Origin of the sequence: Kineosporia sp. R_H_3 (assembly GCF_002198675.1) — a bacterium.
Lineage (GTDB): Bacteria > Actinomycetota > Actinomycetes > Actinomycetales > Kineosporiaceae > R-H-3.
In genome coordinates this window covers 1-55,673 of the sequence record NZ_MWLL01000204.1, presented here as the reverse complement: position 1 = coordinate 55,673, position 55,673 = coordinate 1, and the positions used below count along the sequence as shown (strand labels likewise).

The window sequence follows — 55,673 nt, the reverse complement described above, 5'->3', positions numbered from 1 at the left end:
CTCCCCGGTGACGCCCGCGACGTCCGCCCTCGCCTGCGGGCACGCCGACCGCGCGCGTCCCGCCGGGGGTGAGCGCGAGCACCCCGACCGGCACCGCGACGGCGGCGACGGCCGCCGCGGCGACCGCGACCCGGCGGCGCACGGCCGCCCGGCGGATCCCGGCCCGGGTCCGGCTCGCGAGCCGGGCGACGTCGACGAGCCCGTCGTCGAGACCGCCCGCGAGGGCCCGTTCGAGCCGGGCGGCGACCTCGGCCTCGACCTCGGACGGGAGCGAGGGGTTCCGGCGGCTCATCGCAGCACCTCCTGGTGCTCGGTCATCATGACGCGCAGCGCGGCGAGCCCGCGGTGGACGTTGCTCCGGACGGTCTGGACGCTCGTCCCCATGACGGCGGCGACCTCGGCGTCCGGCAGGCCCTCGTAGTGCCTCAGGACGAGGACGGCGCGCTGCTTGGCGGGCAGCCGGCGCAGCAGGGAGAGCATGAGCTCGCGCTCGTCGACCCGGTGCGACTCGTCGGGCGCCGCGCCGCGCCGGTCCACGACGAGCGACAGCGCGTCGTCCGGCACGGATCGCTCGCGCCGGGCCGCGCGCCGCCAGAACGAGGTGCACGCGTTGACGAGCATCCGCCGCACGTAGGCGTCGGGGACCTCCTGCCGCACGATCGTGTCCCAGTGCCGGTGCACCTTGACGAGCACGTCCTGGACGACGTCCTCGGCGTGCTGCGGGTCCCGCAGCAGGCCCCGCGCCGAGCGCACGAGCGCCCCGGCACGGGCCGCGACGAACGCGTCGAAGTCGTCCGACGCGGACCACTGCGGTGGTCCTGCCGGGGCGTCCCGTCCGGCGCGGGTCACCGCGGACCGCCCCACGAAAGGACGCCCCACCGCCACCCCCGAGGCATCGCTCATGCCCCCATGACGCGCGGCCCGGGTCACAGGATTGCACCGGCCGCACAACTTTCCTGATCGGCTCCCACCGGCGCACGGTGCGACGCCTACGCTCGCGGACCGTGACGACCAGCGCCTCCCGCGGCCGCGGCGTCCGGCACGCCCTGCGGGTGCTCGCCGGCTACGCGGGCCGGGAGCCGTCCGCGGCCGCGCTGCGGCTCGCCGTCCGGGGCCGGGTCGTCCTCGTCACCGGGGCCTCGGAGGGGATCGGCGCCGCGACCGCCCGCCGGCTCGGGGCCGCCGGCGCGACGGTGCTCCTCGTCGCCCGCACCCGCGGCCGGCTGGAGGAGGTCCGGCGCGAGATCGTCGCCGCGGGCGGCACCGCGCACGTCCACCCGGTCGACCTGGCGCGGCCGGAGGACGTCGGCGCGCTCGCGGCCGCCGTCCTCGCCGAGCACGGCCGGGTCGACGTCGTCGTGAGCAACGCGGGGCACTCCATCCGCCGGTCCGTCGCGGACAGCGCCGGCCGGTTCCACGACGTCGAGCGGCTCATCGGCGTCAACCACCTCGGGCCGGTCCGGCTGCTCCTGGACCTGCTGCCGTCGATGCGCGAGCGCGGTCGCGGGCACGTCGTCAACGTGTCGACCGTCGGGCTCGGGCTGCCGACCCCGAGCTGGACGGCGTACCTGTCCTCCAAGGGCGCCTTCGAGATCTGGCTGCGGACGGCGGCCCCCGAGCTGCGGGCGGACGGCGTCACGGTGAGCACGGTGCACCTCGGGCTCGTCCGCACCCGGATGAGCGCGCCGACCGCGCAGTACCGCAACCTCCCGGCGATGAGCGCCGACGAGGCGGCCGGTGTCGTCTGCCGGGCCGTCCTGCGCCGCGGCCGCTGGTACCCGTGGTGGGGCCGGCTCGCCGTCCTCGCCGCCGGGGTGGCCCCGGACGCCGCGCAGGCCGTCGCGACCGCCGGCGTGCGGCTGGCCCGGGCGACCGAACCGCTGCGGGTGGTCGCCGCGACCGGCGCGCTCGGGCCGCGCCGGCTCGGCCGGCTGCTGCGGGCCGTCGTCCGGCACGGCCCCGCGCCGGCGGCCGCGCTCGCGGCGGGCGACCCCGCGGCGGTCGCCGTCGTCGACGCGCAGGGCCCGGTCACCGCCGGCGCCCTCATGGCGGGCGCGCAGGCGCTCGGCCGCCGGCTGCGCACCGACGGGGTCCGGGCCGGCGACCGGGTCGCGCTCGACCGGCTCGACGGCCGGCACCTCGTCGTCGGTCTCGTCGGGGCGACCCTCGCCGGTGCGGACGCCGTGATGCTGGCCCCGGACCTGCCGCCCGACCGCCGCGTGCAGGTGCTGCGGACCGCCGGGGTCAGCGTGGTGCTGCGGCCCGGTCCGGACGGCGCCCCGGTACCGGAGCCCGGCCCGGGGCCGCGCTCCCCCGGCGACCGGACGCCGCGGCGCCGGGTGCCCCGCGTCGTGCCGCTGACGTCGGGGACGACGGGCACGCCGCGCGCCGTGCCGCGGGAGGTGCCGCTGCGGGTGCTCGTCGGCCCGCTGACGACCCACCTCGCCCGGATCCCGATGCGCACCGGCGAGCCGGTCGTCGTCGCCGCGCCGCTGCACCACGGGTACGGGCTCGTCTACCTCGTCGCCGGGCTGGCCCTCGGCTGCCCGGTCGTCCTCGCCGCCGGGCTGCCGCCGCAGCGCCTCCTCGAGGTGGTCGCCGAGCACGAGGCGCGGGCCGTGTTCCTCCTGCCGATCCACCTGCGGCGGATGGCGGCCGCGGCCCGCCGCCCGGACGGGACCGTTGCACCGCAGCACCTCCCGCGGCTGCGCGCGGTCGTCAGCGGGGCAGCCCCGCTCACGGCGTCCACCCTCACCGACGGCCGGGCGCTCTTCGGCGAGCGCGTCTTCAACCTCTTCGGGACGACCGAGGCGGCCTGGGCCACGCTCGCGACCCCGGCGGACCTGCGGGCCGCCCCCGGCACCGTCGGCCGGCCGCCGCGCGGGGTGACGCTGCGGGTCGTCGACCCCGCGGGCGAGGCGGTGCCGCGCGGCACGACCGGCCGCGTCCTCGTCGGCGGCTGGACCGCGGACCGCGGGCTGGTCCCGACCGGCGACCTCGGGCACGTCGACGTCACCGGCCGGCTCTTCCTCGACGGGCGGGACGACGAGATGGTCGTCTCGGGCGGCGAGAACGTCTACCCGGCACCGGTCCTCGCCGCGATCGAGGCCCACCCGGACGTCGCCGACGCCGTCGTCCGGCCGGTGCCGGACGACGAGTTCGGCACCCGGCTCGCGGCGACCGCGTGCCGCCGGCCCGGGACCGCGCTCGGCCCGCAGGAGCTGCGGGAGTGGTTGCGGCCCAGGCTGTCCCGGGCCGAGATGCCGCGCGACCTCGAGGTCGTCGACGACGTCCCGCGGACGGCGACGGGCAAGCCGCGCCGGGAGCGCTGACCCGCAGGGCGCGCTACGCCGGCCCGGCGAGGAAGGCCGCGACCTCGGCGAGGGCCGGCTCCGGGTCGCGGCGGCCCAGGCCGATCCGGAACCGGTCGGCGGGCACCGTCGCGAGGTCGCTCGCGTAGAGCGAGGCGGGCAGCAGGAGCACGCCGCGCTCGTGGAGCAGCCGCGCGCAGAACTCCTCGACGCCGTCCGGCCCGCGGTAGCGCGGGAAGGCGACGCAGCCGCCGTCCGGGCCCTGCCAGTCGAACCACTGCGCGTGGTCGGCGAAGAACGCGTCGAAGGTCTTCGCGTTCGCGTCGAGGACGGTGCGCAGCCGGGCCCGCAGGGCGCCGGCGTTGCGGACGGCGAGGGTCGCGAGCAGCTCGCTCGGGCCGGCGTTGCAGATGCTCGTCCAGTGCTTGCGGGCCTCGATCCGCCCGAGCAGGGCGCGGTCGCGGCTCACGAGCCAGCCGACCCGCAGCCCCGGCAGACCGAGGGACTTCGACGTGACGTCGAGGGTCATCCCGGTCGCGCAGACCTCGACGGCGGGCGGCAGGGTGCGCGCCGGGTCCGCCTCGACGCCGCGGTAGACCTCGTCGGAGAACAGGACGATCCCGCGCTCCTCGCAGAGCGCCGCGAGCGCGAGCCAGGAGTCGTGGTCGGGGACGAACCCGGTCGGGTTGTTCGGCACGTTGACCGCGACGACCTTCGTCGTCGGCCGCAGCGCGGCCCGGACCCGGTCGACGTCGAGCGTCCAGCGCAGCGACTCCCCCGAGCCGGTCCACAGCGGCAGCCCGGTCACCTCGGCGCCGGTCGCGATCGGCACCGACTCCATCGCCTGGTAGTTCGGCACCGTGACGACGGCGTGGTCGCCCGGCGAGAGCAGCTCGGAGAGCGCGAGGAGCAGCGCCTCCTCGGCGCCGGCGAAGGCGAGCACGTCGTCCGGTGCGACGGCCGCCCGGCCGGCGCGCGCCGTCCCGGCGAACGTCGAGGCGACGGCCTCCCGCAACGCGTCGGACCCCGTCGTCGGGACGTACCCGAGCTCGAGGCCGAGCAGCTCGGCCGGGTCGGTGCCCGCGATCTCGAGGAGCTCGCCGACCGTGACGGTCTGCCCGTCGGAGGCCGTGAGGTGGTGGCGCGCGGCGAACTCCCACTGCGCGAAGAAGGCCTCGAGGCGGAAGGAGGGCAGCGTCAGCATGGCGCCACGGTAGCCAGTGCCGCACGCTTCGGGGCTCGCCGAAGCGTTCCGGCCGCAGGATGGCGGCATGCGACCCACGACACCGACCGGGGCCCCGACGGTGAGCAGCGACGTCCTCGACCACCCCGCCTTCACGGTGCCCCCGCTCCCCGATCCGACGGCGACGAGCGGGGTGGCCGGGCTGCGGGCCGCCGTCGTCCGGTTCTGCGACGGGCCGGTGCACACCGCGCGGCGGCGCAGCGTCGAGGTCGTCCTCGGGGGTCTCGACGTCCGGGCGGTCGCCGGGCAGCACCCGACGGCGGCCGTGCTCGACGCGCTCGGCCTGCCGGGCGCGCTGCTCGCGGACGTCGACCTCGTCGCCGCCGCCTACCAGCCGCACCTGCCCGTGCCCGCGGCCGCGGACGCCGCGGCCGACCGGCTCGTCGCCGCGTGCGGCGGCCCGTCGGAGCAGGCGGCCGCCCGGGTCTGCGTGCTCGTGCAGGCGCATGCCGCGACGACCGCGCTCGTCGAACGGCTGCGCACGGGCTCCCCCGAGCCACCGGTCCCGGTGACGCGACGGGTCGGCCCGGACGGCACCGAGGTGCTCGTCGACCTGACGGACGCGCCGTACGGCCGCGGCCCGCACGCCTGCCCGGGGCGCGACCTCGCGCCGCACCTGGCGATCGCGGCCCTGCGATGACCGGCCGCCGGACGCTGCGGACGGCCTTCGCCGTCCTCCACGACGGCCCCCGGCCGCTCGTGCTGCCCAACGCGTGGGACGTCGCGTCGGCGCGGGCCTTCGTCGCGGCCGGGTTCCCGGCGGTCGCGACGACGAGCCTGGGGGTGTGCGCGTCGCTCGGGCTCGTGGACGGCGCCCGCGCCGGACGCGGGGCGGTCGTCGCCCTCGCGGCCGCGCTGCGCGACCTGCCCTGCCCGGTGTCGGTCGACCTCGAGGACGGCTTCGCCGCCGACCCGGCCGAGGTCGCCGCGCTCGTCGGCTCGCTCGGCGTCGCCGGGGTCAACCTCGAGGACAGCACGGACGGCGTCCTCGTGCCGGCCGCGGCGCACGCCGCGAAGGTCGCCGCGGTGAGGCGGCGGTGCCCGGACGTCTTCGTCAACGCCCGCGTCGACACGCACTGGCTCGGTGGCCCCGGGCCCGTGGACGACACGCTCGCCCGCGCGCTCGCCTACGTCGACGCGGGGGCGGACGGGGTCTTCGTGCCCGGGCCCCTCACCGACGCGCAGGTCCGCGACCTGGCGGCGGCGGTCCCCGTCCCGCTCAACGTGCTCCCCGACCCGGGTCGCACCCTCGACGACCTCGCGGCGCTCGGGGTGCGCCGGGTGAGCACCGGGTCGCTGCCCTACCGGGCCGCGCTGCGCGCGGCCGTCGACGCCGCGTGCGCCGTCCGCGACGGGGCGGCGCCGCCACGGGCCGTGCCGTACGCCGACGTCCAGGCACTCGCCGTCACAGCGGCGGCCGACCGGTCCTGAGCAGCGCTCGCTCCAGGGCCGCGAGCACCTCGGCGCCGGTCGCGGTGAGCCGCAGCGCCCGGCTCCCGGGTCGCGGCTCGACCCAGCCGCGGTCGCGGAAGACCGTGAGCAGGTGGGCGCCGAGCCGGCCGGCGAGGTGCGGACGGCGGCCCGTCCAGTCCAGGCAGCCGCGGGCCACCGGCCGGCGCCCACCGGCCGGGGCGGTCGCGACGGCCGCGACGGCGAACCGCTCGACGACGGGGTGCGCCGGCAGCGGGTCGGCGAGCGGCACGTCCCGCCCCGTCTCGGGGGCGGCCAGGCAGCCGGCGTCCACGAGCAGGTCGGTGACGCGCAGCCCGAGGTCACCGGCGAGGTGGTCGTAGCAGGTGCGCCCCGCCCGCAGGTCGGCCGAGACCCGTTGCTGCCGCAGCGATCGCACGGTCAGCCGCGGCGCGATCGCCTGGAGCGCCTCGACGGCACGCGCGACGTCCGGCCCGGCGAGCGCGAAGTACCGGTGCCGCCCGGACGCCGTCACGGTGACGAGCCCGTGGTCGGTGAGGACCTTGAGATGCCCGCTCGCCGTCGACGCAGCCACCCCGGCGGCCCGGGCGAGCTCGGACGCCGTCCAGGCCCGGCCGTCGACGAGCGCGTCGAGCATCCGGGCGCGGGCCGGCTCGGCCATCGCCCGCGCCGGGACCGAGAGGTCCGCGGGACCGGGGGTCACGTCGTCCGCCATCGGGCCACGCTAGCCCGGGAACGCTTCGGCCCACGCCGAACTGTCGCTCAGACCGCGAGGCGGGTGAAGCCGGCGACCCCGGCGGCCTCGACGGTCCCGTCGGGCCGCAGCACCGCACCCGACCGCTCGGGGAGCCCGAGGACGACCGGGTCGGGCGGCAGGACGCCCCGGGCCCGGTCCAGCCGGCCGCTGCCGCCCGAGTAGTGCACGAGCACGAGGTCGACCGGCACGAGCCCGAGCCCTTCGACGACCCGGGGCCGGCCGCCCTCGGGCAGCACCGTCCAGCGGCAGAGCACCATCGCGCCGGCGCTGGCGCCGCTCACGGCGACGCCTCGGGCCAGCGCTGCCGCGAGCGAGTCCCGGTGCGGGGCCAGGGCCCCGAGGAGCCGGGACGGCGACCCGCCGGGCAGCACGAGGAGGTCGCCGCCGCGCGGCGGCCGGACCGGCGGCCCGTCCGGGGTGCCGTCGGTCCCGTCGTCCGGCCCGGTGAGACGCGCGAGGAGGTCGCCGAAGCCGGGGCCCTCGTCGAGGACGACGTCGACCTCACGGGCACCGAGCCGGCGGTACCAGCCGTCCGCGTTCGCCCCCGCGACCGCACGTTCGCGGCCCGGCCGGCCCGCGAACGGCGCGACGACGACCCGGCGGGCCAGGCCCTCCGGACCGAGCCCCGGCCCGTGCGCCCAGAGCATCGCGGCGTCCATCGCCTCGCAGCCGGGTCGCAGCTCGGCGCCGCCCTGGAGGCACACGTCGGCGGAGGTCCGGCGGGCGGGTGCTGGCGGGGTCACCGGTGAATCCTCGCCCACGAACAGGTCCCGGGCACCCCCACGGGGTGCCCGGGACCGGGACGTCGCGGCGGCCGCGCGGGCCGCCGTGGTGCGCAGCCGTCAGGCCGCGGCCTTCTCGGGCTCGAGGACGGCGCCCGCCGTCGTCGCGAGCTCGGCCTCGATCTCCTTGTGGCCCATGCTGTGGCGCATCGCCCAGATGATCCAGGAGCCGAAGCCGAGGACGACGGCGCCGACGACGATGACGTTGACCGGCGAGGGCAGCTTCGTCAGCTCGAAGGCGAGCCAGGCGATCGCGGCCGTCGACGGCAGGGTGACGATCCACGCGACGACCATCTCGCCGATGACCCGCCAGTTGACCCCGCGGCGGCCGCCGATGCCGGCGCCGACGACCGACGAGGCGGCCGCGTGCGTCGTCGAGATCGGGATGCCGAGCTGGGTCGCGCCGAAGATCGCCGTCGTCGCGCCGATGTTCGCCGCGACACCGGTCCGGGCGTTGAGGTTCGTGATCTTCATGCCCATGGTGTGGACGATCCGCCAGCCGCCCCAGACCGTGCCGGCCGCGATCGCGCCGTACGCGAGGAGCGCGACCCAGGTCGGGACCGAGATGTTCGCCGGGTCGTCGGTCGACAGGTAGCCGGCACCGACGAGCAGGGTCGCGATGACACCCATGGTCTTCTGCGCGTCGTTGGCACCGTGACCGAAGGACACCGCCGCCGCGGAGACGAGCTGCAGGCCCTTGAACGGCTTGGCGTCGTCCCCCCAGCCGGTGGCCTTCTGGAGCAGGATGACGAGCCCGGTGGCGAGGACGGCGACGCTCAGCGCGACGGCCGGCGACAGGACGATCGCGAAGGCGACCTTCTTGACGTTGCTCCAGTCGACCGCGTCCGTGCCCCCGGCCGCGAGGCCGGCACCGATGAGGCCGCCGATGATCGCGTGGCTCGAGGAGGACGGCATGCCGACGAACCAGGTCGCGTAGTTCCAGGCGATCGCGGCGAGGAGGGCGGCGAAGACGACGCCGACCCCTTCCATGCCCGGCTTGACGACCTTGGCGACCGTGTTGGCCACGGCGGTGCCGACGAAGAAGAAGGCGGCGAAGTTGAAGAACGCGGAGAACCAGACGGCCATCCGCGCGGACATGACCTTCGTGGCCACGACGGTGGCGATCGAGTTGGCCGCGTCGTGGAAGCCGTTCGAGAAGTCGAAGAGGAGTGCCAGGGCGACGACAGCGATGACGCTGAGCAGGACCAGGTCCACCGGAACCTCCGGGTAGGGGCGGCGAGGCAGGGAGGGGCGAAGCGGTGACGTGCAGGGTGGAGCCCGGCGGCGCACATCGTTCGTCATCGTTATCCCGCAGTTGTGTGCCCGTAAGAAGAGGCGAGAGTCCCTTTTCGACTTGTGTTCACCGTTCGTTCACCGTGTTCATCCGCGAGCCACCGTCGTACGGGGCCGAACGGGTCGGGAGCGGCCCCGGATGCGCCGTCCGGGGGACCTCGGCCGGGACCTGCCAAACTGGACCGAGCGAGTCAGGAAGGATCTTGCCGTGGTGCACGTCGACTTCACCCCGTCCCCCGCCCCGACCCTCGGCGTCGAATGGGAGCTCGGCCTCGTCGACGCCGGGACGGGAGACCTCGTCCAGCTCGCCGACACCGTCCTCGCGGCGCTCCCCGGCCCGGACGGCAGCCCCGGGCACCCGCGGATCAAGCAGGAGCTCCTGCTCAACACCGTCGAGCTCGTCACCGGGATCTGCGCGAACGCCGCCGAGGCCCGGGCCGACCTCGCGGGCAGCCTCGCCGAGGTCCGCGGGGTCACCGACGGCCTCGGCGTCGAGCTCTTCAGCGCCGGGACGCACCCCTTCGCCGCCTGGCAGGACCAGCTCGTCGCCGAGGGCCCGCGCTACGCGACCCTCATCGACCGCACCCAGTGGTGGGGCCGGCAGATGCTCATCTACGGCGTCCATGTGCACGTCGGGATGCCGCACCGGGACGCCGTCCTGCCGGTCCTCTCGGCGATGCTCGCCTACCACCCGCACCTGCAGGCGCTGTCGGCGTCGTCGCCGTTCTGGGCGGGCATCGACACCGGGTACGCGAGCAACCGGGCCCTGATGTTCCAGCAGCTGCCGACGGCCGGGCTGCCGTTCCAGTTCGCCACGTGGGAGCAGTACGAGGCCTACCTCGACGACGTCTTCACGACCGGCGTCATCGACGAGCTCGGGGAGCTGCGCTGGGACCTGCGCCCGGCGCCGCACCTCGGCACGCTCGAGGTCCGGGTCGCGGACGGCGTCCCGACGCTGCGCGAGGTGACGGCGATCGCTGCGCTGACGCACTGCCTCGTCGTCGAGGCCTGCGACCGCTGGCGCGAGGGCACGCTGCCGGCGCCGCTGCCGCCGTGGCACGTCCAGGAGAACAAGTGGCGGGCGGCGCGCTACGGCACCGACGCGATCGTCGTCCTCGACGCGAAGGGCACCGAACGGCTCGTCACGGACGACGTCCTCGACCTCGTCGAGCGGCTCGCCCCGGTGGCCCGCCGGCTCGGCTGCACCGCCGAGCTGGAGGACGTCGCCGCACTCGTCGCCGAGGGCGCGTCGTACATCAGGCAGCGCGCCGTCGCCGCGGCGCACGGCGGCGACCTGCGGGCCGTCGTCACCGACCTCGTCGGGCGGCTGCGCGCGGACGTGCCCTGACCGGACGGGCCACCGACGCGAGCCGCACCGGCACGGTCGGGCCGCCGGCCGCGCCCCGGGCCTAGCGTCGAGGGGTCAGGGAAGGGGAGCACGATGCCGGACCGGCTCAACGCGGCGCTCGACGAGCTCGAGCGGCGACTCACGACGCACCCGGGGCAGGACCCGGACGTCGCCGCGCTCGCACGGGCGGCGGCCACGTCGGAGCACCACCTGCGGCGGATGTTCTCGGCGCTCGCCGGGATGCCGCTCGGGGAGTACGTCCGGCGCCGGCGCGCCACCCTCGCCGGTGCGGCCGTGCTCGCCGGGGACGAGCCACTGCTCGACATCGCCGTGCGGTTCGGGTACGGGTCCGCCGAGGGGTTCGGCCGGGCGTTCCGGGCCGTGCACGGCGTCACGCCGGGCGAGGCGCGCCGGACCGGGGCGGCCCTGCGGGCGCAGCAGCGGCTCTCCTTCCGCGTCGTCGTCGAAGGGAGTGCCGTCATGGAGTACCGGATCACGGAGCCCGGGCCGTTCCGGCTCGTCGGGGTGCGGGCCCGGGTCCCGCTCGTGCACGAGGGGATGAACCCGGCGATCGTCGCCTTCCTGCGCGGTCTGCCGCCGCAGGTGCGCGAGCAGGTCGCAGGGCTCGCGGACGGCGAGCCGGCCGGGCAGCTGAACGTCAGCGACGGTCTCGGCGCGGAGCGCAGCGAGGGGACAGAGCTCGACTACTGGTTCGCCGCGGCCCGGCACGGCGGTCCGGGCCCCGACGAGGCCGGGCTCGACAGCCTCGACGTGCCGGCCGGGGCGTGGGCGGTCTTCGCCGTGTCAGGGCCGTTCCCGGCGGTGGTCCAGGAGCTGTGGCGGGACGTCTTCACCCAGTGGTTCCCGTCGAACCCGTGGCGCAGCAGGCCGGGGCCGGAGATGCTCCGCAACGAGCTGTCGGCGGACGGCGCGACGGCGCGGGCCGAGCTCTGGGTGCCCGTCGAGCCGGAGTGACGGACCAGACAGCCGACGGTACCCCGGGCGGGGACCTTCGCGCGTTCCGGCGGCCGGGCCGGGCGGACTAGCGTCGGAGGAGGCCGTAGAGGTCCAGCGGAGAAAGAACTCCCGTCGAGAAACGACCATCTCGAAGCTGCCTCCCGCCCGGGACGGCCCGCGGTTCGAGTCCGCGGACGGCCACTGGTCAGGCGTCCGGCCGCCTCGAGGGCGGCCGGACACCTGCACCCCGGGAGACGCCCGACGCGTCCGGGACGTTGCGTCAGCCGCGTCGCAGCCGGTCGAGGACCGCCCGCGGGTCGCCCACGAGGTCGGCGCCGACGGGGCGCAGCGGGACGGCGGGCTCGGCGTCGGGGTCGGCGTCCGGGTCGGCGTCCGGCTCAGCGTCCGGCTCGGCGTCCGGGTCGGTGTCCGGAGCTGTGCCCGCGGGTGCCCCGACCGCTTCGGCCGGCTCGGCGGCCTCGGCAGGCTCGGCAGGCTCACCAGGTTCGGCCGGCGCGCCGCCGCCGGCACCCGCCGTCCGGAGCGCGCCGAGGACCACCGCGGCGACGACGACGCACACGACGGCCCCGGCGACGCCCGAGCCGACGAACGCCGTCCGCGGGCCCAGCGCGCTCCCGAGGAACGCGGCGAGCCCCAGCCCGACGACGCTCGCGAGCTGCGTGGTGCCCGCGACCGCGGCGAACGCCCGGCCGCGCACGGCGTCCGAGGTCCGGGCCACGGTGAACGACCCGACGTAGACGTTGAGCGCCCCGAAGCCGAGCCCGATCCCGCCGAAGGCGACCGCGACCCAGGCCAGCCCCGGGGCCAGGCCGGCGAGCGTCGTGAGCGCCGAGACGACGACGAGCGACCCGACGATGCCCCAGGCCTGCGCCCGGACGGTGGCCGCGCGGCCGGCGACGAGCGCACCGACGAGGCCGGCGCCGGCGAGCACACCCGTCACGAGCCCGTACGTGGTCGGCCCGGCGCCGAAGACGTCCCGGACGAGGAACACGTCGACGACCGAGACGACCTGGATGACGAGCAGGATGACGAGGATCCCGCCGAGCAGCGCGGAGAACAGGGCGTCGGCCCGGATGAGGGCCAGCCCCGCCCAGGCGCTGTCGCCGCCCGCACCCGGCTCGGGACGCCGCACGACGCGGACGGCCCGGGCCATGACGACGAGCACGAGGAACGTCGCGGCGTTGACGAGCAGCGCGCTCGCGACCCCCACCGTGCCGACGAGCACCCCGGCGAGCGCCGGGGCGGCGACCGTCGCGGCCGCCGTCCCGGCCTGGCTGAGGCCGATCGCCCGGGACACCTCGTCGTCCGGGACGAGGTGCGGCAGCAGCGCCTGCCAGGCCGGGCTCGCGACGACCTGGGCGAGGGCCATGAGCGCGACGAGCGCGACGAGGGCGGCCAGCGTGAACGGGGACCGGGCCGGGGCGAAGGCGACGAGCGCCGCGGCGGCGAGAGCGAGGACGACCTGGACGGCGGCCGTCACCACCGTGGCCCGTCGCGAGTCGGTCCGGTCGACGTAGCGGCCTGCGAGCGGCGCACCGACGGCCCACGGCAGCGCGGTGGCGCCGATGAGGGCGGCGACCCCCGGGGTGCCCCAGCCGGCGTCGTACGCGAAGAGCGTCAGCGCGATGGCGGCCAGGTCGTCCCCGAGGTAGGAGACCGACTTGCCGACGACCGCGATCCGCAGGTCACGATGCCGCCAGACGCTGCTCTTCCCCACGTGCCGGTGCCCCTGTCCGTACCGGGCCCGGTGCGGGCCGATCTGTCCGTGCGGTCGGACTTGACTCTAACGTCACAGCATTAGTCACAACACCCGCCCCGCCGGTCACACCGGGCCGGCGCACCGAGCGCAGGGTCGCCGCGGCGACGACGGCGCTCACGGCCAGACCTGCCGCGCCCGCCGCGACCCAGGCGGTGCGGACGTCGACGAGCCCGCCGACCACGCCGCCGAGCGCCATCCCCCCGATGGACGCCGTCTGCGTCGCACCGGTGACGGCCGCGAAGACCCGCCCCCGGACGGCGTCCGGCACCCGGCCCGCGAGCAAGGCGCCGAACGCGACGTTGAGCGCACCGTTGCCGAGGCCGATGCCCGCCAGCGCCAGGGCGAACCAGCCGAGCGACGGGGCCACGCCGCCGAGCACGACGAGCCCGGCGATCGCCGCGACGGAGCCCACGACGACCCCGACCTGGGCCCGCGGCGCGCACCAGCGGCCGGCCCCGAGCGCGCCGACGACCATCGCGGCGGCGAAGAGCGCGTTGACGACCCCGTAGCCGGCCGGGCCCGCACCGAGGACGTCCCGCACGAGGAGGACGTCGAGGACGACGACGACCTGGAGGACGACGATCATCGCGACGAGCCCGGCGACGAGGGTCCCGAGGACGCGGTCGTCGCGCAGCAGCGCGTAGCCCGCCCAGGTCCCCCCGCCGCCCGCGGCGGGACCGGGCCGGCGCACGGTGGCGACGGCGCGGGCGGCGACGGCGAGCACCCCGAAGCTCACGGCGTCGACGGCGAGCGCGCCGGCGACCCCGCCGCCCGCGACGAGCAGGCCGCCGACGGCCGGCCCCGCGACGCCGGCGAGCGTCGTCGTCGACTGCAGCAGGGCGACCGCCCGCGGCACCTCGTCGGCCGGCACGAGGTGCGGCACGAGCGCCTGCCACGCCGGCCCTGAGACCGCCTGCCCGGCACCGAGGGCGACGACGAGGCCCAGCAGTGCCGCGGCCGTGACGGGCGAGGCCGGGTCGCCCGCGACGAGGACGACGAGCGCCCCGGACGCGCACAGGCCCTGCCAGAGCGCCGCGAGCGTCGTCGCACGCCGGGAGTCGACCCGGTCGACGAGCCGGCCCGCGAGCGGCGCCCCGACCGCGAGCGGCAGGGCCGCGGCGACGAGGACGGCGGCGACCCCGGTCGCGCCCCAGCCTGCGTCGAAGGCGTAGAGCGTCAGGGCGATCGTCGCGACCTCGTCGCCGAGGAAGGACGCCGACCGGCCGGCCGCGGCGAGCCGCAGGTCCCGGTGCCGCCAGAGCGAGTTCTCAAGCATGTGTTTCATAATTTGTGAAGGTACTCTTTCAGATATGTCTTCCGCAAGGCCCGGCAGGGAGCCCGCGGCCCGCCGCCGGGTCGTGACGCGGACGCCGTCGTACCCTGCGCAGGTGGGGCAGCGGCGGACCGAGGACGGCGACATCGTCGTCTCCGACCCGCGGGCGATCCGGGCCCTGGCCCACCCGGCACGGGTCGCCGTCCTCGAGCGGCTCTTCGGCGGCGACGTGCTCACGGCCACCGAGTGCGCCCGGGTGGCGGGGCTCACGCCGTCCGCGATGAGCTACCACCTGCGCGCCCTCGAGCGGTTCGGGCTCGTCGGCCGCGCGGACGCGACGGGCGACGGGCGCGAGCGGCCCTGGCGCGCGCTCGGCACCGGGATGCGGATCAGCGCCGAGTCCACGCTCGCCGGGCGGGCCGCCGAGCAGGTGCTCTTCGGCCGGATGACCGACCAGCTGCGGGCCGAGCTCGAGGCCGCGCGCGCCTACCGGCACGCCCACGGCCCGGACAACGACCGGCCGAGCGCCTTCCTCATGACCGGGCTGCGGCTCACGCCGGCCGAGGCGCGCTCGCTCGCCGACGCCGTGAGCGACCTGCTCGAGCCCTACTCGGCCCGCTCCGAGGTCCCCGAGGGCGCAATGGACTACCACGGCTACTGGGTCGTCGCCCCGGCGCTGCCCCCGGCCGGCGGCACCGACGACGGGCCGGACGGGCCGGACGACGAGCCGGACGGGCCGGACGACGGTCCGGACGCCCCGACCACGGCAGCGGGGCGGTCCTGATGTCCGAGTGGCTCTCCGGCCTCACCGACATCGAGAACCTGTCCGCGGGTGCGGTGTACGTCGTCCTCTTCACGCTCGTCTTCGTCGAGTCCGGGCTGCTCGTCGGGTTCTTCCTGCCCGGGGACTCGGTGCTCTTCACCGCCGGGCTGCTCGCGGCGGAGCCCGGCACAGGGCTCTCCCTGCCGGTGCTCGCCGGGGGCGTCTTCGTCGCCGCGGTCGCCGGGGATGCCGTGGGCTACTGGTCCGGCCGCCGGCTCGGCCGGCCCTGGCTGCTGCGCCGGGCCGGCCGGGCGGCGCGGCACGTCGAGCGCGCCGAGCGGTTCTACGAGCGGCACGGCTGGTGGGCGGTCGTCGTCGCCCGGTTCATCCCCTGGGTGCGGACCTTCACGCCGATCGTCGCCGGCATCGGGCGGATGAGCTACCCGCGCTTCCTCTCGGCGAACCTCGTCGGGGCAGCGGTCTGGGGCAGCGGCCTCGTGGTGCTCGGCTACGTCGGCCACTCGGTACCGGCGGTCAAGTGGGCCGCCTACGTCGTCGCCGGGGTGGCGATCCTCGCCTCGTTCGTCGTCCCCCTCGTCGGCTGGGCCCGTCGCCGCCGTGACCGCCCTGCGGACGCCGCCACGGGCGAGCGGCACGCGCCGTAGGCTGTCCGTCCGTGCCAGAGAACGAGCCCGAGAACGACGGCGGCAGCGCCGCGCCGACCCGGATCGCCTACCAGGGCGAGCCGGGCGCGAACTCCGACGCCGCGGCCCGTGAGGTCTACCCCGGCCTCGAGACCGTGCCGTGCGCGACGTTCGAGGACGCCTTCGCCGCGATGACGAGCGGGGACGTCGACCTCGCGATGATCCCCATCGAGAACTCGATCGCCGGCCGGGTCGCGGACATCCACCACCTGCTGCCCGACTCGGGGCTGCACATCGTCGGCGAGCACTTCATGCCGATCCACTTCCAGCTCATGGTCGTGCCGGGGACGACGATCGACCAGGTCCGGACGGTGCGCAGCCACACCCACGCGCTCGGCCAGTGCCGCCGGCTCATCCGCGAGCACGGCTGGCGCGCGATCGTCGCGGACGACACCGCGGGCGCCGCCCGCGAGGTCGCGGCCCTGGGCGACCCGACGGTCGCCGCGCTCGCGCCCCGGATCGCCGCGGAGCTCTACGGCCTGGAGATCCTCGCCGAGGACGTCGAGGACGAGCACCACAACACGACCCGGTTCGTCGTCCTCGCCCGCGAGCCGCACGAGCCGCCGCAGTCCGACGGGCCCGTCATCACGACGTTCGTCTTCCGGGTCCGGAACGTGCCGGCCGCGCTCTACAAGGCGATGGGCGGCTTCGCGACGAACGGCGTCAACATGACGAAGCTCGAGAGCTACCAGCTCGGCGGCACGTTCTTCGCGACGCAGTTCTACGCCGACGTCGAGGGCCACCCGAAGGACACCCCGCTCGCGCTCGCCCTCGAGGAGCTCGCGTTCTTCTCGGCGTACCTGCGGGTCCTCGGCACCTACCCGGCGAGCCCGTTCCGCGCCGAGATCGCCGAACCGGCCGAGAACCGGACGCTGCGCCCGAACCCGCGCCCCTGAGCCGGTCCCGGCCTCAGGCGCCGCCGTGGACGTCGATCCCGGCGGTCCGCGGGTCGGCGCTCAGCGAGCCCGCGGCCTCCGCGTGCCGGACGCCGACGAGCCGGGCGACGACCCCGGCCGGGAAGGTCGCCCGGCGGGTGTCGAGCCGGGAGACGTTGGCGTTGTAGAGGCGGCGGGCCGCGGTCGCCCGGCCCTGGATGTCGGTGAGCTCGCGGCGCAGCGCGAGGTAGGACTCCTCGGCGCGCAGCGCCGGGTGCCGGTCGGCGACCCCGAAGAGGCTCTCGAGCGCCTGGGAGAGCGCACGTTCGGCGGCGGCGCGCTCGGGGACGGCCGGCCCGGCGGCCCGGGCCGCGGCGAGCGCGGCGACGACCGTGTCGACGGCCGCGGCGGCCCCGGCGTCCGCGGGCCGGGTGCGGCCGCGGACGACGGCGAGCAGGTTCGGCACGAGGTCGTGACGGCGCCGCAGCTCGTCGTCGACCTGCTCCCAGGTGCGCTCGACGAGCCGGCGCAGCCCGAGCAGGCCGTTGTATGCGCCGTACAGCCACAGCGTCGTCCCCCCGAGCAGCACGACGAGGACCGCGAGCGCGGCGACGGCGGCCGGTTCCACGGGCGGAGCGGTCTCTACTGGGCGGCGAGGCCGAGGTCGGTCAGGTCGAACGCCGCCCGGTAGGGCAGCCCCTCCGCCTCGATCGCCTCGCGGGCGCCGGTGCCGCGGTCGACGATGACCGCGACGCCGACGACCAGTGCACCTGCGGCGCGCAGCGCCTCGACCGCGGTGAGGACGGACCCGCCCGTCGTCGAGGTGTCCTCGACGGCGACGACGCGGCGGCCCGCGACGTCCGGGCCCTCGATCTGGCGCTGGAGGCCGTGCGCCTTGCCCTGCTTGCGGACGACGAACGCGTCGACGGTGCGGCCCTGCGCGGCGGCGGCGTGCAGGATCGCGGCGGCGACCGGGTCGGCGCCCATGGTGAGGCCGCCGGTCGCCTCGAAGTCCCAGTCCGAGACGAGGTCGAGCAGGACCCGGCCGACGAGCGGGGCGGCGGTCGCGTGCAGCGTGATGCGGCGCAGGTCGACGTAGTAGTCGGCCTCCCGGCCGCTCGACAGCGTGACCCGGCCGTGGACGACGGCCAGGTCCTTGACGAGCCCGAGCAGCGCGGCGCGGTCGGTGTCGACGGATCCGGTGGTCGCGGTCATGGTGCTCACCCTAGGGGGCGCCCGGGTCGCCGCACGGGGTGCGCCCGCCGGTCGGACACGCGGGCGGTCAGCGGCCGTCCCAGCTGGCGGTGCCCCAGACCTTGCCGGCGAACTCGTCGTCGTCCTGCTGCGGCGGCCAGGTCGAGGCGACCCAGCCGTCGGTCGCCGGGTCCCAGGTCGCGTCGGTCCAGGTCCGCCCCGTCCAGGTCCGGCCCGACCAGGTGCGCCCGGTCCACGTGCGCCCGGTCCAGGTGCGGCCTGTCCAGGTGCCGCTCGGGCCGCCGTCCGCGGCGAAGCCCGTCCCGGTCCACGGGGCGCCGTTCCAGGACCCGTCCCACGACCACATGCTCGCCGTCGACGTCGGCCAGGCGGTCTGCCCCGACCACGGCTGGAGCATGACGTCCTGCTCGCCGGTCAGCGCCGCGTCGCCGTCCGTCACGTGGATCCCGCCGCGCGCCCGCTCGAGCGAGCCGCGGCCGCGCCCGTAGGACGTCTCGGCGGAACCGACCCACCACGTCGCGGCGGCGCGCTCGACGTCGATGCTCCCCGAGCCCTCGGAGTCCTCGCCCTCGGTCGGCAGACCGACGGCCGTCTGCATGAGCAGCCACTTCACCTGGGCCGGCTGCAGCCACGGGCGCTGCTGGAGCAGCAGCGCCACGGCCCCGCTGACGACGGCCGCGGACTGCGAGGTCCCGCTGCCGCGGATGCCGTACCGGCCGACCCGGGCCGCCGGGTTGCTGTCGGAGATCCAGCTGCCGGGGACCCGCAGGCTGACGATGCCCGAGCCGGGGGCGACGACGTCCGGCGTGCGCCACCAGGCGGCACCGCCGCGGCGCGCGGAGAACCACGGCACCCGGTCGTCGTCGGTGCTCTCGGTCCCGACGGTGTTCGTCGCCCCGACGGCGAGGACGTTGCGGTTGTAGGCGGGGTCGTTGAGGCCGTAGCCGTTGGCGCCGTTGTTGCCCGCGGCCGCGACGACGGTGATGCCGTAGCGGGTCGCGACCTCGGCGGCGTAGGCGAGCGGGTCCTGCCACGGGGCCTGCTGGCTCGGCGTGCCGAAGGAGAGGTTGATGACGCGGATCCGGACCCCGGTGTCGTCCCGGTGCTGGACGACCCAGTCGATCGCGGCGATGACCTGGCTGACGTCGACGGCGCCGTAGCGGTCGGCGAGCTTGAGGCTCACGAGCGTCGCGTCCGGGGCGACGCCGAGGAAGCGGTCGGTCGAGGCCGCGTACGTCGCGCCGTCGCTGCGCGGGCCCTCGCGGCCGGCGATGATCCCGGCCATGTGCGTGCCGTGGCCGTAGGTGTCGAGGTTGCGCAGGTTGCGGTTCTGCGACTCGAACGACAGGTCCGGCCCGACGACGACCTTGTCCGCGCCGAGCAGGCCCTCGACCGGTGCGACCCCGGTGTCGATGAGCGCGACGCCGACCCCCGCGCCGGTGATGCCGCGCCGCCACAGCGGCCGGGCCCCGACGACGTCGGCGACGAGCTTCATCGAACCCCGTTGCCCGGCGGAGTCGGTGCCGAGCGACATCGCCCGGAGGGTGCGGTCCGGCGACACGGACCCGACGCCGGGGGCGGCCGCGATGCGCGCCGCGACGTCCCCCGCCCGGGCCGCGGGGACGTCGGCGACGACCGAGCCCACCGCGTGCTGGACGGCGACCACCCGCGCGCCTGCGGCGCGGACGGCGCGCTCGGCGTCCGCGACCGGGCCCGTCGCGAGGACGACGAGCCGGACCGAGGCGGCGGACGGCGCGGCGGCGGAGCGGTCCGGGGCGGCACGGTCCGGGGCGGCGGGGCCGGCACCCGTGAGGGCCACGACACCGAGGCACACGGCGGCGACGACGCGGGCCCGCCGGGTCCGACCTCGTGGTGCCACCGTCGTCCGCCCTCCCCGGATGCCCTGCCTGCTCAGAGCGCTACGCCGCGTCCTCGTAGGACACAGCGCCTGCAGTGAGCGGGACGTTACGCCATGCACCCGCTGGGTGATGGAGAGTTCCGGACCTTTACGACGAACACCTGAGATCGATCACATCCCGTCGCCGACACGCCGTTCCGGGGCGCCGTCGCGATGCGTTCGGTGACCGCCCGGGGCACCCGGCGGGCTCAGACCTTGTCCGCCGCCCGACGACCCGCCCGGTTGCGCCCGATCCGCTGCTGCAGCGCCAGGGGCATGTGCCGCAGCGCGAGGACGGCCGCCTTGTAGCGGACGCTCGGGACGCTGACGACCTTGCCCTTCGCGACGTCCCGCAGGCAGGCGTCGACGAGCGCGTCGGCGTCGAGCCAGGCCCAGGCCGGCATCGACGTCATCGTCAGGCCGGCGCGCTGGTGGAACTCGGTGCGGACGAAGCCGGGGCACAGCGCGACGGCCCGCACGCCCGTCCCGGCCGTCTGCGCGGCGACCGACGCGGTGAACGTCGTGGCCCAGGCCTTGGCCGCCGAGTACGTGCCGCCCGGCATGAAGCCGGCGACGGAGGAGACGGTGACGACCGTGCCGCGACCGCGGGCGACCATGCCGGGCAGGGCGGCGTGGGTCAGCACGAGGACGGCGGTCACCATGATCGCGACGAGCCGTTCCTCGACGTCCAAGTCCCCCTCGTGGATCCGCTGCTTGGGCCCGAAGCCGGCGTTGTTGACGAGGACGTCGACCGGCCGGGCGGCGTCCCGGACCCGGTCGGCCACCCGCTCGAGCTGCACCCGGTCGGTGAGGTCGGCCGAGATGACCTCGACCTCGACGCCGTGCGCCGCACGCAGCTGCTCCTTCACCTCGCCGAGCCGGACGGCGTCCCGCGCGACGAGCACGAGGTCGTGGCCGTCGGCGGCGAGCCGGCGGGCGAACGCGTTGCCGATGCCGGCGGTGGCGCCGGTGACGAGGGCGACGGGGCGACCGGTGCTCGGAGTCGGCATGGGCGCACTCTAGGCCGCATCACGCACGGTCGACACGTCGATGCCAACGATCGTTGGCACGGTCGTCCGGGACCGTCGGGGTCGGCGGGTAGCCTCGCGGCGTGCGCCTCGCGACCTGGAACGTCAACTCCCTGCGAGCCCGGGCCGACCGGGTCGTCGCCTGGCTGGAGCGCAGCGACGTCGACGTCGTCGCGCTCCAGGAGACCAAGTGCAAGGACGAGCAGGTGCCGCGCGAGCGGTTCGAGCGGCTGGGCTACGAGGTCGCCCACGCCGGGCACTCGCAGTGGAACGGCGTGGCGATCCTGTCCCGGGTCGGGCTGGCCGACGTGACCGTGGGCTTCCCCGGGATGCCCGGCTGGGGCGACCCGGTCGCGCCCGAGGCGCGGGCGCTCGGCGCCACCTGCGGCGGCGTCCGGGTCTGGAGCCTCTACGTGCCGAACGGGCGCACCCTCGACGACCCGCACCTGGCCTACAAGCTCGACTGGCTGGCCCGGCTGCGGGACGCCGGCGCCGGCTGGCTCGCCGCGGAGCCGGACGCCCAGGTCGCCCTCGTCGGGGACTGGAACATCGCCCCGCAGGACGACGACGTCTGGGACATGTCGGTGTTCGCCACGTCGACGCACGTGTCGCCGCCCGAGCGTGCGGCGTTCGCCGCGGTCGTCGACGCGGGCTTCACGGACGTCGTCCGCCCGCACGCGCCCGGCCCCGGCGTCTACACCTACTGGGACTACACCCAGCTGCGGTTCCCGCGCCGCGAGGGGATGCGCATCGACTTCGTCCTCGGCTCCCCCGCGCTCGCCGCCCGGGTCACCGGCGCCCGCATCGACCGCGAGGAGCGCAAGGGCAAGGGGGCGAGCGACCACGCACCGGTGATCGTCGACCTGGCATGATCGTCCGGGCCCGGACGGAGCACAGCCGCGCGTCGTAGGCTCGCGGCCCCGGTGGCAGGACTGTCGCGGGGAGGCGAGGAGGTCGATGTCCGTGCAGCCGCGGGGTCGCGCCGACGCGCTCGCCGACGACCTGCCCGACGACCTGCCGGAGGACCGGTACGAGGCGTGGGTCGCCTCCCACCTCGCCCTGGAGAACCTGCAGATCCTGCGCGACCAGGGCCCGACCGTCGTCCGGCTGGAGCGCTGGGCCGAGCAGGCCGAACGGCGCGGCTGGCCCGAGGTGCACGTGCAGCTGCTCGACTGCCGGCTGCTCAGCGCCGCCCTCGCCGAGGCCGGGCCGCAGGAGATCCGGGACCGGGCGGACGCCCTGCTCGCCGCCGCGACGCGCAGCGACGACGAGGTCCTCCTCGCCCGGGCGATCGCCTGCCGGGTGCAGAACCTCGTGGCGAGCGGGCAGCCGGGCTCGCTCGCCGAGGACTTCCCGGGCGAGGTCGCCCGGGCGGTGGCCATGCTCGACGACGCGATGCGGGCCGGGCCCGCGGCGCTCGGGGCCCGGGCCGCCGAGCTGCCCGCCGCGTACGTCGAGTGCGGCCTGGCCTACTACCGGTACGAGCTGTGGGAGCTCGAGGCCGAGATGTACGACCGCGCGGAGCGGGCCTGCGCCCTGCCGCTCGACGACGCGCTGCAGGTCGTCGTCGACCTCACCCGCAAGATCATCCCGATGAACCGGCAGGAGAACGACTGCACGCTCGTGTGCGCGCTCCTCGAGGTGGGCCGGGACGAGGACGCCCGCGACGTCGCCCGGCGCAGGCCGGCCGCCGCCCCGGCGCCGCGCGGCCGGCTGCCGGAGCTCTGGCAGCTCGAGATCGCCGCCCAGGACCACCTGCTCACGGTCGTCGCGGCCGGGCCGGACGCCCCGGAGGAGGCGTGCGAGGTGCCGGCCGGGCTGTACGAGGCCCTCGGGCGCAGCACCTGGCGGGGCTACCGCGGGCTGCTGCACCTCGCGGCGGCGCTGGCCCGGCGGGCCCGCGGCGACCTCGTGGGCGCCGCCGCCGAGGCCACGCTCGCGGTCGAGCGCTTCGACGGCTACGGCCCGACCCCGCGCAACCTCGCGCTGGGCCTGGCAGCCCTCGGGACGCCGGAGTCCCCCGCCCACCGCTACGCCCGGCACCTCGTCGGGCTGCGCTGGGACGCCCGGCTCCACGTCCTCGCGGCGGCCCGGGCGCGGCTCGTCGCGGCGGGCACGCTGCGGGACGGCGAGGCGCTGCGCCGCCAGCTGCTCACCGACGAGCTCACCCGTCTGGGCAGCCGCCGGGCCTGGACCCAGGCCCTCGAGGAGCTCCGCGCCGACGGCGACGCCGGGCGGGTGGCCGTGGTCCTGCTCGACCTCGACGCCTTCAAGCAGGTCAACGACACCTTCGGGCACACCGTCGGGGACAAGGTGCTGCGGGTCGTCGGGGCGCTGCTCGCCGACGCGGCGCGCGGTGACGACCTCGTCGTCCGGCTCGGCGGCGACGAGTTCGCCCTGCTGGCCCGCCCCGACGGTACCGACGACCTGTCCGGCCGGGCCCGGGAGATGGTCGACGCCCTGCGCCGGCACGACTGGGAGCCGCTCGCCGCGGGCCTGCGGGTCACGGCGAGCGCGGGGCACGCGAGCGGTCCGGCGGACGCCGTCGACACCCTGCTCGCGACGGCGGACGCCCGGCTCTACGCGGCGAAGGCCGCCGGCCGGGACCGGGCCTACACCCAGGCGACGTAGCGCCCGCTCACCGGACGACCTGGTCTCAGCCGGCCTCGAGGTCGTCGACCGCGTCGGCCGCCGCGACGAGCACCGGGTCGTGGCTGGCGACGAGGACGGCGCAGCCGCCGGCCGCGGCGCCCCGCAGCGCCCCGGCGAGCCGCTCGGCCGAGGCCTCGTCGAGCTGGGAGGTCGGCTCGTCGAGCACGAGCAGCCGCGGGCCGGTCGCGAGCGCCCGGGCGACCGCGGTCCGCTGCCGCTCACCGCCGGAGAGCAGGCGCACCTCGCGGCCGGCGAGCGGGAGCAGGCCGAGGGCGTCGAGCACGGTGTCGCCGTGCGCGGCGTCCGGAGCCTGGCCGCGCACGGCCCGGGCGAGCTCGAGGTTCGTCCGCACGTCGACGGTCTCCGCGAGGTGCACGTCCTGCCCGACGACGGCCGCCGTCCGGCGCCGGAGCGCCGCGAGCCCGGCCCGGTCGAGGTCGGCGAGCACCGCGCCGTCGAGGTGCACCGAGCCCACGTCCGGCCGCTCGAGCCCGAGGAGCACCCGCAGCAGGGTGCTCTTGCCCGAGCCGGACCGGCCGCGGACGACGTGCAGCCGGCCGGCCCGCACCTCGAGGTCGACGCCCGCGAGCACGACCCGGTCCCCGTAGGCCTTCCGCACGCCGCACGCGACGGCGACCGCGTCCGCCTGCCCGGGAGCCCGCTCTGAGGTGGATCCGCGGGCGACCGCACGGTGGTCTCCCGCCGAGGGGCCGGACGGGGCGGCGTCGGACGGGGCGGCGTCCGACAGGGCATCGGCGACGGCGGGGGCGGCGGGCACCGGCTGGAGCCGGATCGCACCGCCCGAGCCGGTGGCCGCCTCGACGAGCCCGGACCCGCCGTGCCGCAGGGCGTCGGGCAGCCGGACCCAGCCGCGGTCGTCGACGACGAGCCGCTCCGGGCCGCCCGGCACCCAGGTCTCGCTGAGCCGGCCGTCGCGGATGCGGACGACCCGGTCGGCGACCCGCGCCGCCCGCCGGTCGTGGCTGACGAGCACGAGGCAGGCCCCGGCGTCCGCGACGGCCTCGGCGAGCGCGTCGTACACGTGCTCGGCCGCCGTCGCGTCGAGCTGGCCGCTCGGCTCGTCGGCGAGCACGAGCCGCGGGCCGTGCGCGAGGGCCGCGCAGACCGCGACCCGCTGCGCCTCGCCGCCCGACAGCGTCGCGGTCGTGCGGGCCGCGAGCGGGCCGACGCCGAGCCGGTCGAGCAGGTCCCGCGAGCGGTCCCGCGCGACGTCGCCGGGGACGCCGGCGAGCCGCTGCTGGAGCGCGACGTTGTCGAGGACCGACAGCTCCGGGCGCAGGGTCCGGGCCGGGAACTGGTCGACCCACCCGAGCCGGCTGCCGCGCCACGCCGCGAGGTCACCGGTCGCGGCGCCGACGTCGACGCCCGCGACGACGGCCCGCCCGGCGGAGAGCCGCTGCTCGCCGGCGAGGACCCGCAGCAGGGTCGTCTTGCCCGAGCCGTTCGGGCCGTGGACGACGACCCGCTCACCGGCCGCGACGGCGAGGGTGAGCCCTCGCAGCGCGGCGACCGCACCGCCCGGGACGGGATGCAGGCAGAACGCGTCGCGGACGTCGACGACCGGGGCGGCGTCGTGCCCCGGGCCCGCCTGGACCGCGGCGGCCGGGCTCACCGCAGCACCCCGGCGTCGCGCACCGGCAGCGGTTCGCGCAGGGCCCCGAGCGCGACGGCACCCGCGAGCGCGAGCGCGACGACGACGCCGCCCGCGGCGGCGGCCAGCCCCCAGCCGAGCCCGGTGCCCGGCACGAGCGGCGGCTGCGGCGTCACCGCGGTCGCCGTGACCGCGACGAGCCGGGACGTCGCCCGTGACAGCACGACCCCGACGAGCACCCCGGCCGGGACGGCGGGCAGCACGACCGCGACCGCACGCCACCACAGCGCACCGCGCAGCGTCGCCGGTGCCACGCCGTCCGCCTCCCACGCGTAGGCCTGCGCGGCGTCGTCGGCGGCCTCTGCCGCCACGAGCAGCACGAGCGCCGCGGCCGCGACGAGCAGGGTGAGCAGCGCACCGGCCGCGAGCAGCCCACGGGCGCCGACCGCGACCGGGTCGGTGCTCAGGGTCCGTGCGACGACGGTCTGCTCGCGGACCGCGAGCCGGTCGAACGGGGCCGCGGCGAGCACCCGGCCGGCCGCGGACGCGGACGCCCGCTCGCCGACGACGGCCGGCTCCGCCGCACCGAGGGCGAGCCACAGCTCGGTCGGGGAGCTCGCACCGGGCTGGTCGAGGTCGACGAGGCGGCCGAGCGCCGTGACGTCGAGGACGGCGAACCGGCCGTCGGGCGCGGTGGGGAACCGGGGCAGGACGGCGACGACACGGGCGAGCACGCTGCGCCGCTCGAGGACCACGGTGACGAGGCCGCCCCGGGCGGCGGCCGCCGTCCCGGGGTCGACGGCCACGGCGACCGGCTGGTCGGCCGCACCGGGGCCGGCGGCCCGCGCGGTGAGGGCGACCGACCCGGTGGTGATCCGGTACGCGAGCGCGGCGGAGCCGGCGTCCGCGGCGACCTCCAGCCCGGTGCCGGTCCAGTCCCGCCACGGCGCGGCCGCCGGGGCGCCGTCGACGCTCACGGCGCCGAGCCCGAAGCGGCCGGCCGGCACCGTGAGGTCGACGTTCCGCTCGCCGAGGGCGTGCTGGGTGCGGGAGGCCTCATCGGTCGGCTGGCGCACGGTGAGCGCGACGAGGTGCAACGGCACCGGGCGGCCCGTGGCGTCCTTCCACGTCGCCGGGCCCGGGGCCGCGCCGACGGCCGCCCCGAGGTCGGCGCTGAGGGCCGGCGGCTCCCCCGGCGCGCTGACGAGCAGCGGAACGCCGGTCTCGCGGCCGTCGTCGGCGCGGACGACGGCGGTCACCGCGACCCGGACCCGGTCACCGGTCGTCGCCACGACGAGCCGGCGCCCGGCGGGCAGCGCGGTCCCGTCGGGGACGGCGGCCGCACCCGTCGTCGACAGCCGCCGCCCGAGGTCGACGGGGTCACCGGCGCCGCCGGTCACGGCGCTCCAGCGGCCGACGTGCCGCAGCACGGCCGGGTCGAGCCCGAGGAGCTGGATGGTCGCTCCCTCGGTCGACGAGACGCGCACCGAGCCGGCGGCCCGCAGCACCGGGTAGGCGACGGCGCCCGGCAGCCGCTGCGCGACGACGTCCGGCGGGGCGGCGTCGACGGGGCGGGTCAGGTCCCGGCCGGTCTCGAGCCGCGCGTCCGTCGGGACGGCGAACGCCGCCTGGTCGGCCGCGCCGCGGTCGAGGGTGGCCCGGTAGGCCCCGGCGAAGACGGACGCCGCGACCGCGGCCGTGAGCACCGCCGCGGTCGCGACCGGGCGCAGCGGCCGGCCCGAGCCGGGCGGCGAGCGCACGGCGCGGGACGGTGCGCTGCGCGAGCCGGGTGAGCAGCGGCCAGACCCGGGCCAGGGCGAGCGCCCCGGCGACGAGGACGAGCACCGGCAGCGCGGCGAGCAGCGGGTCCTCGGTGCTGCCGGACACCCCGACCCCGCCCCGGGCGACGAGCAGGACGGCGACCGCGACGCAGCCCAGCGCCCCGGCCTCGACCGCCCGCCACACCCCTGGGCCGGCGGTGCCGCCCGGGCCGGCCGGGACGGCGAGGGTGAGCGCGAGCAGCACGGCGGCACCCGCGGCCAGCGCGAGCACGACGGGCAGCGCGGTGACGACGCTCGCGAGCGCGACACCGGCGGCGTCGAGCCCCGCCGTGGCGGCGACGACGGCGGCGAGCCCGGCGCCGGCGAGCACGCCGAGGAGCGCGCCGCCGGTCGCCGCGAGGGCGACCTCGCCGGCGAGCAGCGCCCGCAGCACACCGCGACCGGCGCCGCGGCGGCGCAGCGCCCCGACGAACGCCTCGTGGTCGCGGCGCAGCGCCGCCCCGCCGACGACGGCCGTGCCGAGCAGCAGCACGGCGGTCGCGCTGCCGAGCACGGTGAAGCGACCGGCCGAGGCCCGGGCCCGGGCGTTCTCCGCGCGCAGGACGTCGTCGACGGTCGTCAGGACGAGCCCGGCCCGCGCGATCCACAGGTCGTCGGCGACCCGGGTCGCGTCGTCGAGCCAGGCGTCGACGCCCTCGCGACGGACCCGGTCGAGGTCGAGCGCGGCGACCCAGCCGACCGTGCGCTGCCGCAGGGCGAGCGACTCCAGCAGGGAGACCCGCTCGACGCCGTCCCCGAGGAGCACCGTCGCGTCCGGGCCCGGGTCGAACGTGCCCGTGAGCAGGAGCGGGTCGGTGCGCCGGGCGTGCCCGACGATCCGCAGACCCAGCTCCGGGGCCAGGAACGGGTCCCGCCCCGGGTCGGCGAGCGAGACCACCTCGCAGAGCGTCGGGGTGCACGACGCGGGGAGCCGGCCGTCGACGAGCCGGACGGCGGCCGGCAGGTCGTCGGCCGCGGCGAGCACGTAGTCCCCGCCGCGGCTGTCGCCGAACGCCCGGAAGATCAGCTGGCGGTGCAGCGGCCGCCCGGAGAGCCGGGGCAGCTCGCGGCGGACGGCGGCGTCGAGCAGGTCGAGCTCCGCGGCGTCCGCCGGGGTGTTGAACGAGACGATGACGCTGCGCTCGCCGACCGGCCGCGCCGCGAGGCCGCGCTGCAGCGCGGCGTCGGTCGTGGTCGTCGTCAGCGCCGCGGCGAGGACGGGGAGCACCGCGGCGACGGCCAGACCCGCGGCCACGAGCAGCCGCCGGCGACCGGCGTGCCGCACCCGGGCGGCGAGCAGCCCGGGGACCACCCCGACCGACCGCGCCATGCCATCCACCTCCCGGGCTCCGACGAGAGCCTGACGGTACCCACCGACGATCCGCTGCCGGTAACCGGTAAAGTATCATCCACTGGTTAGATGGCGGGGACCGCGGCCGGATTCGTCCGGACGACGCCCCGGCGACGTCAAGACCCGGCCCGTCGGCGACGATGATCCCCACCGGCGGCAGGGTGCCGACCGGCGGCCGGACCGGCCCGGCGCAGTCCGACGGAAGGAGGGCGCGATGTCCTGGCAGCTCGTCGAGGGCGTCCCGCTGCCCGACCCCGTCGGCGGCCACCCGGCGCTCGACTTCTGCAACACCCGCGCGGGCTGGGGCACCGACGCCCCGAAGGAGTACCTCACCTCGGTCCGCGCGCTCGGGCTGTGGGCCCGCGAGGCCGGCCTGCTCGACCCGGCCGACGTCGCCCCGCTCCTCGGCACGAGCGCGAGCACGCCGGCGCAGGCCGCGGCCCTGCTGCGCGCCGGCGCCCTGCGCGAGGCGCTCTACGCCTGCGCGCTGCGCCGCGGCACCGAGGGCGACTGGGCGCTCGTCGCCCACGAGGCGGCCGCCGCCCGGGCGGCGTCCGTGCTCGCCCCGGCGACCGACGGCGGACCCGCGACCTGGCGCCTCGCCGGCACCGGCGCGCGCCGCGCGGGCACCGACGCCGTGAGCCCGCTCGACCTGCCCGTCCTCGCCGTCGCGGTCGCCGCCGAGGACCTCCTTACGTCGACCCTCGGCACCTGCGTCGCGGCCTGCCCGGGGACCGGTTGCGGCTGGGTCTTCGCCGACCCGCGCCGGCGGCGCCGCTGGTGCTCGATGGCCGTCTGCGGCAACCGGGCCAAGGCCCGCGCCTACGCCGAGCGCCGTCGCGCCTGATCGGCACCGGCCCCGCCGCGGCGCGGCACGAGTACGACAAAACGTCCGATACGTGGTGCTCCGAAACATGTCGGAGCGCCATACGAAACATGGGACGCCCGACCGCTAAGTGGTGACCCGATCGTGACCATGTGGTGAGCCGGAGCGTATTGACAGGCTCATGCCCCAGTTGGGAGAACTAGGCCTCGACCTAGCCTTCACAAGGGCACGATGCCCGTGACGAGGCAGTTCTTCAGCCGCGGTCCACGTCCGTGGGCCACGAAGAGAGGTGGCCAGGCATGACCGCACGCCGGGAGTACGACGCCATTCGCAGAGCGGCGAACCCCCTCCAGCTCGACCTCATCGAGTCGTTCGTCGCGGGCAGGCTGCCGCGGCGCGAGTTCGTCCGGATGGGGCTCCTGCTCGGGATGACGGGCGCGACCATCGCCGCGTGCGGCGGCGCCAACTCGATCCCCACGAGCACCGGCTCGGCCGGGCAGACGACGGGCGTCGGCGTCGGCGGCGGCACCGCGGGTGCGGTCAAGACCGGCGGCACGATGAAGATCGCGAGCGTGCCGCCGGCCGGTCCGCTCGACTCGGTCAAGATGGTCGACCTCGCCGCCTACGGCCTCGTCGCCCAGTGCTACGAGTTCCTCGTCTACACCAGCGGCGACCTGCAGCTGAAGCCGGGCCTCGCGACCGAGTGGAAGCCGAACGCGGACGCGACCGAGTGGACGTTCACCCTCCGCCAGGGCGTCACCTGGCAGAAGGACGGCGCCCCGCTCACCGCCGACGACGTCATCTCGACGTTCGACCGGCTGAGCGCGGCGGGCAACTCGGCCCTCAAGGGCGTCATCGACAAGGGCTCGGTCACCTCGCCCGACGGCAAGACGGTCGTCTTCAAGCTCAACGGCCCGAACGGCAACTTCCCGTACCTCGTCTCGCCGGACAACGCCCAGTCGCCGATCATCCCCAAGTCGCAGGCCGACGGCGCCACGCTCGACAAGGAGCAGAACGGCACCGGCCCCTGGAAGATCACGAAGTTCGATGCCAAGACCGGCGCGACGTTCGTGCGCAACGACAAGTGGTGGGGCACGAAGACCCCGCTCGACAGCGTCGAGTGGGTGTTCTTCTCGGACCTGCAGCCGCAGGTCGTCGCGCTGCAGTCCGGCCAGGTCGACGCGATCGTCCAGTTCCAGGCCAACGGCGGCGAGGCGCTGCTCAACAACAGCAACCTCACCGTCATCTCGCTGAAGTCGGCCAACCACCGGCAGGTCTGGATGCGCACCGACAAGGGCGCCTTCAAGGACCCGCAGGTCCGCGAGGCGCTCGCCTGGACGCTCGACCGCGACGCGATGGTCAAGTCGCTGTGGAAGGGCACCGCCGACGTCGCGGCCGACACGGTCATCGCGCCGGTGTACCCGTTCGCCGACCCGTCCCTGCCGGCCCGCACGCAGGACATCGACAAGGCCAAGGCGCTCCTCGCCTCGGCCGGTGCGACGAACCTCAAGGCGACGCTGCACGCCGTCAAGCTCCAGGAGATCCCGGACCTCGCGACGCTCATCAAGTCGGACGCCGCGAAGGCCGGCATCACCCTCGACATCCAGGTCGAGGACGGCAGCACGTTCTACGGCAAGCAGTGGTGCCCCGAGAAGCCGGCCGACCCGCCGTGCTCGGGTGCGTCGGACCTCGGCATCGTCGACTACGGCCACCGCGGCACGCCGGACGTCTACCTCAACGCGGCCCTGTCGGGCGGCGGCGTGTGGAACTCCTCGCAGTACAACAGCAAGGACTTCGACGCGGCGTTCAAGGCCTACCAGGCCTCCATCGGCGTCGACGCGCAGAAGGCGGCCTGCCGCAAGATCAGCGACATCATGCAGAAGGACACGCCGATCCTGGTGCCGTACTTCTACCAGTACCTCGCTGCGCACTCGACGAAGTACGTCGGCATGGCGACGACGGCCCTCGGCCAGGTCGACCTCACCGCGTGCGGGCTCAAGGCCTGATCTTTACTCGCAGGCACCAGGCGGACAGAGTGTGCCGGTGACGGGTCGTACGGCCCGTCACCGGCACCACCGTCTCTGCCCCGACCGGAGCGACGAGACCCACCGCACCGACCGCACCACCCGCTGCACCCGCCCTGCCCGCGCCGCCCGGCGCCGACCCGTCTGCCACCCGACCTGGGGGTGAGTCCATGGTGGTCTACGTCCTGCGGCGGCTCGCGCTCGCAGTCGTGACGCTGTTCCTCCTGACCCTGATCGTCTTCGCGATCTCCAACGTCCTGCCGCAGGACGTCGCACGCGCCATCCTCGGCCCGTTCGCGCCGGCCGAGTCCGTGGCCCAGCTCAACAAGCAGCTCGGCACCGACCAGCCGCTGCTCGTGCAGTACTGGCGCCTGCTCAAGGGCATCATCACGTTCGACTTCGGGACGTCGTACCAGTCGGGCCAGCCGGTCACCGAGCTCATCGGCCAGACCCTGTCGAACTCGGCCAAGCTCGCGATCCTCGCCCTGCTGCTCACCGTGCCGCTCGGCGTCGTCGGCGGCATCGCCGCGGCGCTGCGCAAGGGCCGGCTCGCGGACCGCGTCATCGTCACGCTCGGCCTCGCCGGCTCGGCCATCCCGGAGTTCGTGACGAGCACGTTCCTCATCTTCGTCCTGGGCCTCAAGCTCAACGTCCTGCCGGTGCTCGCGACCTGGCCGGAGGGCTCCTCGATCGGGACGCAGGCGTACTACCTGCTCATGCCCTCGCTCGCGCTCGTGCTCGTCTACTTCGGGTACATCGCGCGGATGGCCCGGGCCGGCACGATCAGCGCCCTCGAGGCCGACTACACGCGGACGGCGACGATGAAGGGCATGACGCGGGCGAAGGTGCTGCGCACCCACGTCCTGCGCAACGCGCTCCTGCCGACGATCTCCGTCGTCGCCACCCAGACCGGCTACCTCTTCGGCGGTCTGCTCGCCGTCGAGGTCATCTTCAACGTGAACGGTCTGGGCCGACTGCTCGTCACGGCCGCGAAGGCCAAGGACCTGCCGGTGCTGTCGGCGGGCGTGCTCGTCATCGGCACGATCTACATGGTCGCCACCCTGCTGGCGGACCTGCTCATCTCCTACCTCAACCCGCGGATCCGGTTGGCGGCCAACGCATGAGCGAGACGACGCGCCCCTCCGACGGCCCGCACAGCGCGGCCACCCCGAGCAGCAGCACCAGCGATGCGGCAGACATGACCCACGGCCTCGTCGACCGGGAGATGAACGAGATGGTCACCGTCCCCGCCGGACCGGGCATGACGGCGTCCGCAGCGGCCCTCACGGCCCGCAAGACGGCGCGCCGCGAGACGTTCCGGCTGCTCATGCGCAAGCCGTCCTTCGTCATCGGCAACCTCATCGTCATCTTCTGGGTCGTCTGCGCCGTCGGCGGCAAGGCCATCGCGCCCTACGACCCGCAGCAGAACTTCTCGGACTTCCTGCACGCCCCGCCCGGCGGGGACTTCCTCCTCGGGACCGACCGGCTCGGGCGCGACGTCCTCTCCCGGATCATCACGGGCGCGCGCGACGTCCTCATCGTCGCGCCGGTCTCCGCGGTCATCGGCGTCACGCTGGGGACCGTCCTCGGCCTCGTCATGGGCTTCTACCGGGGCGCCGTCGACGACATCCTGTCCCGCATCGTCGAGGCGTTCCTGTCGCTGCCCATCGCCGTCGTCGGCCTGCTCGCGCTCGTCGTCCTCGGCCCGTCGAACACGACCGTCCTCACCGTCGTCGGCCTGCTCTTCGCACCGATCGTCGCGCGGACCGTCCGGGCCGCCGTCCTCGCCGAGCGCGAGCTCGACTACGTGCAGGCGGCCCGGCTCCAGGGCGAGTCGTCGTTCTACATCATGTTCCGCGAGATCCTGCCGAACATCACCGGCCCGATCATCGTCGAGCTCACGGTCCGCATCGGCTACGCGATCTTCACGGTCGCGACGCTGTCCTTCCTCGGGGTCGGCGTCCAGCCGCCCTCGCCGGACTGGGGCCTGGCGATCTCCGACGAGTACAGCTTCATCATCAGCGGGTACTGGTGGCCCGTCGTCTACCCGTCGCTGGCGATCGCGAGCCTGGTGATCGCGGTCAACCTCATCGCCGACGCGCTTCAGGGGGTGCTGTCCCGATGACCGCAGCGAGCAGCGAGCCGGGCCTCCCGGTGGTGGCGGCGGACCCGCTCGCGGGGGCCGACCGGGCCACCGCGGCCCTCCACGTGGAGAACCTCGAGGTCGACTTCCTGGTGCGCGGCATCCCGCGCCGGGTGCTGCGCGGCGTCTCCTTCTCGGTCCGCCCGGGCGAGTCGTTCGGCCTCGTCGGGGAGTCCGGCTGCGGGAAGTCGACGACGGCGTACTCCGCCCTCGGCCTGCTCCCCGACAACGGCCGGGTCGCCGGCGGCCAGGCCCTCATCGCCGGCCGGGACGTGACGCACATGTCGGCGTCCGACCTGCGCCAGGTCCGGCTCAACGACGTCTCGATGGTCTACCAGGACCCGGGCGCCGCGCTGAACCCGACCCTCAAGATCGGCATGCAGGTCACCGAGGCCTTCACGATGCTCGGCGCGGCCAAGGCCGAGGCCCGCGACCGCGCGTTCGAGGCGCTGCGCCGGGTGCGGATCTCCGACCCGCGCGGGGTCATGGAGCGCTACCCGCACCAGCTCTCCGGCGGCATGCAGCAGCGCGTCGTCATCGCGATGGCGCTCGCGAACGACCCCAAGCTCCTCGTCCTCGACGAGCCGACGACGGGTCTCGACGCGACGGTCGAGGCGGAGGTGCTGGACCTCGTCGAGTCCCTGCGCGAGGACACCGGCGCCGCCGTCCTGCTCATCGCGCACAACCTCGGGGTCATCCGGCGGATGTGCGACCGCGTCGGCGTCATGTACGCGGGCAAGGTCGTCGAGCAGGGGCCGGCCGCCGAGGTCTTCGACAACCCCTCCCACCCCTACACCGTCGGGCTGCTGCGCTGCCTGCCGCGGCACGGGGCCCGCAAGAACGACCGCCGGCTCGACACGATCCCCGGCTTCCTGCCGCAGATCGGCGAGGCGCTGCCCACGTGCGTCTTCGTCGACCGCTGCCCGATCGCGACCGACGTCTGCCGCACGCAGGCCCCGCCGGTCGTGGCCCTGGGCACCGACACGAGCGGCGCGCGCTTCGCCCGCTGCCACCACATCGACAAGGTCGCCCAGATCGAGCCGACCGGGCTGCTCAGCGGCGCCGACGCCGAGGCCCGCGAAGTCGAGCCGATCCTGCGGCTCGAGGACGTCAACGTGACGTTCCACCAGAACCGGCGCAGCATCCACGCCCTGGTCGACGTCAACCTCGACCTGCGGCCCGGCGAGACCCTGGGCCTCGTCGGCGAGTCCGGCTCCGGCAAGACGACGCTCGCCAAGACGATCCTCGGCATCCAGCAGCCCGACACCGGCAGCCGGGTGGTGCTGGACGGCGTCCCGCTCGAGGGCAGCACCCGCAAGCGCCCGCAGGACGCCCGTCGGTCGATCCAGATCGTCTTCCAGAACCCGGACTCCGCGCTCAACCGGGCCCAGTCGGTGCGCGCGATCCTGTCCCGCGCGCTCGCCAAGCTCGCGGGCATCACCGGGAAGGAGGCCGACACCCGGCTCGACGTCCTCATCAACCACGTCCGGCTCACGCCCCGCCACCTCGACCTCAAGCCGCGCCAGCTGTCCGGCGGTCTCAAGCAGCGCGTCGCGATCGGCCGCGCCTTCGCGGGCGACCCGCGGATCGTCGTCTGCGACGAGCCGACGAGCGCCCTCGACGTCTCGGTGCAGGCGGCGATCCTCAACCTGCTCGCCGACCTGCAGCGCGACGAGCAGTCGAGCTACGTCTTCATCTCGCACGACCTCGGCGTCGTCCGGTACCTCTCGGACCGGATCGCGGTGCTCTACCTCGGCCGCATCATGGAGGTCGGCCCCGCTGCCGACGTCTTCGCCGGACCGCACCACCCGTACACCGAGGCGCTGCTCTCCGCCGTGCCGAGCGTCGACGGGGCGCCCGAGACCCGGATCCGGCTCGACGGCGAGGTGCCGAGCGCGGCGAGCCCGCCGCCGGGCTGCGTCTTCCACACGCGCTGCCCGCGCCGGCTGGAGAGCGGGATCTGCGAGACCGAGGTCCCGCCGCTGGTCGAGGTCGAGCCCGGCCACCGGATGGCCTGCCACATCCCGCTCGAGGAGCTGCGCGGGCTGCAGGCCGCCGAGACCGTGCAGGCCTGACGGCGCAGGCGGCGACCCGACGATGGCGGTCACGACGCGGACGCCCCCTGACGCCGAGGGGTCGGACGGCGACACCCGGACGACGCAGCGCGAGAACCAGTCGGTCCGCAAGGCGGCGGCGCTCCTGCGCGCCGCCGCCGACAGCGGCGCCGGCACGACCGTCTCGGCGCTCGCCCGGGCCGCCGACCTGCCGCGGGCGACGGCGCTGCGGATGATCGAGTCGCTCGTCGCCGAGCGGCTGCTCGCCCGGCTGCCCGACGACCGCGTCGTCATCGGGCCCGGGCTGCACAACCTCGCCCGGACGACGAACCTCACCGAGCTCATCCTCGACTGCGCCCGCCGGCCGATGGAGGAGCTCGCCGAGCGGGTCCGCGAGTCGGTGACGCTCACGGTGAGCCTGCCCGACGGGTCGCTCTCGCTCGTGCGCCAGATCGACGGCCCGCACATGCTCGGCATGACGAACTGGGTCGGGCGCCCGTTCGCGCTCCACACGTCGAGCTCGGGCAAGCTCGCGCTCGCCCACGCCGACCCCGCGCGGGTGGAGGCGTTCCTGCGCGGCCCGCTCACGAAGGTGGCGTCCCGGACCATCACCGACCCCGACGTCTTCCGCGCCGAGCTCGACGAGGTGCGGGCGACGGGCTGGTCGCAGATCGAGGACGAGATCGAGGACGGCATCGCGGCGATCTCGTGCGGCATCTTCTTCGACGGCACCCTCGTCGCGAGCCTCAACATCACCGGCCCGACGATCCGGTTCACCGCACGGTCGCGCAAGGCCGCCCTCCCGCCGCTGCGCCGGGCCTGCGCCGCCGTCGAGACCGCCCTCGGCTCGACGCCGACGCGGCGCCGGCGCTGACGCGGTAGCCGTGACCGCAGCCTTCCGGTGGCGCCGGCCCGACGAGGCCGACCACGCGCGGATCGCCCCCGTGCTCGACGCGTGGTGGGGCGGTCGCGACATGTCCGGGATGCTGCCCCGCCTGTTCTTCAAGCACTTCACCGGCACGTCGCTCGTCGCCGAGACGGACGACGGTGCGCTCGCGGGATTCGTCGTCGCCTTCGTCTCCCAGGACGACCCGACCGCCGGGTACATCCACTTCGTCGGCGTCGACCCCGCGCACCGCGCGTCCGGCCTGGGCCGCGACCTCTACGAGCGCACCTTCGCCGAGCTGCGCGGCCGCGGCTGCACCCGGGTGCGGGCGATCACGTCCCCGGTGAACACCGGCTCGATCGCCTTCCACACCCGGATGGGCTTCGACCGCGTCGCCCCGCCGGTGCACGTCGACCACGACGGCCCCGGCGAGGACCGCGTCGTGTTCTCGCGCGCCCTCTGACCGCCGTCCGCGGCCGGGTCCGTCAGAAGACCCGGTACTCGACCACGGCCGCCGACGACACCGGGTCGACCGAGACGACCCGGACCTCCACCAGGTCCCCCCGCGCGGTGAGCGCGCACGCGACCTTCCCGGCGCGGAACGTCTCGATCTCCACGAAGGGGCCGTCCTCCCGGGCCGCGAGCGCCGCGCGGCAGCCGGCCGCGTCGGTGATGCCCGGCGCGACGGCGACCCGCCGGGCGAGGCTGAAGTACAGCTTGTCCGGCAGCTCGCCCCATTCGGCGTCGTAGTCGTTCACCCCGTCACCGATGACGCCGTCGACGAAGCGGAGCTGGGTCCCGACCTCCAGCGAGCGCCGGACGGAACGAGGGATCCTCGTGGCCGGGGACGCCGCACCGGTGGACGGCGACGACCCCGCTGATGCCGACCCTGCCGACCCCGACGACCCTGCCGGACCCGACGCCTCCGGGGACACCGCGCTGCCGCCGGAGGACCGGGTCCCGCCGTCCGCCGTCCCCGTCGACGCCGGGCCGGTGCCCGACGGCTTCGGGGACGCCCCCGCCGTCCGGTCGCCGTCGCGCGCCGCCGTCCCGGATCCCGAGGGCAGGACCCAGTTCAGGGCCGCCGCCAGGAGTGCCACGAGCGCCACCGCGACCGCCACGCCTGCGAGGCGGCGCCGTCGGCGGGACCGCGGCGCCGGCTGGTGCGCGCCCTGGTCGGGGAACGACCCGACGGCCCACGTCGGCAGGGCCACGGTGGGGTCGTCGGGGCCGGCCGGGGGCGGCGCGTCCCAGGCCGGTGCCCCGAGCACCTTGGTCGCCCCGGTCGGTGACGGGGCCGCGGCCCCGTGCGGCGGGAGCGCGACGCTCGTCGTCTGCCGCGCCCCGGCCAGCCAGGGCACGAGCCGGTCCGGGCGGTCGACCGGGTTCGGCGCCAGCCCGGCCATGACCGTCGAGACCACCTCCGGGTGCCCGGCGGTGAGCGGCGACTGCTCGAGGACCTGGCGCATGACCGCGGGGTCAGGGCCGCACCCGTCGGCGCGCAGCGGCGGCAGGACCCCGGTGAGCACCTGGAACGCCGTGACGGCGAAGGAGAACCGGTCGGTCTCCGGGGTCGGCATCGCGTACTCGCCGGCGTGGAAGAACTCCGGCGCCGTGTACAGCGGCGAGGCCATCGGCGGCCCCTGCCGGGACGTTCCGCGCATCCGCATGAGGCCGAAGTCGACGAGCTTCACGCCGCCGTCGGGGGTCAGCCGCGCGTTGTCGGGCTTGACGTCGCCGTGGGCCACCGGGGGCAGCGAGGGACCGCCCGCGTGCAGCGCGTCCAGGCCGGCGGCCGCCGTCAGCAGGAGCCGGAGCCGGTCGCGCAGCGTCGCCTGCGGGTTGTCCTCGAGCCAGTCCTGCAGCGAGGGCCCGTCCACCAGCTCCATGACGAGGTAGCGGCACGGGCCGCCGGCGGCGTCGGCGGCCGCGCCCCAGGGGTGCATGGGCCGTCCGACGAAGGCGGCGTGCACGACGGCCAGACCCGGGTTGTGCACGTGCCGGATGGCCTGCGTGCGCCGCAGCCAGTCGGCGGCGGCCTCGGCGGGCAGGTCGCGGGAGAAGACCTTGACGGCGACGGGGATGCCCACGGCCGCCGTCGGGTCCGGCCGCGTCACCGCGCGCCAGACCTGCGCCTCGCCGCCGGCCCCGATCAACCGGACGAGCTGGTACGCGTCCGGGTTCTCGTCCGGTCCCACGTACACGCCCGGTGGCGACGTGGGCACCGTCGTCCGCTGACCGTCCGTCATGTCCCCTCCCGAGATCATCACGCGGCCAGCCTGGCGCAGGCTTCCCGCTGCCGTCATCCCTGCGACGACGATCGGTGGGTTGACCCACCGTCCGCGCGGAATGCCACAATCGCGCCGTGATCCACGCGGGGGCGCCGGTGTCCGTCACGGACGACCTGCTGCGCCGCTACACGGCCGGGTGGCCTGCTGACCGCGCCCGCGCCGCCGGGGCCGGACGGCACCTGCTCGTGGCCTACGCCCGGGTCCGCGAGCCCGCCACCGCCGACCCCCGGGCCGCGGTGCTCCGGCCCCGCCGGGTCTGGGACCTCCCGCCGACGCAGACGTTCGGGGCGGGCCGGTCCCCCGCCGCGGTCGACGTCGCCCTGCCGCTCGTCGAGGACGACGGCACCCAGGACGACGCGGTGCCCCGGCTCGCCGTCCGGCTGGAGTTCCGCAGCGGGCACTGGTGGGTCACGAACCACGCCACCGGCAGCGCGACCGCCACGATCTGCGCGCCCGGCGTCCAGGAGGAGGTGAGCTCCAGCAGCCCGCCGCACCCCCTGCGCCGCCGGCGGGCCACCGTCACGGTGCGGGCCCGGGCGGCCGGCCCGTCCGGTCCGGTACCCGTCGAGCACCGGCTCCACGTGGTGCTCCCCTGGATCCCGGACGACGCGCAGGCGGCCCCCCGGGCCGGTGACCCGGAACCGGCGGCCACGACGACCTACGACGCGGTCTCGGCGCCGCCCTGGTCGTGGGCCCACCGACGCCTGCTCGCCGCCTGGGCCTACGGCGACCTCATCGGGCTGGCCGCCACGGGGACGACCCGCGGCGCGGCCGCCCGGATCATCCTCGGCCAGCCCCTCACCGGTCCGGACCCGAACGAGCGCGTCCTCAACGGCCTGCGCCGGCGGGCGTCCCGCGAGCTCGGCATGAGCCTCGCAGGCGAGGCGCGCACCCCGGCGTTCCTGTCCTACGTCGTCGCCCGGCGGGCGCATCTCGCCGAAGCCCTGTCGGCGCTGCACGCGGAGTACGACGCCGCGCACCCGTGACCCCGCTCTCACTTCCCGGCCGCCACCCGGCTCCCCGACGACCCTCGCCGCAGCACGAACGATGCCCTCAGCGTGCTTGATCCAGCACTCTGCGTGGCTGCATCTCAGATCACGCTCCGGAGCCTGTTTGTCCCGATATGCTTCTATTGCTCGAGTTGTCGTCCCGATCAGGAGAGAAACTCGTGCCCTTGCGTCACCAGCGTCCGGAGAACACCGGGCAGCCGTCGACCCCTGACCGCTCCCGGCGCCCGCGCCCCCTCGTCACGGCGGGAGTGGGCATGGCCGCGCTGGGGGTGACCCTGGGCGCCACGCTGTGGCCGGCAGCAGGTCCGCAGGCCTCGGTGCAGCCCGCCGCCGCTGCCGCGGACGAGCAGCAGGACGCGGCCCGTCGGGCGGCCGCCGGCCGTGCCGCGGCGGCGCTGCGGATCGAGGAGCGCACCAGCCGGGACCGCAGCCGGACGTCGCCGGCGGCGCCCGCCGTCCGGGCCGCTGCCGCCGCCCCGCGTCCGGCCCCGGTCCCGAGCATCGTCGGGAGGAAGTGGGTCACGCGGGACGTCAACGTCCGTTCCGGCCCGTCGGCCGGCAGCGACCGCATCGACGGCCTCGCGGCCCGCGCCCGCACGGGCGTGACCGGGCTGACCCGCAGCGGGTGGACCCAGGTCGTCGTCGACGGTCGCGCCGGCTGGGTCAGGTCGACGTTCCTGTCGACGACGAAGCCCGAGTCGCGGACGTCGAAGACGTCGCGGTCCGCGGCGCGGCGGGCACCGGCCGGGGTGTCGGACGCCAGGTGCCGCAAGAGCAGGGCCATCGAGCCGCATCTCACGGCGAACGCCCGTGCCGTCTACCGCGCCGTGTGCGCGACCTACGGCGGCTCGGTGTCGTCGTTCGGCGGCTACCGCCCCGGCGACCCCCGGGACCACGGCACCGGCCGTGCCGTCGACATCATGGTGTCGGGCGCCCCCGGCACGAGGATCGCCCGGTACGTCCAGAGGCACGCCCGCGAGCTCGGCGTCACCTACGTCATCTACCAGCAGCGCATCTGGATGGCCGGCGACCCCGCCGGCCGGTGGAAGTTCATGGCGGACCGCGGCGGCGCCACGGCGAACCACTACGACCACGTGCACGTCAGCGTCCGCTGACCGGGCCCCTCACCCCGGCGGCAGCGGCCAGATCGTGCCGGCGTTCATGATGCCGTTCGGGTCGAAGGCCCGCTTGAGCCGCACGAGCATCGGCCACGCACTGCCGTGCTCGTCCTCGATCCAGGCGGTGCGGTGCTTGCCGACGCCGTGGTGGTGGACGATCGACCCGCCGAGGCGCAGCGTCTCCTCGCAGATGATCGCGTTGACCGGCGTGTGGAACCGGGTGATCTCCTCCTCCGGCGGGCAGTCCCCGACGTTGTAGTAGTACACGAAGTACATGTTCGTACCGTTGACGTAGCTGTGCGACGAGTGGCCGCCGACCATCTCGAGGCCCGGGATCTCGGCGGCGACCCGGTCGCGGGCGGCGACGTAGATGTCGTGGATCGCCGACCAGCCGGCCGACACCTCGGTCGTGAAGCCGATGCTCTTCGTCTGCGCGATCTCGACCCGTTCTGCCGCAACCTGTTCCGGGCCCCAGTTGAGCCGGTTGAACCACGCCTCGACGACCGCGCCGTCGACCGGCCGGCAGGTGCCGCGGGCCGCCACGAGATCGGCGATCGCGTCGGCCGTCGCGTCGGCGACCCGGGCGTTGCCCTCGGCGACGAAGACGAGCGTGCACTCGTCCGGCCCGGCGAAGTGCGAGAAGTGCTGCGCGCCGTCCGGCCCGTCGTAGAGCCGGGCCACCGACGGCCGCAGCCCTTCGGCCATCACCTCGCGCAGGATCGCGAAGCCCTCGGCCATCGAGTCGAGGGTCCAGCCCAGGTAGCGGTTGTTCTCCGGCCGGTACGGGAAGATCTTCACCGTCACCTCGGTGACGAAGCAGAGCCCGCCCTCGTTGCCGATGACGACGTGCCGGATGTCCGGCCCCGCCGCCCGGCGCGGAACGTTCTTGATCCGGGACACGGTGCCGTCCGGGAAGACCGCCTCGAGGCCGACGACCATGTCCTCGATGCCGCCGTAGAGCGTCGACAGCTGGCCGATGCTCCGGGTCGCGACGAGACCGCCCATCTGCGCCAACGGTTTCGACTGCGGCGAGTGGCCGGTCGTCCAGCCGAGGCTCGCGAGGTGGTCGTCGAGCTCCTGCAGACCGACGCCGCACTGCGCGGTGGCCTGCATGTTCTCGACGTCGACGGTGACGATCCGCTTCATCCGCGACCCGTCGAGGACGACCGAGTCGGGGACGACGGTCTCGAGGCCGCCCTCGGTCGCCGACCGCCCGGTGCGCGGGACGACGTTGACGCCGTGGGCGTCCGCGAACGCGAGCACCGCCGCGACGTCCGCGGTCGACTCGGCCATGACCACGGCGGCAGGCGGCGGCTGGGTCCAGACCCCGCAGATGTCCTCGTACTTGCGGAAGCGGTCGACGCTGCTGCGGCGCAGCTCCTCGGGGTCGGTGACGACCTTCGCGGCCCCGACGGCGTCGACGAGGCCGGCGACGACCGCCTCCCGGGTGAGCGTGCTGGGCGACATGACGGAACCCTTCAGTGGAAGATCTCGTAGCTGCGGGCCAGGACGGGGTCGGTGCCGGCACGGATCGAGCCGTGGATGTCGCGGAGCCGGTCGTAGAGCGCGACGACGTCCGGGCGCGGGTCGGCCTGCGGGCCGGGCCGCACCATCCGGGCCGCGGCGGACGCGACGTCGGGTGCGAGGCCGGCGCCGACCGCGGCGCAGATCGCCGCGCCGAGGCTCGCGGCGCTGCTCACCCCGGGCCGGGCGACGGGCATCCCGAGGGCGTCGGCGAAGACCTGCAGCGTCAGCGCGCTCGCGGCGCCGCCGCCGGAGACGACGGCGTGGGACGGCGTCAGGCGCAGCTCGTCGTACATCGCGTCGAGGCACGTGCGCATCGTGAGCGCCAGACCCTCGACGACGGAGCGGTACAGGTGCGGCCAGCCGTGCCGGGCGTCGAAACCGAGCATGACGCCCTTGCGGTACGGGGCGTCCGTCGGCGCGAGCCAGTCGAGCACGGTCATGAGACCGTCGCTGCCGGGCGGGACGCGCTCGGCCGCGGCGTTCATGACGTCCTCGGGGGCGACCCCCTCGGCGTCCGCCCGGGTCGCCAGCTCGGCGCCGAGCAGGTCCCGCAGCCAGCTCACCGTCCACATCCCGCGCCGCACCCCGTGGCTCTCGAAGAGGTACCGGCCGGGGACGCACGCGAAGTTGGTCCACGCGTCCCTCAGGTCGGGGGCCCAGCGGTCGCCGACGACCATCCCCGCGACGTACGTGCCCAGCGAGACGAGGACGCCGCCGGAGTCGACGAGACCGCACCCGAGCGCCTCGACCGCCTTGTCGTTCGCGGTCGCGACGACGGGGACGCCAGCCGGCAGCCCGGTCGCCGCCGCGGCCGCAGGGGTGACGGTGCCGAGCACCTCGCCGGGCGCGACGAGGTCGAAGAGCATGTCGCGTCGGACGTCGGTGCCCGGGTACCCGCCGTCCGGCCCGGGCGGCAGCCAGTCGAGGGCGGCGCCGTCGAACGGCCACTGCCCGGCGTAGTTCGCCTGCGTGTCGACGAACGCGCCGGTGAGCCGGTGCCCGACGTACCCGGACGACGCGGTCACCCACGCGACCGAGGGGTCGACGTGCTCGTACGGCCGGGACACCCGGGCGTCCATCCAGCTGAGCACCGGGCCCGCGAGCGAGCCGTCGGCGCGCAGCATCGCGCGGCAGAACCGGATCGTGCACAGCCCGACGGCGGCGATGTCGGCCGGGTCGCCGGGGAAGGCCGCCATCGCCTGCCGGCAGGCGCCGGCGAGGGAGTCCCACAGGTCGTCGTCCGGGTGCTCGACGACACCGGGCACGGGGGTCGCGTTGGGCCGCAACGGGACCCGGCCCTCGCAGACGGGCCGCCCGGTGTCGTCGTAGACGACGACCTTGGTGCTCTGCGAGCCGCCGTCGATGCCGACGAGGTACCTCATCGGACGAGGTACCCGCCGTCGACGACGAGCAGGTGGCCGTTCACGTAGTCGGACGCGCGACCGGCCAGGAAGACGAGCGCGCCCATGAGGTCCTGGGCCTCGCCCCAGCGGCCGGCCGGGATGTGCTCGAGGACGCGGCGGTTCGCGTCCGGGTCGGAGCGGGTCTTCGCGGTGATGTCGGTGGCGTAGTAGCCGGGCGCGATCCCGTTGACCTGGATGTTGTGCTGCGCGAGCTCGTCGCAGTAGGCCTTGGTGAACCCGGCGAGCCCGTGCTTGGTCGCCGCGTAGGCGGGGGACCACTGCCCGCCGAGGTAGGAGAAGAGCGAGCAGACGTTGACGATCTTCCCCGACCCCTGGGCGACCATGTGCCGGGCCGCCTCGTGGCTCAGCTCGAACGGCGCGGTGAGGTTCACGGCGACCATCGGGTCCCACAGGTCACGGCCGAACTCGTCGACCGGCGCGATGTGGCAGATCCCCGCGCTGTTGACGAGGACGTCGATGCCGCCGAGGGTCTCCACGCACGTCTCGACGATGCGGCGAGGCGCACCGGGCTCGGTGACGTCGACGGCCATGAACTCCATCCGGCGCCCGACGGCCTCGACCTGGGCGCGCGTCGTCCCGTCGTCGTCCGCGAGCCCCGGCACGAGGACGTCGGCCCCGGCGGTCGCGAGCGCGAGCGTGAAGGCCCGCCCGAGGCCGGTGTTGCCCCCGGTGACGACGGCCCGCTTCCCCTCGAGCGAGAAGAAGTCCATCGAGAAGTCGGTGATCTCCACGTACCTGTCGCCCTCGTTCCGCCGTCCCGGTCGGGGTCAGTCGCCGAGCTCGGTGCGGCGCCGGTTCACGAACGCGAGCAGCTCGTCGTGGACCGACTCGTCCATCGCCGGGAGCTCGTACTTCTCGACCGTCTCGCGCCAGATCTCACCGGCCCGGGTCGCGGTGTCCCGGCCGCCCTTGCTCACCCAGCGCTCGAAGTTCTCGGTCGAGGAGAGCATCGGCCGGTAGAAGCAGGTCCGGAAGCGCGTCATCGTGTGCGCGGCCCCGAGGAAGTGCCCGCCGTGCCGGACCTCGTCGTGCGCCTCGAAGGCGAGCGCGTCCTCGTCGACGACGAGCGGGGAGAACTGCTCGCGCAGCACCCGCAGCAGCTCGACGTCCATGACGAGCTTGTCCGGCGACGAGACGAGACCGGACTCGAGCCACCCGGCCGACTGGACGACGAGGTTGGCGCCGGCCTGGAAGGCCGCGAGCAGGGTGTTGAAGGCCTCGTAGGCGGCCTGGGCGTCCAGGGTCTGGCTCGACGTCAGGCCGCCGCCGCCGGCGCGCCAGGGCAGCCCGTAGCGGCGGGCGATCTGCCCGGAGGCGTACAGGCCCTTCGCGGACTCCGGGCCGCCGAAGGCCGGCGAGCCGGACTGCATGTCCGTCGTCGAGAGGAACGAGCCCATGACCGCGGGCGTCCCGGGCCGGACGAGCTGCATGAGCGCGATCCCGGCGAGCGACTCGGCGGTCTGCTGCGCGAGCGCCGAGACGGTGCTCACGGGGGCCATCGCGCCCATGAGGAGGAACGGGGTCACGACGACGCCCTGCCCGGCCTCGGCGTAGCGCAGCAGCGCCTCGAGCATCCGGTCGTCGTACCGCAAGGGGGAGTTCACGTTGACGATCGTCATGATCGACGTCGTCGGGCGGCCGTCCTCGCCGGCGGGCACGAAGAGGTCGTGCCCGCGGTGCACGATCCGGGCGGCCTCGATGGAGTCCAGCGCGTTCGCGTTCGACAGCGCCGACCCGAAGATCGGCTTGTCGGTGAGCGTGAAGCTCGCGTAGAGCATGTCGAGGTGCCGGGAGTCGAGCGGCCGGTCGTTCGGCTCGATCATCGGCATGGTCGCCATGTCGAGCTGCGGGAACGACTGCACGAGCTTGGCCATGAGCTCGTAGTCCGACAGCGTGCCGTCGCGGCGCTCGTCGCCCATCCGGAAGAACGGCGGCCCGGAGACGCACGGGAAGACCATGTTCCGCCCGCCGAGCACGACCGAGTGCTCGGGGTTGCGCGCGCGCAGGTGGAACTCGCGCGGGGCCTTGGCGACCATCTCGAGGACGAACTCGGGGTCGAGGTGGACGACGCTGTCCTCGACCTTCTGCCCCGCGGCCCGGAACAGCTCGAGCGCCTCGTCGTGGAGGAACTCGATGCCGATCTCGCTGACGAGCCGCTTCCAGCCCCGCTCGATCGTCTCCAGGCCCTCGGGCGAGATGATCTCGTAGTAGGGCATGTCGTTGCGGAACACGTCGGTTCCTCCAGTCGTCGCAGGGCCCCGCCCCATGGTCGGGAGCGCGCGAACCCGTCGTCAATATGTGGTGGCCATGGCACCACTATGTGGTTGGACGTGCTGTTCGCCGATCATGCCGAACCGGACGGATCAACCGCGCTGGCGCAGTCCCTCGGGGTCGTACGGGCTGTCCTCGACGACCGTCGCCGGGGTGCGGACGCCGACGACGTGCACCTCGAGCGGCGTGCCCGGCGCGGCGAGGTCGACGTCGAGGTAGGCCATCGCCAGGCTCCGCCCGACACTGTGCCCGTACCCGCCCGACGTCACGAACCCGACGCGCCGCTCCCCCGACCAGACCGGCTCGAACGGGCCGGCCTCGGCGTCCTTCGTCGCGACGTCGAGGGTGACGAGGCGCTGCGCCGGGCCGGTCTCCTTCTCGCGCAGAGCGGCCTCCCGGCCGACGAACCCCGGCTTGTCGAAGGCCACGAACCGGTCCAGGCCGCTCATCCCGGGCGTGTAGGCCCAGGTGAACTCCTTGGACCAGATGCCGTAGGACTTCTCCAGGCGGAGTGAGTTCACCGCGTTGTAGCCGATGTCGGCCACCGGGACGCCGCGGGCCGCGAGCCCCGCCCCGGCCTCGCGGAGCGTCGCGTAGAGCGAGCGCAGCTGCGCCGCCGGGACGTTGAGCTCGTACCCGGTCTCGCCGGTCACCGAGAGCCGGCCGGCGCGGGTGCGGACCAGACCGACGTCGAGCGTCGTCGCCCGCATCCGCTTGAGCGCGGTGCCCGAGACGTCGTCCTTCGTCACGGCGGCGAGCAGGTCGCGCGCGGCCGGGCCCGAGAGCGAGACGCCCGCGACGTCGTCCGAGATGTCGCGGACGGCGACGCTGCCCGCCGGAGCCGCACCGCTCGCGTCGCCGCCGGCCCCCGGCAGCTGGGACTCGAACCAGCGCATGTGCCACTCGCGCAGGTAGTACGAGCCCATGAGCCAGAACTCGTCGTCCGCCCAGCAGGTCAGGGTGAGGTCGCCGAGCAGGCGGCCCGACGGGCTGAGCATCGGCGCGAGCCGGACGCCGCCGACGCCCGGCACCTTGGACGCGACGAGCTGCTCGAGCCAGGCCCGCGCACCCGGCCCGCGCACCTCGTACCGGGAGAACGCCGTCGTGTCGAGGATGCCGACGCCCTCGCGGGTGGCGGTCACCTCACGGGCGACGTGCTCGAAGGCGTTGCTGCGCCGCAGGGTCGGGGTCTCGGTGAAGCCGGGGTCGGCCGCGAAGTAGAGCGGCGTCTCCAGGCCCCACGAGACGCCCCAGCGCGCGCCGGCGGCGTCGAGGTCGGTGTGGATCGCCGACGTCTTGAGCGGGCGGCCCGCGGGGAGCTGCTCGTTCGGGTAGGTCATGACGAAGCGGCGTTTGTAGAACTGGCCGGTCGTCGCCTCGAGGTAGCCGCGTCCGCTCGCGTACGCCCCGTACCGCGCGACGTCCATGCCGTAGACGTCGCCGGCGGGCTCGCCGTCCACCATCCACTGCGCGAGCGTGAGACCGACGCCGCCGCCCTGGCTGAACCCGGCCATGACGCCGCACGCGACCCAGTAGCCGGGCAGCCCGCGGACCGGCCCGACGAGCGGGTTGCCGTCGGGTGTGAACGTGAACGCACCGTTGACCCAGCGCCGGATGCCCGCGCCGTCCAGGCACGGGTAGCGCTCGAAGCCGACGGCGAGCTCGGGGGCGATCCGGTCGATGTCCTCGGGGATGAGCTCGAGGCCGTAGTCCCACGGGACGCCGTCGAGGTTCCAGTGCTTCGGGGTGAGCTCGTAGACGCCGAGGAGAAGGCCGCCCTGCTCCTGCCGGGCATAGGTGTAGCCCTCGAGGTCCATCATCATCGGCAGCTCCTTGGTGAGCGCCTGGACCTCGGGGAGCGGCTCGGTGACGAGGTAGTGGTGCTCCATCGGCGTCACCGGCAGGTCGACACCGGCCATCCGGCCGACCTGCTTGGCCCACAGCCCGGCCGCGTTCACGACGTTGTCCGCGGTGACCGTGCCCTGCTCGGTGACGACGGTCCAGCCGCCGCCGGGGCGCTGCACGAGCTCGAGCACCCGGTTGTGCAGGACGATCTCCGCGCCGCGCTGCTTCGCGGCCGCGGCGTACGCGTACGTCGTGCCGGACGCGTCGAGGTGGCCCTCGATCTCGTCGAAGAGGGCGCCGTGGACACCCTCGACGTCCATGATCGGCGCGAGCTCCTTCACCTCGGCGGGCGAGATGAGGTGCACGGTGTCGATGCCGAGTGTCTGGTAGACCGCCCACTGCGCCTGGAGCCACTCCCAGCGCTCGGGGGTGCCGGCGATGCTCACGCCGCCGGGCATGTGCAGACCGCACGACTGGCCGGTCTCGGCCTCGAGCTCCTTGTAGAGGTTGATCGTGTACGCCTGCAGCGCCGCGACGTTCGGGTCGGCGTTGAGGGCGTGGAAGCCGGCGGCCGCGTGCCACGTCGAGCCGGCGGTGAGCTCGGACCGCTCGACGAGCACGAGGTCGGTCCAGCCGAGCTTGGCCAGGTGGTAGAGCACGCTCGCGCCGACGACGCCGCCCCCGATGACGACGCAGCGGTAGTGGTTGCTGTTGATGGCCTTCTCCTAGCCCATGACGGTGAAGCTGCTGTCCCGGTTGATGACGCGGCGCCGGCTGAAGGCCGACAGGTCGACGGTCTGACCGCTGTGCGGCAGGTCGACGGTGACGGGGGTCGTGTCGTGGTCGAGGCCGTTCTCGCTCGCCGCGATGATCCGCTGCAGGTAGAGCCCGGCCATCGGCGCGTTCTTGAACTGGTTGCCGCTCGTGCCGATCGCGACGTAGTAGCCCGGCAGCGCCGTCCGGTCGTAGATCGGGATCCAGTCGTCGGTGACGTCGTAGACGGCCCCGATCCCCTTGGGCCGGTTGGGGACCGTGAGCTCGGGGAAACGACGCGCGGCGCGGTAGACCTGCGCGGTGTAGATCTCCTCGGTGACGCCGGTGTTGAAGTCGTCGGGGTCGTCGACGAAGTGCATCGGGTCGCACGCCGGCTCGGTGCCGCCGACGAGGATCTCGCCGTTCGGGGTGCCCCGCCAGTACGTGCCGAGGTCGAGGTCCGCCGCGACCGGGCCGGCCACCCGGCCGGCGCTGTACCCGGGCGGCTCGGGCACGTAGTGCACCTCGTTGCGCAGCGGGCGGGTCGAGACGTTGAAGTCACCGAGGACGTCGCCGCCGTCGTCCGCGAGGGCGTTGACCCGGCTCGACGCCGGGCCCGCGCAGTTGACGACGACGGGGGCGTCGATCCGCGTGCCGTCGGCGAGGTCGACGCCGGCCACCCGGCCGCCGGCCCGGGCGACCCCGGTCACGGTGGCCTTGAAGAAGAACGTGGCGCCCAGGCGCCGGGCCGCGGTCGCGAGGTTGTGCGCGGCGAACTGCGGGTCGTCGACGAAGCCCGCCTCGGGCATGTAGAACGCGCCGAGCTCGCCGTCCGGGTCGGCGAGGAACTCCTCGCTGTCGACCGGCTTGGGCGGGTAGAACCGGCCGTTGTCGATGCTCGGGATCCGCTCGCGCAGGGTCGCGGCGTCCCAGACCTCGTACGGCACGCCGACGGTGTCGAACAGCGGCAGCACCTTCTCGGGGGCCAGGCCCGGGGCGTCGAGGCAGAACGAGCCCACCTTGTGGAACCGCGCGACCCGGCCGTCGTCGTCCGGGCCGCCGAGGAACTCCTCCCACGCCTCCCAGGCGAACTTGCCCTCCCAGGACGTCGCGACGCCGGCGAGCGTGGAGTAGTTGAAGCGGATGATCGCCGAGGACGCGCTCGTCGAGCCGAGACCGGGGGCGCCCTCCCGGGCGACGACCGCGACGCGCAGGCCGTCGCGGGCAAGGGCGTGGGCGACGGCGCACCCGATGACTCCGGCGCCGATGACGACGGCGTCCGCGGTGTGGTTCGGCATGCGGCCTGGCTCCCTGCTCGGGGCTGCGGGCGGCACGGAAGGGCCGTCGCACCCGTGTTCTACCAAGGAGTCCGCACCCCCGGCTAGAGCGGGAGGGGTGGCGCGCCGAAGGTCACGCGGGGGTCACGGCGCCGCCGAGGGGTGTTCACTGGCCGGTGAGGACCCGCCCGGCCAGTGAACAGGCACGAACCGGACGCGGACGCCGCCGCCCGCCCGTCAGCGGACGATCTGCAGGTGCGGGCCCGGCCCGTCGTCCTCCGAGCGCCCGCGGCCGCCCGCGGCCGGGCCGGCGACCGGGGCGACGGGCGCGACGGGGGCCGGGGTGTCCCGGNCTGCAGATCGTCCGCTGACGGGCGCGACGGGGGCCGGGGTGTCCCGGACGTCGACGAAGGTGCTGTCGCCGATCCACGACCGCGACGTCCAGCCGTCGGCCCACTCGAGCAGCTCGTCGGCGGGCATCGGCTCGGCGAAGTAGTACCCCTGGGCGAGCCGGCAGCCGAGGTGGCGCAGCATCGCCACGGTGCGCGCGTCGCCGACGCCCTCGGCGACGACCTCGACGGCGAGGTTCTTCCCGAGGTCGAGGATCGACCGGATGATCGCCTCGTGCGGGCTGCCCGCGCCGAGCCGCTGGACGAACGACTTGTCGATCTTGACCTGGTCGGGGGCGAGCCACGACAGGTAGGTCATCGACGAGTAGCCGGTGCCGAAGTCGTCGACGGCGACCGAGACGCCGAGCTCGCGCAGCCGCCCGACGACGGCCATCGCCCGCTCCGGGCTGGCGATGACGCCGCCCTCGGTGAGCTCGAGGCAGAGCAGCCGGCCCGGCACGTCGTAGCGCTCGAGGAGGCGGCCGACGGCCACCGGCAGCCAGGCGTCCCCGAGGGTGCGGGCCGCGAGGTTCACGGCGACCCGGACCTCCATCCCGGCGTCCAGCCACGTCCGGCAGGACGACAGCGCCTGCTCCAGGACGACGGCCGTGAGCTCCTGGACGAGCCCGCCGCGCTCGGCCGCGAGGACGAACATCTCCGGGTCGACGAAGCCGAGCGCCGGGTGCCGCCAGCGGGCGAGCGCCTCGACCGAGTGCAGCAGCCCGGTGTCGAGCGCGATGAGCGGCTGGACGTACGTCGTCACCTCGCCGCGGCCGAGCGCGAGCCGCAGGTCCGCGGCGAGCGAGAGCGGCGCATCGTTCGCGGCCGCCATCTCGTGGGCGTAGAAGCGGTAGCCGCCGGAGTCCTGCTTCGCCGTGTACATCGCGACGTCCGCGCTGCGCAGCAGCGCGTCGGCGTTGCCGCCGTCCTTCGGCGCGATCGCGAAGCCGAGGGAGCCGCCCAGGCGCAGCTGCTCGCCGCTCACGACGAGCGGCTCCTCGAGGCTGGCGATGAGCCGGCGGGCCACCGCCGTGACCTGGGCGGCGTCGGTGGCGTCCAGGACGAGGACGGCGAACTCGTCGCCGCCGAGCCGGCCGACCTCGACGCCGTCGCCCGCGGCGCGCTCGAGCCGCTGGGCGACCTCGGCGATGACCTGGTCGCCCGCGAGGTGACCGAGGGAGTCGTTGACGGTCTTGAAGCCGTCGAGGTCGAGGACGCCGACGGCGATCGGCGGGCCGCCGCGCAGCGCCGACTCGGCGGCCTCGTCGGCACGGCGGCGGAACACGCCCCGGTTCGGCAGCCCTGTGAGGTGGTCGTGGAGGGCCTCGAAGCGGAGCTGCTCGACGACGGTCGCGTGCCGGAGGGCCACGTTGACGTGGTTGCCGACCGTCTCCAGCGTGCGCAGGTCGTCGGGGCCGTAGCCGCGCTCCTCACCGAGCCGCTCGCCGACGAGCAGGACGCCGTCCACGTCCTCGCCGAGCGGCAGCGGGACGACGACGGCCTCGGTCTGGGTGAGGGCGGCGAGCAGCGCCCGCTCCGCCTCGGTGGTGCCGCGGACGGCGCGCCGGGGGCGGACGTCGAACGCCGGGTGCGGCCAGGGCGCCCCGCCGTCGTGGACGACCTCCTCGCCGTGCTCGACGCTCCACGTGCTCAGGCGCGCGGCGCCGCGGCGGTGGACGAGCAGCTCGGCGGACCGGGCGCGCATCACCTCGACGGCGTGCGTCACGGCGGCGCGGGCCACCTCGTCGACGGTGCGGGCCTCCTGGAGGGACTCGCTGAGGCCGAAGAGCCGGCTGACCGCCGCGTGCCGCTCGGTGAGCAGCGCGTAGGCCCGGTAGCCGACGAGGACGACGACGCACGCGAGCGCGAGCGGCAGGACGGCGTCCCGCCCGCCCATGAGCGCCATCGTCGCGACGATGCCCGCGACGGACACCGCCGCCGGCAGCGCGAGGGAGTGCAGGAGCTGCTCACCGACGACCCGCATCGGCGGGATCCCGTCGTACCAGGAGATGACGACGGTGAGGACGAGCCCGTCGAGCAGGCCGGCCGACGCGGTCGCGAGGACGGCGGCCAGCCAGCCCCGCGGGGACGACGCGAGGGCGCCGTCCCCCACCGCGTGGAAGACGGCGACCGCGAGCGTCGTCCCGGCGCCGACGAGGGCGAGGTTGAAGGAGGTCTTGAGGGCCGTCGTCCGCCGGAAGACGACGAACGCGGTGCCGCTGCCGAGCAGCCGGGAGACGAGCAGGGCCGGCGGGGCCAGCGTGAACAGCCCGATGACGAGCGCGAGCTCGCTGATGGAGACCGACTGCTCCTCGCGGCGCACCCTGATCCGGAAGACGAGGACCTCGGTCGCGACGAAGACGACGGCCAGGACCGCCCAGTGGACGAGCACCATGCCGGGCGCCAGGGTCGGCGGACCGACCCAGGCGACACCGGCGCAGGACAGGCCGAGCAGGGCCGCCAGGACCCCGACGCGGACCGACGGGGGCACGAGCGGGGGGCGCCGTCCGGGCACACCGGAGGAGGGCAACTCCTGCCCTGTGTGCGCCACGGCGCTGCCTCCCGTGTGACCTGATCCAGCCCCTGATCCGGCCCCGCGGTGCCCGCCGCCCGGGTGGCCGGCGCCGGGACCACCGTCCGGCGGGACGTGGTGTCCCGTGCGGATCATCGCCGCGACGTGCGCGGACTGTCAGTCGATTGACACGATTGTGGCCGACCGGGGGACCGGGGTCGGCCACTCGGACGACCCGTGACCCCCCGTGTGAGGGAGTGGTGCACGTGCTGGGCGAGATCTCGCTCGTCCTGGCGTTCGTCGTCGTCGGGGGGGTCTTCGCCGCCGCGGAGATCGCCCTGGTGTCGCTGCGGGCCGGGCAGATCAGCAGGCTCGCGGCGACCCATCGGCGCGGGCCGACGGTCGCCCGGCTCACGCAGGACCCGAACCGCTTCCTGTCGGCGGTGCAGATCGGCATCACGCTCGCCGGGACGCTGTCGTCGGTGTTCGGCGCCGCGAACTTCGAGGCCCCGCTCCGGGGCTGGCTCACCGGGCTGGGGCTGCCGGCCGGGGTCGCCCGGCCCGTCGCGCTCGTCGTCGTCGCCCTCGCCGTCGTCTACGTGACCCTCGTGTTCGGCGAGCTCTCGCCCAAGCGGCTCGCCCTGCAGCGGGCCGAACCCATCGCGCTGCTCGCCGCTGCGCCGCTCGACGCGATCGCCCGGATCACCCGCCCGGTGATCTGGCTGCTCGGGGTGAGCAGCGACGTCGTCGTCCGGCTCCTCGGCGGCGACCCGCGCGCGTCGCGCGACGACGTCACGGAGGAGGAGCTGCGCGACATCGTCGCGACGAACGCCGAGCTGAGCATCGACGAGCGCCGGCTCATCGCCGAGGTGCTCGACGCCGGCGACCGGCCGGTGCGCGAGATCATGGTCCCCCGGCTCGACGTCAGCGCCCTCGACGCCGGGATGACCGTCGCGGAGGCGCTCGACGTCGTCGAGGGCCAGCCGCACTCGCGCTACCCCGTCGTCGAGGGCGGGCTGGACGACGCCGTCGGGTTCGTGCACGTCCGCGACCTGTTCTCGGCGCACGCCCGGAGCGACCCGGGGACGACGCTGCGCAGCCTGGCCCGGCCGCTCCCCCGGGTGCCGGACAGCCGCCGGGCGCTGCCCGCGCTCGCCGAGATGCGCCGCGAGGGCTACCACGTCGCGCTCGTCGTCGACGAGTACGGCGGTGGCGCCGGCATCGTGACGATGGAGGACCTGCTCGAGGAGCTCGTCGGCGACATCACCGACGAGTTCGACGCGGCGGCGCGCGGTTCGCGGCACGCGGAGGGGGCGGACGGCGACGGGCCGCGGCCGCTGCCCGACTCCCCCGTCGACGCCCAGCTGCGGCTGGAAGAGTTCGAGGAGGAGACCGGCGTCGCGCTCCCGGAGGGGCCCTACGACACCGCCGCGGGGTGGGTGGTCGCCGCGCTCGGCCGGATCCCGGTCGTCGGGGACGTGGCCGCGCACGAGGACGTCGTCCTCACCGTCACCGAGATGCGGGGCCGTCGGGTGGAGCGCGTGACGCTGGCCCGGGTGCCGGTCCCGGTCCCGGTGCCGGACGCCGAAGCGGCGGCGGACACGGGCGCGGAGGGTGCGGCCGCGGAGGGGTCAGACCGCTGACGCCGATCCGGCCGCCGACGCCGCAGCGGCGGCCCGACGGTGCGCCTCGAGACCGTCGAGGACGAGCCCCAGGGTGAACTCGAACTCGGCCTGGGTGTCGCACAGCCCGATCGTGCCCTCGGCCTCGTGGACGGCGACCTCGGCGAGCCGGGCCAGGTGCGGCATGGCGAGCGCCATGGCCTCCGCCTGCGGGGAGGCGACCCCCTCGTCGTCCGCCGTCGGCTCGAAGAGCTCCTGGGTGAACCCGAGGAGCATCGACCCGAGCGAGTGGATCGCCCGGTGCGCCAGCTCGTACCCGCAGCCCGCCTCGACCATCGTCGCGACGAGGGCCTCGAAGAGCGGGTAGACGGTGGGCGGGGGCTGCGGCTGGGTGGCGACGAGCGGCGGCGCCCAGGGGTGGCGGAGCATCACCCCGCGGGCGGCGAGGCAGCGCCGGCGGACGACGTCCCGCCAGCCGGCCGGGTCCGCGGCCGGGTCTGCGGCCGGAGACGGGGGCAGGGGCGGGGCATCGAGGGCCGCGACGGCGATCTCGCCGACGACCGCCTCGGTGAGCCCGGCGAGCAGGGCCTTCTTGTCGACGTAGTGGTAGAGGCTCATCGCCTCGCAGTCGAGGACCTCCGCGACCCGGCGCATGGTCACGGCGGGGACGCCCTCGGCGTCCGCGACCTCGAGCGCGGCCGCGAGCACGCGGGCGCGGCTCAACGGCTCCTTGGCACGTGCGGGCATGGGACCTCCGGTACTTCCCTGGGGACATCTTACGCCGTAAGTTTGGTCTTACAACGTAAGACTCAGGTCAGGAGGACGTCATGACCACGATCAGAACGACCACCGGATCGACGACGAGCGGCTCGACGCCGGAGGCGGCGTCCCGGGCCGGTACGAGCGCCAGGGCCGGCAGGAGGCTGGACCCGGCCCCGGTGGGCGTCCGGACCCGGCTGGCCGGCCTGTGGGCAGCGATGCTCTTCGTCTTCGCCTACGTCGACCTCTTCAGCTTCTACCGCGCGGACTTCCGCGCCGACGTCGAGGCGGGCACCGTGAGCGGCTTCACCGTCGGACAGGGGTTCCTGCTGGGGACTACCGCCTACATCCTCCTGCCGAGCCTCATGGTGTACCTCGTGCTGGTCCTGCCGGCCCAGGTGAACCGGGTCGCGAACATCGCGCTCGCGGTGGTCTACGCGGCGACGATCGTCGGCGGCGCGATCGGCGAGTGGCAGTACTACGTCGTCGGCAGCATCGTCGAGGTGATCCTCCTCGCGGTCATCGTCCGGTCCGCGTGGGCATGGCCGAAGCAGGACGAGAAGCAGGACGAGAAGCAGGACGACCAGGCTGCCTGACCTCCTCAGCTTTCCGGTCTGGTCGACCGTCACCGTCGTCGACGGACGGGCGCCGTGGGCGTGCGTCCTTAGAACGGAGGCGGCTCCTCCTCGGCAGCCGCGTCCACCCTGGCGCGAGTCGTCGAACGCGACACGACATGCGGCAGCGCGACGTTCGGGAGCGAGGCGTTCGGGAGCGAGGCGTGCGGCAGCGGGGCGTGCGGGAGCACGGTCCAGGTGCGTCCGGTGCGGGTGGTCCACAGGGTCGTGCCGGG

The 55,673-nt window shown here is 75.4% G+C and carries 44 protein-coding genes and 2 pseudogenes; 21 read left to right on the top strand and 25 right to left on the bottom strand.

Annotated elements, in window-relative coordinates; all coding sequences use genetic code 11:
• Positions 1 to 292 (bottom strand): annotated as a pseudogene (locus tag ECOMGDLI_RS25620) (hypothetical protein); the annotation flags it as partial.
• The gene (locus ECOMGDLI_RS25615) at positions 289 to 903 is read right to left on the bottom strand and encodes a SigE family RNA polymerase sigma factor (protein WP_088319678.1); all 615 of its coding nucleotides are present in this window, start codon (positions 901 to 903) and stop codon (positions 289 to 291) included. The pseudogene ECOMGDLI_RS25620 and the gene ECOMGDLI_RS25615, both read right to left, overlap by 4 nt.
• 101 nt (positions 904 to 1,004) lie before the next feature.
• On the opposite strand from ECOMGDLI_RS25615, the gene ECOMGDLI_RS25610 reads away from it, so the two are divergent.
• The gene (locus ECOMGDLI_RS25610; RefSeq protein ID WP_088319677.1) at positions 1,005 to 3,332 is read left to right on the top strand and encodes an SDR family NAD(P)-dependent oxidoreductase; all 2,328 of its coding nucleotides are present in this window, start codon (positions 1,005 to 1,007) and stop codon (positions 3,330 to 3,332) included.
• 13 nt (positions 3,333 to 3,345) lie between these two features.
• Here the strand turns inward: ECOMGDLI_RS25610 and ECOMGDLI_RS25605 are convergent, their stop codons facing one another.
• Positions 3,346 to 4,515: an aminotransferase class I/II-fold pyridoxal phosphate-dependent enzyme gene (locus ECOMGDLI_RS25605; RefSeq protein WP_088319684.1), complete on the bottom strand. Its 1,170-nt coding sequence runs from the start codon at positions 4,513 to 4,515 to the stop codon at positions 3,346 to 3,348.
• A gap of 67 nt (positions 4,516 to 4,582) precedes the next feature.
• Between ECOMGDLI_RS25605 and ECOMGDLI_RS34065 the strand changes: the two genes are divergently transcribed.
• Both ECOMGDLI_RS34065 and ECOMGDLI_RS34060 read left to right on the top strand, forming a co-directional pair.
• Positions 4,583 to 5,194, top strand: coding sequence for a hypothetical protein (locus ECOMGDLI_RS34065; protein WP_198955175.1), 612 nt, complete (start codon positions 4,583 to 4,585; stop codon positions 5,192 to 5,194).
• A complete protein-coding gene (locus ECOMGDLI_RS34060) occupies positions 5,191 to 5,985 on the top strand; it encodes an isocitrate lyase/phosphoenolpyruvate mutase family protein (protein ID WP_143447936.1) in 795 nt (264 codons plus the stop codon). Before ECOMGDLI_RS34065 ends, ECOMGDLI_RS34060 begins: the two co-directional genes overlap by 4 nt.
• On the opposite strand, the gene ECOMGDLI_RS25595 is transcribed toward ECOMGDLI_RS34060, so the two are convergent.
• The 3 genes from ECOMGDLI_RS25595 to ECOMGDLI_RS25585 all read right to left on the bottom strand — a co-directional run bounded on the left by ECOMGDLI_RS25595 (position 5,960) and on the right by ECOMGDLI_RS25585 (position 8,739).
• Positions 5,960 to 6,700, bottom strand: a complete 741-nt coding sequence (locus ECOMGDLI_RS25595; RefSeq protein WP_088319676.1) for a helix-turn-helix transcriptional regulator — start codon at positions 6,698 to 6,700, stop codon at positions 5,960 to 5,962. The genes ECOMGDLI_RS34060 and ECOMGDLI_RS25595 overlap by 26 nt on opposite strands.
• A gap of 47 nt (positions 6,701 to 6,747) precedes the next feature.
• Positions 6,748 to 7,485 (bottom strand): hypothetical protein, encoded by a 738-nt coding sequence (locus ECOMGDLI_RS25590; RefSeq protein WP_088319675.1) that lies wholly within the window; start codon positions 7,483 to 7,485, stop codon positions 6,748 to 6,750.
• 99 nt (positions 7,486 to 7,584) lie between these two features.
• Complete coding sequence (locus ECOMGDLI_RS25585) at positions 7,585 to 8,739, bottom strand: inorganic phosphate transporter (protein WP_198955174.1); 1,155 nt, start codon at positions 8,737 to 8,739, stop codon at positions 7,585 to 7,587.
• A 289-nt stretch (positions 8,740 to 9,028) separates the two neighbouring features.
• On the opposite strand from ECOMGDLI_RS25585, the gene ECOMGDLI_RS25580 reads away from it, so the two are divergent.
• Complete coding sequence (locus tag ECOMGDLI_RS25580) at positions 9,029 to 10,165, top strand: glutamate--cysteine ligase (protein WP_088319683.1); 1,137 nt, start codon at positions 9,029 to 9,031, stop codon at positions 10,163 to 10,165.
• Between the two features lie 93 nt (positions 10,166 to 10,258).
• The gene (locus ECOMGDLI_RS25575; RefSeq protein ID WP_088319673.1) at positions 10,259 to 11,140 is read left to right on the top strand and encodes an AraC family transcriptional regulator; all 882 of its coding nucleotides are present in this window, start codon (positions 10,259 to 10,261) and stop codon (positions 11,138 to 11,140) included.
• A gap of 262 nt (positions 11,141 to 11,402) precedes the next feature.
• Here ECOMGDLI_RS25575 and ECOMGDLI_RS25570 read toward each other — a convergent pair whose 3' ends face one another.
• Positions 11,403 to 12,860: an MFS transporter gene (locus ECOMGDLI_RS25570; RefSeq protein ID WP_158221156.1), complete on the bottom strand. Its 1,458-nt coding sequence runs from the start codon at positions 12,858 to 12,860 to the stop codon at positions 11,403 to 11,405.
• Positions 12,829 to 14,178 (bottom strand): MFS transporter, encoded by a 1,350-nt coding sequence (locus ECOMGDLI_RS25565; RefSeq protein ID WP_158221155.1) that lies wholly within the window; start codon positions 14,176 to 14,178, stop codon positions 12,829 to 12,831. Before ECOMGDLI_RS25565 ends, ECOMGDLI_RS25570 begins: the two co-directional genes overlap by 32 nt.
• A gap of 112 nt (positions 14,179 to 14,290) precedes the next feature.
• On the opposite strand from ECOMGDLI_RS25565, the gene ECOMGDLI_RS25560 reads away from it, so the two are divergent.
• The 3 genes from ECOMGDLI_RS25560 to ECOMGDLI_RS25550 are packed head-to-tail and all read left to right on the top strand — an operon-like array spanning position 14,291 to position 16,538.
• Entirely contained in the window at positions 14,291 to 14,959 is a 669-nt protein-coding gene (locus tag ECOMGDLI_RS25560) for a helix-turn-helix transcriptional regulator (protein WP_198955172.1), read from the top strand.
• Positions 14,959 to 15,603 carry a DedA family protein gene (locus ECOMGDLI_RS25555; RefSeq protein WP_088319669.1) on the top strand — a complete coding sequence of 215 codons (645 nt, stop codon included), beginning with the start codon at positions 14,959 to 14,961 and terminating at the stop codon, positions 15,601 to 15,603. The genes ECOMGDLI_RS25560 and ECOMGDLI_RS25555 overlap by 1 nt, the downstream gene beginning before the upstream one ends.
• A gap of 11 nt (positions 15,604 to 15,614) precedes the next feature.
• Positions 15,615 to 16,538, top strand: coding sequence for a prephenate dehydratase (locus ECOMGDLI_RS25550; RefSeq protein WP_198955171.1), 924 nt, complete (start codon positions 15,615 to 15,617; stop codon positions 16,536 to 16,538).
• A 13-nt stretch (positions 16,539 to 16,551) separates the two neighbouring features.
• Here the strand turns inward: ECOMGDLI_RS25550 and ECOMGDLI_RS25545 are convergent, their stop codons facing one another.
• The 4 genes from ECOMGDLI_RS25545 to ECOMGDLI_RS25530 all read right to left on the bottom strand — a co-directional run bounded on the left by ECOMGDLI_RS25545 (position 16,552) and on the right by ECOMGDLI_RS25530 (position 20,639).
• Positions 16,552 to 17,145, bottom strand: a complete 594-nt coding sequence (locus ECOMGDLI_RS25545; RefSeq protein ID WP_088319668.1) for a LemA family protein — start codon at positions 17,143 to 17,145, stop codon at positions 16,552 to 16,554.
• A 14-nt stretch (positions 17,146 to 17,159) separates the two neighbouring features.
• A complete protein-coding gene (gene pyrE, locus ECOMGDLI_RS25540; RefSeq protein ID WP_088319667.1) occupies positions 17,160 to 17,732 on the bottom strand; it encodes an orotate phosphoribosyltransferase in 573 nt (190 codons plus the stop codon).
• A 67-nt stretch (positions 17,733 to 17,799) separates the two neighbouring features.
• Entirely contained in the window at positions 17,800 to 19,611 is a 1,812-nt protein-coding gene (locus ECOMGDLI_RS25535; protein WP_143447934.1) for a S8 family serine peptidase, read from the bottom strand.
• A gap of 227 nt (positions 19,612 to 19,838) precedes the next feature.
• A complete protein-coding gene (locus ECOMGDLI_RS25530; protein ID WP_088319665.1) occupies positions 19,839 to 20,639 on the bottom strand; it encodes an SDR family oxidoreductase in 801 nt (266 codons plus the stop codon).
• Positions 20,640 to 20,740: 101 nt separating this feature from the next.
• Between ECOMGDLI_RS25530 and ECOMGDLI_RS25525 the strand changes: the two genes are divergently transcribed.
• Complete coding sequence (locus tag ECOMGDLI_RS25525; protein ID WP_088319664.1) at positions 20,741 to 21,529, top strand: exodeoxyribonuclease III; 789 nt, start codon at positions 20,741 to 20,743, stop codon at positions 21,527 to 21,529.
• Between the two features lie 85 nt (positions 21,530 to 21,614).
• Positions 21,615 to 23,288: a diguanylate cyclase gene (locus tag ECOMGDLI_RS25520; protein WP_088319663.1), complete on the top strand. Its 1,674-nt coding sequence runs from the start codon at positions 21,615 to 21,617 to the stop codon at positions 23,286 to 23,288.
• A gap of 25 nt (positions 23,289 to 23,313) precedes the next feature.
• Here ECOMGDLI_RS25520 and ECOMGDLI_RS25515 read toward each other — a convergent pair whose 3' ends face one another.
• The 3 genes from ECOMGDLI_RS25515 to ECOMGDLI_RS25510 are packed head-to-tail and all read right to left on the bottom strand — an operon-like array spanning position 23,314 to position 28,071.
• Positions 23,314 to 24,942 carry an ATP-binding cassette domain-containing protein gene (locus ECOMGDLI_RS25515; protein ID WP_158221154.1) on the bottom strand — a complete coding sequence of 543 codons (1,629 nt, stop codon included), beginning with the start codon at positions 24,940 to 24,942 and terminating at the stop codon, positions 23,314 to 23,316.
• Positions 24,939 to 26,408 carry a hypothetical protein gene (locus ECOMGDLI_RS34895; protein ID WP_158221153.1) on the bottom strand — a complete coding sequence of 490 codons (1,470 nt, stop codon included), beginning with the start codon at positions 26,406 to 26,408 and terminating at the stop codon, positions 24,939 to 24,941. The genes ECOMGDLI_RS25515 and ECOMGDLI_RS34895 overlap by 4 nt, the downstream gene beginning before the upstream one ends.
• Positions 26,302 to 28,071 carry a hypothetical protein gene (locus ECOMGDLI_RS25510; RefSeq protein WP_088319661.1) on the bottom strand — a complete coding sequence of 590 codons (1,770 nt, stop codon included), beginning with the start codon at positions 28,069 to 28,071 and terminating at the stop codon, positions 26,302 to 26,304. Before ECOMGDLI_RS25510 ends, ECOMGDLI_RS34895 begins: the two co-directional genes overlap by 107 nt.
• Before the next feature lie 235 nt (positions 28,072 to 28,306).
• Between ECOMGDLI_RS25510 and ECOMGDLI_RS36100 the strand changes: the two genes are divergently transcribed.
• The 7 genes from ECOMGDLI_RS36100 (at position 28,307) to ECOMGDLI_RS25475 (ending at position 36,488) form a co-directional block, all read left to right on the top strand.
• Positions 28,307 to 28,939, top strand: coding sequence for a CGNR zinc finger domain-containing protein (locus tag ECOMGDLI_RS36100; protein WP_088319660.1), 633 nt, complete (start codon positions 28,307 to 28,309; stop codon positions 28,937 to 28,939).
• A gap of 278 nt (positions 28,940 to 29,217) precedes the next feature.
• Entirely contained in the window at positions 29,218 to 30,924 is a 1,707-nt protein-coding gene (locus tag ECOMGDLI_RS25500; protein ID WP_088319659.1) for an ABC transporter substrate-binding protein, read from the top strand.
• Between the two features lie 188 nt (positions 30,925 to 31,112).
• Positions 31,113 to 32,066 carry an ABC transporter permease gene (locus tag ECOMGDLI_RS25495; protein WP_088319658.1) on the top strand — a complete coding sequence of 318 codons (954 nt, stop codon included), beginning with the start codon at positions 31,113 to 31,115 and terminating at the stop codon, positions 32,064 to 32,066.
• Between the two features lie 137 nt (positions 32,067 to 32,203).
• Positions 32,204 to 33,067, top strand: a complete 864-nt coding sequence (locus ECOMGDLI_RS25490) for an ABC transporter permease (RefSeq protein ID WP_088319681.1) — start codon at positions 32,204 to 32,206, stop codon at positions 33,065 to 33,067.
• Complete coding sequence (locus ECOMGDLI_RS25485; protein ID WP_088319657.1) at positions 33,064 to 35,160, top strand: ABC transporter ATP-binding protein; 2,097 nt, start codon at positions 33,064 to 33,066, stop codon at positions 35,158 to 35,160. The genes ECOMGDLI_RS25490 and ECOMGDLI_RS25485 overlap by 4 nt, the downstream gene beginning before the upstream one ends.
• Positions 35,161 to 35,182: 22 nt before the next feature.
• Positions 35,183 to 36,013 carry an IclR family transcriptional regulator gene (locus ECOMGDLI_RS25480; RefSeq protein ID WP_088319656.1) on the top strand — a complete coding sequence of 277 codons (831 nt, stop codon included), beginning with the start codon at positions 35,183 to 35,185 and terminating at the stop codon, positions 36,011 to 36,013.
• 10 nt (positions 36,014 to 36,023) lie between these two features.
• Positions 36,024 to 36,488, top strand: a complete 465-nt coding sequence (locus ECOMGDLI_RS25475) for a GNAT family N-acetyltransferase (protein WP_198955169.1) — start codon at positions 36,024 to 36,026, stop codon at positions 36,486 to 36,488.
• A 22-nt stretch (positions 36,489 to 36,510) separates the two neighbouring features.
• Here the strand turns inward: ECOMGDLI_RS25475 and ECOMGDLI_RS25470 are convergent, their stop codons facing one another.
• On the bottom strand, positions 36,511 to 38,274 hold the full coding sequence (locus ECOMGDLI_RS25470; RefSeq protein WP_158221152.1) for a serine/threonine-protein kinase: 1,764 nt from the start codon (positions 38,272 to 38,274) through the stop codon (positions 36,511 to 36,513).
• A 116-nt stretch (positions 38,275 to 38,390) separates the two neighbouring features.
• On the opposite strand from ECOMGDLI_RS25470, the gene ECOMGDLI_RS25465 reads away from it, so the two are divergent.
• Together ECOMGDLI_RS25465 and ECOMGDLI_RS25460 are read left to right on the top strand one after the other, a co-directional pair.
• Entirely contained in the window at positions 38,391 to 39,302 is a 912-nt protein-coding gene (locus ECOMGDLI_RS25465; protein ID WP_143447933.1) for a hypothetical protein, read from the top strand.
• 278 nt (positions 39,303 to 39,580) lie between these two features.
• Complete coding sequence (locus ECOMGDLI_RS25460) at positions 39,581 to 40,441, top strand: SH3 domain-containing protein (protein WP_158221151.1); 861 nt, start codon at positions 39,581 to 39,583, stop codon at positions 40,439 to 40,441.
• Positions 40,442 to 40,450: 9 nt separating this feature from the next.
• On the opposite strand, the gene ECOMGDLI_RS25455 is transcribed toward ECOMGDLI_RS25460, so the two are convergent.
• The 7 genes from ECOMGDLI_RS25455 to ECOMGDLI_RS37000 form a co-directional block, all read right to left on the bottom strand.
• A complete protein-coding gene (locus tag ECOMGDLI_RS25455) occupies positions 40,451 to 41,911 on the bottom strand; it encodes an FAD-binding oxidoreductase (protein ID WP_088319652.1) in 1,461 nt (486 codons plus the stop codon).
• Between the two features lie 11 nt (positions 41,912 to 41,922).
• Complete coding sequence (locus ECOMGDLI_RS25450; protein WP_088319651.1) at positions 41,923 to 43,353, bottom strand: FGGY-family carbohydrate kinase; 1,431 nt, start codon at positions 43,351 to 43,353, stop codon at positions 41,923 to 41,925.
• Entirely contained in the window at positions 43,350 to 44,105 is a 756-nt protein-coding gene (locus ECOMGDLI_RS25445) for an SDR family oxidoreductase (RefSeq protein ID WP_088319679.1), read from the bottom strand. Before ECOMGDLI_RS25445 ends, ECOMGDLI_RS25450 begins: the two co-directional genes overlap by 4 nt.
• Before the next feature lie 57 nt (positions 44,106 to 44,162).
• Positions 44,163 to 45,626 (bottom strand): trimethylamine methyltransferase family protein, encoded by a 1,464-nt coding sequence (locus tag ECOMGDLI_RS25440; protein ID WP_088319650.1) that lies wholly within the window; start codon positions 45,624 to 45,626, stop codon positions 44,163 to 44,165.
• Between the two features lie 132 nt (positions 45,627 to 45,758).
• Positions 45,759 to 48,227, bottom strand: a complete 2,469-nt coding sequence (locus ECOMGDLI_RS25435) for an FAD-dependent oxidoreductase (RefSeq protein WP_088319649.1) — start codon at positions 48,225 to 48,227, stop codon at positions 45,759 to 45,761.
• Positions 48,228 to 48,236: 9 nt separating this feature from the next.
• On the bottom strand, positions 48,237 to 49,562 hold the full coding sequence (locus tag ECOMGDLI_RS25430) for an FAD-binding oxidoreductase (RefSeq protein WP_088319648.1): 1,326 nt from the start codon (positions 49,560 to 49,562) through the stop codon (positions 48,237 to 48,239).
• Between the two features lie 332 nt (positions 49,563 to 49,894).
• The coding region (locus tag ECOMGDLI_RS37000) for a putative bifunctional diguanylate cyclase/phosphodiesterase (RefSeq protein ID WP_369812790.1) at positions 49,895 to 51,827 on the bottom strand (1,933 nt) is incomplete at its 3' end.
• An 881-nt stretch (positions 51,828 to 52,708) separates the two neighbouring features.
• Here ECOMGDLI_RS37000 and ECOMGDLI_RS25420 point away from each other — a divergent pair.
• A complete protein-coding gene (locus tag ECOMGDLI_RS25420; RefSeq protein WP_198955167.1) occupies positions 52,709 to 54,085 on the top strand; it encodes a hemolysin family protein in 1,377 nt (458 codons plus the stop codon).
• On the opposite strand, the gene ECOMGDLI_RS25415 is transcribed toward ECOMGDLI_RS25420, so the two are convergent.
• Entirely contained in the window at positions 54,074 to 54,811 is a 738-nt protein-coding gene (locus ECOMGDLI_RS25415) for a TetR/AcrR family transcriptional regulator (RefSeq protein WP_088319645.1), read from the bottom strand. The genes ECOMGDLI_RS25420 and ECOMGDLI_RS25415 overlap by 12 nt on opposite strands.
• Before the next feature lie 80 nt (positions 54,812 to 54,891).
• Here ECOMGDLI_RS25415 and ECOMGDLI_RS25410 point away from each other — a divergent pair, with 80 nt between their 5' ends.
• The gene (locus tag ECOMGDLI_RS25410; RefSeq protein WP_088319644.1) at positions 54,892 to 55,419 is read left to right on the top strand and encodes a DUF6326 family protein; all 528 of its coding nucleotides are present in this window, start codon (positions 54,892 to 54,894) and stop codon (positions 55,417 to 55,419) included.
• Positions 55,420 to 55,487: 68 nt separating this feature from the next.
• Here the strand turns inward: ECOMGDLI_RS25410 and ECOMGDLI_RS36095 are convergent.
• A pseudogene (locus ECOMGDLI_RS36095) lies at positions 55,488 to 55,673 on the bottom strand (hypothetical protein); the annotation flags it as partial.

Excerpts from the sequence above, each read along its gene's own strand:
- ECOMGDLI_RS25575 (WP_088319673.1), top strand. The coding sequence starts at position 10,259 with ATGCCGGACCGGCTCAACGCGGCGCTCGACGAGCTCGAGCGGCGACTC.
- ECOMGDLI_RS25530 (WP_088319665.1), bottom strand. The coding sequence starts at position 20,639 with ATGCCGACTCCGAGCACCGGTCGCCCCGTCGCCCTCGTCACCGGCGCC.
- ECOMGDLI_RS25415 (WP_088319645.1), bottom strand. The coding sequence starts at position 54,811 with ATGCCCGCACGTGCCAAGGAGCCGTTGAGCCGCGCCCGCGTGCTCGCG.
- ECOMGDLI_RS25500 (WP_088319659.1), top strand. The coding sequence starts at position 29,218 with ATGACCGCACGCCGGGAGTACGACGCCATTCGCAGAGCGGCGAACCCC.
- ECOMGDLI_RS25565 (WP_158221155.1), bottom strand. The coding sequence starts at position 14,178 with ATGCTTGAGAACTCGCTCTGGCGGCACCGGGACCTGCGGCTCGCCGCG.
- ECOMGDLI_RS25480 (WP_088319656.1), top strand. The coding sequence starts at position 35,183 with ATGGCGGTCACGACGCGGACGCCCCCTGACGCCGAGGGGTCGGACGGC.
- ECOMGDLI_RS25490 (WP_088319681.1), top strand. The coding sequence starts at position 32,204 with ATGACGGCGTCCGCAGCGGCCCTCACGGCCCGCAAGACGGCGCGCCGC.
- ECOMGDLI_RS25460 (WP_158221151.1), top strand. The coding sequence starts at position 39,581 with ATGGCCGCGCTGGGGGTGACCCTGGGCGCCACGCTGTGGCCGGCAGCA.
- ECOMGDLI_RS25555 (WP_088319669.1), top strand. The coding sequence starts at position 14,959 with ATGTCCGAGTGGCTCTCCGGCCTCACCGACATCGAGAACCTGTCCGCG.
- ECOMGDLI_RS25410 (WP_088319644.1), top strand. The coding sequence starts at position 54,892 with ATGACCACGATCAGAACGACCACCGGATCGACGACGAGCGGCTCGACG.
- ECOMGDLI_RS25595 (WP_088319676.1), bottom strand. The coding sequence starts at position 6,700 with ATGGCGGACGACGTGACCCCCGGTCCCGCGGACCTCTCGGTCCCGGCG.
- ECOMGDLI_RS25510 (WP_088319661.1), bottom strand. The coding sequence starts at position 28,071 with ATGGCGCGGTCGGTCGGGGTGGTCCCCGGGCTGCTCGCCGCCCGGGTG.
- ECOMGDLI_RS25615 (WP_088319678.1), bottom strand. The coding sequence starts at position 903 with ATGAGCGATGCCTCGGGGGTGGCGGTGGGGCGTCCTTTCGTGGGGCGG.
- ECOMGDLI_RS25455 (WP_088319652.1), bottom strand. The coding sequence starts at position 41,911 with ATGTCGCCCAGCACGCTCACCCGGGAGGCGGTCGTCGCCGGCCTCGTC.
- ECOMGDLI_RS25470 (WP_158221152.1), bottom strand. The coding sequence starts at position 38,274 with ATGACGGACGGTCAGCGGACGACGGTGCCCACGTCGCCACCGGGCGTG.
- ECOMGDLI_RS25605 (WP_088319684.1), bottom strand. The coding sequence starts at position 4,515 with ATGCTGACGCTGCCCTCCTTCCGCCTCGAGGCCTTCTTCGCGCAGTGG.
- ECOMGDLI_RS36100 (WP_088319660.1), top strand. The coding sequence starts at position 28,307 with ATGTCCTGGCAGCTCGTCGAGGGCGTCCCGCTGCCCGACCCCGTCGGC.
- ECOMGDLI_RS25485 (WP_088319657.1), top strand. The coding sequence starts at position 33,064 with ATGACCGCAGCGAGCAGCGAGCCGGGCCTCCCGGTGGTGGCGGCGGAC.
- ECOMGDLI_RS25450 (WP_088319651.1), bottom strand. The coding sequence starts at position 43,353 with ATGAGGTACCTCGTCGGCATCGACGGCGGCTCGCAGAGCACCAAGGTC.
- ECOMGDLI_RS25445 (WP_088319679.1), bottom strand. The coding sequence starts at position 44,105 with ATGGACTTCTTCTCGCTCGAGGGGAAGCGGGCCGTCGTCACCGGGGGC.
- ECOMGDLI_RS25430 (WP_088319648.1), bottom strand. The coding sequence starts at position 49,562 with ATGCCGAACCACACCGCGGACGCCGTCGTCATCGGCGCCGGAGTCATC.
- ECOMGDLI_RS34060 (WP_143447936.1), top strand. The coding sequence starts at position 5,191 with ATGACCGGCCGCCGGACGCTGCGGACGGCCTTCGCCGTCCTCCACGAC.
- pyrE (WP_088319667.1), bottom strand. The coding sequence starts at position 17,732 with ATGACCGCGACCACCGGATCCGTCGACACCGACCGCGCCGCGCTGCTC.
- ECOMGDLI_RS25495 (WP_088319658.1), top strand. The coding sequence starts at position 31,113 with ATGGTGGTCTACGTCCTGCGGCGGCTCGCGCTCGCAGTCGTGACGCTG.
- ECOMGDLI_RS25520 (WP_088319663.1), top strand. The coding sequence starts at position 21,615 with ATGTCCGTGCAGCCGCGGGGTCGCGCCGACGCGCTCGCCGACGACCTG.
- ECOMGDLI_RS34065 (WP_198955175.1), top strand. The coding sequence starts at position 4,583 with ATGCGACCCACGACACCGACCGGGGCCCCGACGGTGAGCAGCGACGTC.